General features: G+C 69.0%; 61 protein-coding genes and 1 tRNA gene (2 of these 62 cut by a window edge). 24 read left to right on the top strand and 38 right to left on the bottom strand.

What is annotated here, in order from left to right; genetic code table 11:
• On the bottom strand, nucleotides 1–314 hold the 5' portion of the coding sequence (locus tag ABDZ81_RS09865; RefSeq protein WP_343773798.1) for a four-helix bundle copper-binding protein. The gene continues 46 nt to the left of window position 1, outside the view; the window shows 314 of its 360 coding nt (coding positions 1–314); the start codon lies at nucleotides 312–314; its stop codon lies off the left edge, out of view.
• 228 nt (nucleotides 315–542) lie between these two features.
• Here ABDZ81_RS09865 and ABDZ81_RS09860 point away from each other — a divergent pair, with 228 nt between their 5' ends.
• A complete protein-coding gene (locus ABDZ81_RS09860) occupies nucleotides 543–1,667 on the top strand; it encodes a permease (RefSeq protein WP_343773797.1) in 1,125 nt (374 codons plus the stop codon).
• A 66-nt stretch (nucleotides 1,668–1,733) separates the two neighbouring features.
• Here the strand turns inward: ABDZ81_RS09860 and ABDZ81_RS09855 are convergent, their stop codons facing one another.
• The 3 genes from ABDZ81_RS09855 to ABDZ81_RS09845 form a co-directional block, all read right to left on the bottom strand.
• Nucleotides 1,734–2,909, bottom strand: coding sequence for an MFS transporter (locus ABDZ81_RS09855; RefSeq protein WP_343773796.1), 1,176 nt, complete (start codon nucleotides 2,907–2,909; stop codon nucleotides 1,734–1,736).
• 54 nt (nucleotides 2,910–2,963) lie between these two features.
• A complete protein-coding gene (locus ABDZ81_RS09850) occupies nucleotides 2,964–3,908 on the bottom strand; it encodes a DUF7260 family protein (RefSeq protein WP_343773795.1) in 945 nt (314 codons plus the stop codon).
• A 104-nt stretch (nucleotides 3,909–4,012) separates the two neighbouring features.
• A complete protein-coding gene (locus tag ABDZ81_RS09845; protein WP_343773794.1) occupies nucleotides 4,013–4,294 on the bottom strand; it encodes a HalOD1 output domain-containing protein in 282 nt (93 codons plus the stop codon).
• Between the two features lie 348 nt (nucleotides 4,295–4,642).
• Here ABDZ81_RS09845 and ABDZ81_RS09840 point away from each other — a divergent pair, with 348 nt between their 5' ends.
• On the top strand, nucleotides 4,643–5,659 hold the full coding sequence (locus ABDZ81_RS09840) for an AI-2E family transporter (protein WP_343773793.1): 1,017 nt from the start codon (nucleotides 4,643–4,645) through the stop codon (nucleotides 5,657–5,659).
• Nucleotides 5,660–5,715: 56 nt separating this feature from the next.
• On the opposite strand, the gene ABDZ81_RS09835 is transcribed toward ABDZ81_RS09840, so the two are convergent.
• A complete protein-coding gene (locus ABDZ81_RS09835; RefSeq protein ID WP_343773792.1) occupies nucleotides 5,716–6,870 on the bottom strand; it encodes an NAD-binding protein in 1,155 nt (384 codons plus the stop codon).
• 128 nt (nucleotides 6,871–6,998) lie between these two features.
• Between ABDZ81_RS09835 and ABDZ81_RS09830 the strand changes: the two genes are divergently transcribed.
• Together ABDZ81_RS09830 and ABDZ81_RS09825 are read left to right on the top strand one after the other, a co-directional pair.
• The gene (locus tag ABDZ81_RS09830) at nucleotides 6,999–8,240 is read left to right on the top strand and encodes a DUF8167 domain-containing protein (RefSeq protein WP_343773791.1); all 1,242 of its coding nucleotides are present in this window, start codon (nucleotides 6,999–7,001) and stop codon (nucleotides 8,238–8,240) included.
• A 70-nt stretch (nucleotides 8,241–8,310) separates the two neighbouring features.
• Entirely contained in the window at nucleotides 8,311–9,489 is a 1,179-nt protein-coding gene (locus ABDZ81_RS09825) for a DUF8167 domain-containing protein (RefSeq protein WP_343773790.1), read from the top strand.
• 13 nt (nucleotides 9,490–9,502) lie between these two features.
• On the opposite strand, the gene ABDZ81_RS09820 is transcribed toward ABDZ81_RS09825, so the two are convergent.
• The 5 genes from ABDZ81_RS09820 to gatD all read right to left on the bottom strand — a co-directional run bounded on the left by ABDZ81_RS09820 (nucleotide 9,503) and on the right by gatD (nucleotide 14,051).
• Nucleotides 9,503–9,922, bottom strand: coding sequence for a universal stress protein (locus tag ABDZ81_RS09820; protein WP_343773789.1), 420 nt, complete (start codon nucleotides 9,920–9,922; stop codon nucleotides 9,503–9,505).
• A gap of 66 nt (nucleotides 9,923–9,988) precedes the next feature.
• The gene (locus ABDZ81_RS09815) at nucleotides 9,989–11,164 is read right to left on the bottom strand and encodes an inorganic phosphate transporter (RefSeq protein WP_343773788.1); all 1,176 of its coding nucleotides are present in this window, start codon (nucleotides 11,162–11,164) and stop codon (nucleotides 9,989–9,991) included.
• 1 nt (nucleotide 11,165) lies between these two features.
• A complete protein-coding gene (locus tag ABDZ81_RS09810; RefSeq protein WP_343773787.1) occupies nucleotides 11,166–11,570 on the bottom strand; it encodes a hypothetical protein in 405 nt (134 codons plus the stop codon).
• 167 nt (nucleotides 11,571–11,737) lie between these two features.
• Complete coding sequence (locus ABDZ81_RS09805) at nucleotides 11,738–12,748, bottom strand: GNAT family N-acetyltransferase (protein ID WP_343773786.1); 1,011 nt, start codon at nucleotides 12,746–12,748, stop codon at nucleotides 11,738–11,740.
• Between the two features lie 10 nt (nucleotides 12,749–12,758).
• Nucleotides 12,759–14,051 (bottom strand): Glu-tRNA(Gln) amidotransferase subunit GatD, encoded by a 1,293-nt coding sequence (gatD, locus tag ABDZ81_RS09800; protein WP_343773785.1) that lies wholly within the window; start codon nucleotides 14,049–14,051, stop codon nucleotides 12,759–12,761.
• Between the two features lie 134 nt (nucleotides 14,052–14,185).
• On the opposite strand from gatD, the gene ABDZ81_RS09795 reads away from it, so the two are divergent.
• Together ABDZ81_RS09795 and ABDZ81_RS09790 are read left to right on the top strand one after the other, a co-directional pair.
• On the top strand, nucleotides 14,186–14,716 hold the full coding sequence (locus tag ABDZ81_RS09795; RefSeq protein WP_343773784.1) for a DUF456 domain-containing protein: 531 nt from the start codon (nucleotides 14,186–14,188) through the stop codon (nucleotides 14,714–14,716).
• Between the two features lie 16 nt (nucleotides 14,717–14,732).
• Complete coding sequence (locus ABDZ81_RS09790) at nucleotides 14,733–15,002, top strand: hypothetical protein (RefSeq protein WP_343773783.1); 270 nt, start codon at nucleotides 14,733–14,735, stop codon at nucleotides 15,000–15,002.
• Nucleotides 15,003–15,005: 3 nt separating this feature from the next.
• Here ABDZ81_RS09790 and ABDZ81_RS09785 read toward each other — a convergent pair whose 3' ends face one another.
• The 3 genes from ABDZ81_RS09785 to ABDZ81_RS09775 all read right to left on the bottom strand — a co-directional run bounded on the left by ABDZ81_RS09785 (nucleotide 15,006) and on the right by ABDZ81_RS09775 (nucleotide 17,267).
• Nucleotides 15,006–15,527: a GrpB family protein gene (locus tag ABDZ81_RS09785; RefSeq protein WP_343773782.1), complete on the bottom strand. Its 522-nt coding sequence runs from the start codon at nucleotides 15,525–15,527 to the stop codon at nucleotides 15,006–15,008.
• Between the two features lie 4 nt (nucleotides 15,528–15,531).
• Entirely contained in the window at nucleotides 15,532–16,191 is a 660-nt protein-coding gene (locus ABDZ81_RS09780; protein WP_343773781.1) for an ArsR family transcriptional regulator, read from the bottom strand.
• An 80-nt stretch (nucleotides 16,192–16,271) separates the two neighbouring features.
• Nucleotides 16,272–17,267 carry a hypothetical protein gene (locus ABDZ81_RS09775; RefSeq protein WP_343773780.1) on the bottom strand — a complete coding sequence of 332 codons (996 nt, stop codon included), beginning with the start codon at nucleotides 17,265–17,267 and terminating at the stop codon, nucleotides 16,272–16,274.
• Nucleotides 17,268–17,500: 233 nt separating this feature from the next.
• On the opposite strand from ABDZ81_RS09775, the gene ABDZ81_RS09770 reads away from it, so the two are divergent.
• Both ABDZ81_RS09770 and ABDZ81_RS09765 read left to right on the top strand, forming a co-directional pair.
• Complete coding sequence (locus ABDZ81_RS09770) at nucleotides 17,501–17,899, top strand: DUF5802 family protein (RefSeq protein WP_343773779.1); 399 nt, start codon at nucleotides 17,501–17,503, stop codon at nucleotides 17,897–17,899.
• 81 nt (nucleotides 17,900–17,980) lie between these two features.
• Nucleotides 17,981–18,271 carry a transcriptional regulator gene (locus ABDZ81_RS09765; protein ID WP_343773778.1) on the top strand — a complete coding sequence of 97 codons (291 nt, stop codon included), beginning with the start codon at nucleotides 17,981–17,983 and terminating at the stop codon, nucleotides 18,269–18,271.
• A gap of 51 nt (nucleotides 18,272–18,322) precedes the next feature.
• On the opposite strand, the gene ABDZ81_RS09760 is transcribed toward ABDZ81_RS09765, so the two are convergent.
• On the bottom strand, nucleotides 18,323–18,739 hold the full coding sequence (locus ABDZ81_RS09760) for a Rieske (2Fe-2S) protein (protein ID WP_343773777.1): 417 nt from the start codon (nucleotides 18,737–18,739) through the stop codon (nucleotides 18,323–18,325).
• A gap of 53 nt (nucleotides 18,740–18,792) precedes the next feature.
• On the opposite strand from ABDZ81_RS09760, the gene ABDZ81_RS09755 reads away from it, so the two are divergent.
• Nucleotides 18,793–19,434, top strand: coding sequence for an SdpI family protein (locus tag ABDZ81_RS09755; protein ID WP_343773775.1), 642 nt, complete (start codon nucleotides 18,793–18,795; stop codon nucleotides 19,432–19,434).
• Between the two features lie 4 nt (nucleotides 19,435–19,438).
• On the opposite strand, the gene ABDZ81_RS09750 is transcribed toward ABDZ81_RS09755, so the two are convergent.
• The 8 genes from ABDZ81_RS09750 to ABDZ81_RS09715 all read right to left on the bottom strand — a co-directional run bounded on the left by ABDZ81_RS09750 (nucleotide 19,439) and on the right by ABDZ81_RS09715 (nucleotide 26,283).
• Entirely contained in the window at nucleotides 19,439–19,759 is a 321-nt protein-coding gene (locus ABDZ81_RS09750) for a hypothetical protein (protein ID WP_343773774.1), read from the bottom strand.
• Between the two features lie 135 nt (nucleotides 19,760–19,894).
• Nucleotides 19,895–20,590 (bottom strand): archaeal proteasome endopeptidase complex subunit beta, encoded by a 696-nt coding sequence (gene psmB, locus ABDZ81_RS09745; RefSeq protein ID WP_343773773.1) that lies wholly within the window; start codon nucleotides 20,588–20,590, stop codon nucleotides 19,895–19,897.
• Complete coding sequence (gene psmA / locus ABDZ81_RS09740; protein WP_343773772.1) at nucleotides 20,587–21,342, bottom strand: archaeal proteasome endopeptidase complex subunit alpha; 756 nt, start codon at nucleotides 21,340–21,342, stop codon at nucleotides 20,587–20,589. The genes psmB and psmA overlap by 4 nt, the downstream gene beginning before the upstream one ends.
• 134 nt (nucleotides 21,343–21,476) lie before the next feature.
• Complete coding sequence (locus ABDZ81_RS09735) at nucleotides 21,477–22,343, bottom strand: aminotransferase class IV (protein ID WP_343773771.1); 867 nt, start codon at nucleotides 22,341–22,343, stop codon at nucleotides 21,477–21,479.
• Complete coding sequence (locus tag ABDZ81_RS09730; protein ID WP_343773965.1) at nucleotides 22,340–22,990, bottom strand: anthranilate synthase component II; 651 nt, start codon at nucleotides 22,988–22,990, stop codon at nucleotides 22,340–22,342. Before ABDZ81_RS09730 ends, ABDZ81_RS09735 begins: the two co-directional genes overlap by 4 nt.
• Nucleotides 22,990–24,645, bottom strand: a complete 1,656-nt coding sequence (gene pabB, locus ABDZ81_RS09725; protein ID WP_343773770.1) for an aminodeoxychorismate synthase, component I — start codon at nucleotides 24,643–24,645, stop codon at nucleotides 22,990–22,992. Before pabB ends, ABDZ81_RS09730 begins: the two co-directional genes overlap by 1 nt.
• A gap of 39 nt (nucleotides 24,646–24,684) precedes the next feature.
• The gene (locus tag ABDZ81_RS09720) at nucleotides 24,685–25,353 is read right to left on the bottom strand and encodes a helix-hairpin-helix domain-containing protein (RefSeq protein WP_343773769.1); all 669 of its coding nucleotides are present in this window, start codon (nucleotides 25,351–25,353) and stop codon (nucleotides 24,685–24,687) included.
• A gap of 129 nt (nucleotides 25,354–25,482) precedes the next feature.
• A complete protein-coding gene (locus ABDZ81_RS09715; RefSeq protein WP_343773768.1) occupies nucleotides 25,483–26,283 on the bottom strand; it encodes a shikimate dehydrogenase in 801 nt (266 codons plus the stop codon).
• A gap of 130 nt (nucleotides 26,284–26,413) precedes the next feature.
• Here ABDZ81_RS09715 and ABDZ81_RS09710 point away from each other — a divergent pair, with 130 nt between their 5' ends.
• The 3 genes from ABDZ81_RS09710 (at nucleotide 26,414) to ABDZ81_RS09700 (ending at nucleotide 28,558) form a co-directional block, all read left to right on the top strand.
• Nucleotides 26,414–27,832, top strand: a complete 1,419-nt coding sequence (locus ABDZ81_RS09710) for a D-aminoacyl-tRNA deacylase (RefSeq protein ID WP_343773767.1) — start codon at nucleotides 26,414–26,416, stop codon at nucleotides 27,830–27,832.
• A gap of 61 nt (nucleotides 27,833–27,893) precedes the next feature.
• A complete protein-coding gene (locus tag ABDZ81_RS09705) occupies nucleotides 27,894–28,052 on the top strand; it encodes a DUF7559 family protein (RefSeq protein WP_343773766.1) in 159 nt (52 codons plus the stop codon).
• Nucleotides 28,049–28,558: an Hsp20/alpha crystallin family protein gene (locus ABDZ81_RS09700; protein WP_343773765.1), complete on the top strand. Its 510-nt coding sequence runs from the start codon at nucleotides 28,049–28,051 to the stop codon at nucleotides 28,556–28,558. The genes ABDZ81_RS09705 and ABDZ81_RS09700 overlap by 4 nt, the downstream gene beginning before the upstream one ends.
• A 21-nt stretch (nucleotides 28,559–28,579) precedes the next feature.
• On the opposite strand, the gene ABDZ81_RS09695 is transcribed toward ABDZ81_RS09700, so the two are convergent.
• Nucleotides 28,580–29,773: an NAD(P)/FAD-dependent oxidoreductase gene (locus tag ABDZ81_RS09695; RefSeq protein WP_343773764.1), complete on the bottom strand. Its 1,194-nt coding sequence runs from the start codon at nucleotides 29,771–29,773 to the stop codon at nucleotides 28,580–28,582.
• A 75-nt stretch (nucleotides 29,774–29,848) separates the two neighbouring features.
• Between ABDZ81_RS09695 and ABDZ81_RS09690 the strand changes: the two genes are divergently transcribed.
• Nucleotides 29,849–31,012 (top strand): site-2 protease family protein, encoded by a 1,164-nt coding sequence (locus tag ABDZ81_RS09690; protein WP_343773763.1) that lies wholly within the window; start codon nucleotides 29,849–29,851, stop codon nucleotides 31,010–31,012.
• A gap of 22 nt (nucleotides 31,013–31,034) precedes the next feature.
• Here ABDZ81_RS09690 and ABDZ81_RS09685 read toward each other — a convergent pair whose 3' ends face one another.
• The 4 genes from ABDZ81_RS09685 to ABDZ81_RS09670 form a co-directional block, all read right to left on the bottom strand.
• The gene (locus ABDZ81_RS09685) at nucleotides 31,035–32,177 is read right to left on the bottom strand and encodes a PAS domain-containing response regulator (protein ID WP_343773762.1); all 1,143 of its coding nucleotides are present in this window, start codon (nucleotides 32,175–32,177) and stop codon (nucleotides 31,035–31,037) included.
• Between the two features lie 147 nt (nucleotides 32,178–32,324).
• Nucleotides 32,325–32,732: a DUF2267 domain-containing protein gene (locus ABDZ81_RS09680; protein ID WP_343773761.1), complete on the bottom strand. Its 408-nt coding sequence runs from the start codon at nucleotides 32,730–32,732 to the stop codon at nucleotides 32,325–32,327.
• A 116-nt stretch (nucleotides 32,733–32,848) separates the two neighbouring features.
• Nucleotides 32,849–33,154 (bottom strand): hypothetical protein, encoded by a 306-nt coding sequence (locus ABDZ81_RS09675; protein WP_343773760.1) that lies wholly within the window; start codon nucleotides 33,152–33,154, stop codon nucleotides 32,849–32,851.
• Nucleotides 33,155–33,454: 300 nt separating this feature from the next.
• A tRNA-His gene (locus tag ABDZ81_RS09670) sits at nucleotides 33,455–33,527 on the bottom strand.
• Between the two features lie 182 nt (nucleotides 33,528–33,709).
• Here ABDZ81_RS09670 and ABDZ81_RS09665 point away from each other — a divergent pair.
• Complete coding sequence (locus ABDZ81_RS09665; RefSeq protein ID WP_343773759.1) at nucleotides 33,710–34,165, top strand: DUF5814 domain-containing protein; 456 nt, start codon at nucleotides 33,710–33,712, stop codon at nucleotides 34,163–34,165.
• Nucleotides 34,166–34,180: 15 nt separating this feature from the next.
• On the opposite strand, the gene ABDZ81_RS09660 is transcribed toward ABDZ81_RS09665, so the two are convergent.
• From ABDZ81_RS09660 to ABDZ81_RS09650, 3 genes are all read right to left on the bottom strand, one after another.
• Nucleotides 34,181–34,594 carry a DUF8146 domain-containing protein gene (locus tag ABDZ81_RS09660; RefSeq protein ID WP_343773758.1) on the bottom strand — a complete coding sequence of 138 codons (414 nt, stop codon included), beginning with the start codon at nucleotides 34,592–34,594 and terminating at the stop codon, nucleotides 34,181–34,183.
• 930 nt (nucleotides 34,595–35,524) lie between these two features.
• Nucleotides 35,525–36,118: an RPA family protein gene (locus ABDZ81_RS09655; RefSeq protein ID WP_343773757.1), complete on the bottom strand. Its 594-nt coding sequence runs from the start codon at nucleotides 36,116–36,118 to the stop codon at nucleotides 35,525–35,527.
• Between the two features lies 1 nt (nucleotide 36,119).
• Nucleotides 36,120–37,058 (bottom strand): replication factor A, encoded by a 939-nt coding sequence (locus ABDZ81_RS09650; RefSeq protein ID WP_343773755.1) that lies wholly within the window; start codon nucleotides 37,056–37,058, stop codon nucleotides 36,120–36,122.
• Between the two features lie 274 nt (nucleotides 37,059–37,332).
• On the opposite strand from ABDZ81_RS09650, the gene ABDZ81_RS09645 reads away from it, so the two are divergent.
• Nucleotides 37,333–37,611, top strand: coding sequence for a DUF7091 family protein (locus ABDZ81_RS09645; protein ID WP_343773754.1), 279 nt, complete (start codon nucleotides 37,333–37,335; stop codon nucleotides 37,609–37,611).
• Nucleotides 37,612–37,753: 142 nt separating this feature from the next.
• Here the strand turns inward: ABDZ81_RS09645 and ABDZ81_RS09640 are convergent, their stop codons facing one another.
• The 3 genes from ABDZ81_RS09640 to ABDZ81_RS09630 form a co-directional block, all read right to left on the bottom strand.
• Complete coding sequence (locus ABDZ81_RS09640; protein WP_343773753.1) at nucleotides 37,754–38,809, bottom strand: aldo/keto reductase; 1,056 nt, start codon at nucleotides 38,807–38,809, stop codon at nucleotides 37,754–37,756.
• Nucleotides 38,810–38,913: 104 nt separating this feature from the next.
• Nucleotides 38,914–39,702, bottom strand: a complete 789-nt coding sequence (locus tag ABDZ81_RS09635) for a TrmB family transcriptional regulator (RefSeq protein ID WP_343773752.1) — start codon at nucleotides 39,700–39,702, stop codon at nucleotides 38,914–38,916.
• Nucleotides 39,703–39,793: 91 nt separating this feature from the next.
• Nucleotides 39,794–40,108, bottom strand: a complete 315-nt coding sequence (locus ABDZ81_RS09630) for a DUF7344 domain-containing protein (RefSeq protein WP_343773751.1) — start codon at nucleotides 40,106–40,108, stop codon at nucleotides 39,794–39,796.
• A gap of 185 nt (nucleotides 40,109–40,293) precedes the next feature.
• Between ABDZ81_RS09630 and ABDZ81_RS09625 the strand changes: the two genes are divergently transcribed.
• From ABDZ81_RS09625 to gfo6, 5 genes are all read left to right on the top strand, one after another.
• Nucleotides 40,294–40,581 (top strand): hypothetical protein, encoded by a 288-nt coding sequence (locus tag ABDZ81_RS09625; RefSeq protein WP_343773750.1) that lies wholly within the window; start codon nucleotides 40,294–40,296, stop codon nucleotides 40,579–40,581.
• A 108-nt stretch (nucleotides 40,582–40,689) separates the two neighbouring features.
• Entirely contained in the window at nucleotides 40,690–41,616 is a 927-nt protein-coding gene (locus ABDZ81_RS09620; RefSeq protein WP_343773749.1) for an acyltransferase, read from the top strand.
• A gap of 99 nt (nucleotides 41,617–41,715) precedes the next feature.
• A complete protein-coding gene (locus ABDZ81_RS09615; RefSeq protein ID WP_343773748.1) occupies nucleotides 41,716–42,045 on the top strand; it encodes a DUF7577 domain-containing protein in 330 nt (109 codons plus the stop codon).
• Nucleotides 42,046–42,133: 88 nt separating this feature from the next.
• The gene (locus ABDZ81_RS09610; protein ID WP_343773747.1) at nucleotides 42,134–42,895 is read left to right on the top strand and encodes an Nmad3 family putative nucleotide modification protein; all 762 of its coding nucleotides are present in this window, start codon (nucleotides 42,134–42,136) and stop codon (nucleotides 42,893–42,895) included.
• Between the two features lie 94 nt (nucleotides 42,896–42,989).
• On the top strand, nucleotides 42,990–44,090 hold the full coding sequence (gene gfo6, locus ABDZ81_RS09605) for a D-xylose 1-dehydrogenase Gfo6 (protein ID WP_343773746.1): 1,101 nt from the start codon (nucleotides 42,990–42,992) through the stop codon (nucleotides 44,088–44,090).
• 69 nt (nucleotides 44,091–44,159) lie between these two features.
• Here gfo6 and ABDZ81_RS09600 read toward each other — a convergent pair whose 3' ends face one another.
• Complete coding sequence (locus tag ABDZ81_RS09600) at nucleotides 44,160–44,813, bottom strand: potassium channel family protein (RefSeq protein ID WP_343773745.1); 654 nt, start codon at nucleotides 44,811–44,813, stop codon at nucleotides 44,160–44,162.
• Between the two features lie 98 nt (nucleotides 44,814–44,911).
• A complete protein-coding gene (locus ABDZ81_RS09595) occupies nucleotides 44,912–45,316 on the bottom strand; it encodes a CBS domain-containing protein (protein ID WP_343773744.1) in 405 nt (134 codons plus the stop codon).
• Nucleotides 45,317–45,634: 318 nt separating this feature from the next.
• On the opposite strand from ABDZ81_RS09595, the gene ABDZ81_RS09590 reads away from it, so the two are divergent.
• Nucleotides 45,635–46,210: a hypothetical protein gene (locus ABDZ81_RS09590; protein ID WP_343773743.1), complete on the top strand. Its 576-nt coding sequence runs from the start codon at nucleotides 45,635–45,637 to the stop codon at nucleotides 46,208–46,210.
• A gap of 143 nt (nucleotides 46,211–46,353) precedes the next feature.
• Here ABDZ81_RS09590 and ABDZ81_RS09585 read toward each other — a convergent pair whose 3' ends face one another.
• On the bottom strand, nucleotides 46,354–48,012 hold the full coding sequence (locus tag ABDZ81_RS09585) for a YhjD/YihY/BrkB family envelope integrity protein (protein WP_343773742.1): 1,659 nt from the start codon (nucleotides 48,010–48,012) through the stop codon (nucleotides 46,354–46,356).
• 108 nt (nucleotides 48,013–48,120) lie between these two features.
• On the bottom strand, nucleotides 48,121–49,227 hold the full coding sequence (locus tag ABDZ81_RS09580) for a tRNA (guanine(26)-N(2))-dimethyltransferase (protein WP_343773741.1): 1,107 nt from the start codon (nucleotides 49,225–49,227) through the stop codon (nucleotides 48,121–48,123).
• A gap of 172 nt (nucleotides 49,228–49,399) precedes the next feature.
• Here ABDZ81_RS09580 and ABDZ81_RS09575 point away from each other — a divergent pair, with 172 nt between their 5' ends.
• The 3 genes from ABDZ81_RS09575 to ABDZ81_RS09565 all read left to right on the top strand — a co-directional run bounded on the left by ABDZ81_RS09575 (nucleotide 49,400) and on the right by ABDZ81_RS09565 (nucleotide 52,264).
• Nucleotides 49,400–50,644, top strand: coding sequence for a PAS domain-containing response regulator (locus tag ABDZ81_RS09575; RefSeq protein ID WP_343773739.1), 1,245 nt, complete (start codon nucleotides 49,400–49,402; stop codon nucleotides 50,642–50,644).
• A 117-nt stretch (nucleotides 50,645–50,761) separates the two neighbouring features.
• On the top strand, nucleotides 50,762–51,109 hold the full coding sequence (locus ABDZ81_RS09570; RefSeq protein WP_343773738.1) for a hypothetical protein: 348 nt from the start codon (nucleotides 50,762–50,764) through the stop codon (nucleotides 51,107–51,109).
• A 243-nt stretch (nucleotides 51,110–51,352) separates the two neighbouring features.
• Nucleotides 51,353–52,264, top strand: coding sequence for a hypothetical protein (locus ABDZ81_RS09565; RefSeq protein ID WP_343773737.1), 912 nt, complete (start codon nucleotides 51,353–51,355; stop codon nucleotides 52,262–52,264).
• An 89-nt stretch (nucleotides 52,265–52,353) separates the two neighbouring features.
• On the opposite strand, the gene prf1 is transcribed toward ABDZ81_RS09565, so the two are convergent.
• Nucleotides 52,354–52,377 carry the 3' portion of a peptide chain release factor aRF-1 gene (prf1, locus tag ABDZ81_RS09560; protein ID WP_343773736.1) on the bottom strand. 1,236 nt of this gene lie beyond the right edge of the window, so only the last 24 of its 1,260 coding nucleotides appear in the window; the start codon falls outside the window, past its right edge; the stop codon is at nucleotides 52,354–52,356.

Raw genomic sequence — 52,377 nt, 5'->3', positions numbered from 1 at the left:
ACGTCGGCACAGACCTGACAGTGGTGGTGGTCGTGACGCTCGCACTCCTCGGCGCACTCTTCGGCGGCGCCCGCGGTGGCCTCCGTGAGCTGCTCGGTGTAGCCGGACTCGCGTGCCATGAATCGCGCGTGCATGGTCGCGAGGTCGGCGACGTCCCGGCAGAGCCGGATGCACTTCGACATGTCCATGTCCTCGTCGAGGCACTCGTCGGCGCACCACTCGCAGGTCTCTGCGGCCTCGAAGCAGTTTTCGATGCAGTCCCGCTCGGTGTCGTTCAGGTGGTCGATCTCCGATGAAGTGTCTGCAAGTGACATCGCGTGCTACGGTACTACGACACCGCTTTAGTGGATTTTCGTTATCGAGAATAGAAATCCCAGCCGAGCGGTTACGGACCGTTCGATCGATCGGGCGGTCAGTCTAGCGGTTCGCGCTCGACCGGACGTTATCTGTCCGAAACAGACGGAACGGTGGCGCGACTGGACCGGACCCGCTAGGCGAAACTACGGAAAGGCTGGGCCGACTAACGTGGACTGAGAGCATCCATGAGCGTCCTCAGTAACCTCGTCGAGGCGGCGCGGTTCGTCGGCGACATGACCTGGCACACCTGGTGGGCGCTGGTACTCGGATTCACCGTCGCCGGTGCGGTACAGGCGTTCGTCAGCCAGAGCGAGATGAGCGACGTGCTGGGCGAGAGCGGGCTCCGCGAGATCGGGCTCGGAACGTTTTTCGGCTTCCTCTCGTCGAGTTGCTCCTTCGGCGCCGTGGCGACGACGAAGTCGCTGTTCGAGAAAGGGGCCTCGCCCGCGGCCTCGCTGGCGTCGTTCCAGTTCGCCAGCACGAACCTCGTCGTCGAGATCGGGCTCGTGATGTGGATCCTGCTGGGCTGGCAGTTCGTCGTCGCGGACTTCGTCGGCGGCGTCGTCCTGATCCTGCTGCTGGCGGCGACGTTCCAGTATCTCGTTCCGGACGGCTGGTGGTCGGACGCCCGCGAGCACGTTCGGTCGATGGACCAGGGCGGCCACGACCACGGCGACGACGACTGGGCCGAGAACAACGGCTGGCGCGAGAAACTGCTGACGAGTCGGGGCTGGCGGCGGACGTTCCGCAACGCGATCAACGAGTGGAGTATGCTCTGGACGGACATCGTCGCCGGCTTCGCGATCGCCGGGCTGATCAAGGCGTTCGTCCCGTCGTCGTTCTGGCAGCAACTGTTCACGATCGCGCCCGAGGGCACGCTCGCGTGGGTCGTGCTGGGCTGCGTGATCGGCGTCGCGGTCGGCGTCGCGACGTTCATCTGCTCGGTCGCGAACGTCCCCTTCGCCCTGGTGCTCTGGCAGGGCGGCATCCCCTTCGGCGGCGTGATGGCGTTCATCTTCGCGGACCTGATCGTCCCCCACATCGTCAACATGTACCGGAAGTTCTACGGAGCGCGCATGGCGGCCGTGCTGTTCGGTTCGATCTTCTCGCTGGCGGCGCTCTCGGGGGTGCTGATCCACTTCGCGTGGGCGGGCCTCGGGCTGATCCCCTCCCAGGGGCAGGTCGGCGGCACCGCGCCCGAGGGGTACACCCTCGTGCTGAACGTCGTGCTGACGTTCGTGTTCGCAGCGCAGGTGTACGTCACCTTCTTCGAGGACGCCGCCGGGGAGGCGGTCGCGCACGCGAGTTGACGCGGCTATCGGGACTCGGCTCCCGACGCCGTCGGTCGCGATCGCCGCTGTCACGTCGCCGCGGGCTCACGTCCCCTCACCGTTCGACGACCCCTTCGGATGCCCGGCGACGCCCCACGTCGCCGCCGTCACCGCGAGCAGCAGGACCGTCAGCGCGACCGTGAGATACATCGCGATTCGAATGCCCGCCCGCTCGGCGATCCAGCCGACGACCGGCGGCGCCAGCGCGATGCCGAGGTACGTCCCGCCGGTCGTCAGCGCGTTGATCGGGCCGCTGTACTCCGGCTCGGCGTCGACGCCGTAGGACAGGACGGTCGGAAAGAGTCCCGAGAGAAAGAGGCCGGCGACGAACACCACCGCGAACAGCCCGACGCCGGAGACGCCGCCGAACGCGACGACGAGCGCGGGGATCGACAGCCCGGCGAGCACGAGCGCCAGCGGGAGATACCGCACCCGATCGATGAGCCACGTGTTCAGCGCGCGCCCGGGGATGTACGCCAGCAGGTACACCGACAGCAGGGCGCTCGCGAGATCCCGCGCGAGCAGCGTCGAGGCGTAGTACGGCAGCCAGGTGAACACGATCCCCTCGATCCCGCCGATCAGCGTCATCGCGGTCGTCGACCCCAGGACCGCCGGGCGACCGAGCAGGCGCCGGAGTTCGGCGAGCGAGAGCGTCCGCTCGTTGCTCGAACTCGTCGGGAGGTCGAGCCGCCACAGAGCGACCGCCAGCGGGAGGAACCACAGCCCCAGCAGGGCGTAGGTCAGGCGCCAGTCCGCGACCGCGAGAACGCCCGTGACCACCAGCGGGCCGGCGACGGCGCCGACGGCCCACGCCAGCGCGTAGAGGCTAAAGATCCGGCCGCGCCGGGCGGGATACAGGTGACTGAGGATCGGCCGATCGCCGCCGCGGAACGCCCCCGCCGCGGCGCCCTGGCCGACGAGCGCCACCAGAAACAGCGCGTAGATCGGCGCGACGCTCATCGCCAGCAGCGCCACGGTCGTCGCGGCGACGGCGACCACCAGCGTCCGCCGGAGATCGATCCGGCCGGTGACGAAGCCGACGCCGAGGATCGCGATCACGAATCCGAGCGTCCCAGCCGGCGCGACGAGGCCGAGCAGCGCCTCGGAGACGCCGAACGTGGACTGGAAGCTCCGGAGCAACGGCCCCCGCGTCTGCGTGGCGACGGCGTCGCCGACGACGAACAGGAAGATCGTGACCGTCCAGGCCCGGCGCGATTCCATCCGCTACTGGGGTCCGCGCTCGCGCAGTAAAGATGATTGGATGCCGGAAGGTCGTCAGACCCGACGGGTCAGCGCGTCCGCGACGCGGCGTCTGGTCGTCCGGATGCGGTCCAGCAGGAGCGCGCCGTCCGCGAGCGCCGGGTACTCGACCGGCAGCGGCTCGTAGAGGTACGCACAGAGGCTGTGGCCGTCGTCGCGCCAGTTCGCGCCGCTGCCCCCGCGCTGGATCTGCTCCTGTCGTCGTTCGAGGATCGACTGGCACTCGCCCTCGAGCTCGCCGAGCTCCTCCCAGGTCTCGGTCAGCTCGGGGAACGACTGCTGGAGGCGGCGCTGGCTCTCGAACCGACCGATGCGGCGTTCGATCGCCGCGAGATCGTCGGCCGCCGCCGCCAGCGAGTCGTCCTCGGTCGACAGCGTCCGCAGGAACGCCGTTCGCTCCTCCCGCGACGCCGCGGCGCTCTGGAGTAACGCCTGCTTGATCGGCGGCGTCAGCCCCGATCCGCCGTCGATCGCCGCGGCGACGTCGTCGCCGAACTCCGCGCGCACGTGCTTCTCGAACGGTTCGCCGTAGTCGTCGTCGTAGTGGGGAACGGCCATCACGGTTTCCTCGTAGGCGCGTCTGACCGCCCGGAGTTGCGGCTGCGCGTCGGCGGCGTCGGCGTGAGCCAACGTCGTCCCGCCGGTGCGCGCCGCGCCCGTCGTGCCCGCCGCGCCCGTCTGTCCGGTCCCCGCGGACAGTCCGCGGATCCGCCGCTCGAAGCGCTCGAACGCCGACAGTTCGGCCGCGACGCGCGACTGCTCCTCGTCGCACTCCTCGTGCGCCGAGTGCAGGAACGTAAGCGCCAGTACGGCGAGAAACGTCACCGACACGGCCGCTACGAGTACCGCCTGCGATGAGAGTAGATCGGCGGCCGCACAGCCGGCTGACGAACACCCCTGTTGAAACTCCGGCTCCCCAAGCCGGTACACGCCGCCGCTCGTCGCCAGTGCAGAGCCCATGCCAAATTATAGCACGATGCCGCCGTTCATAATCGTTGCGCCGATCGCGGCGTCTGCGTATCCGGTCGGGCAGCTGCCGGCCGCGCAGTGCCGACTCGTCGGGACTACGCCCCCTCTTCGCAGTCGACCAGTTCCAGCCGACCGTCGCCGTGGATCGTCGCCAGAAAGCCGTGATACTCGACGGTCATCGTCACGTCCCGCTCGCCGACCAGCGCGTCCATCGCGTCGGCGTCGACCGCGTCGTACAGCGGCGGCAGGTCGGTCGGTTCGACGTCGCGAGCGTCCGCGATCGCCCGTACCAACGCTGCCGACGGCGGCGTCTCGTCGTCCCACTCTCGTTCGATCGTTCGCTGTGCGTCCCGTCCGTTGTGTGTCTTCCCCGTCATACTAGAAATCGCGGCGTGTGCCGCATTCGTTCACGGTGCCGGCGCCAGTGCCCCCGAACGGCCGGCTACTACACTCTACACTCGGGTTACGGATTAGTCGGTATAGTAGTAGTCAAACTCTGCTCGGGTTGTTACGAAGTGATATCTCCGAGTGTTGCGACGACTGCACTGATCCAGAAGCGGCCGAATGCTGATTTCGGGATTTTCAGTCGTTCTCGAAGCGGAACGGATCGTGCGGCTCGTTCACACTATAATGGTTGTTAACACAACTCTACTGCTGTGCCTCGCCGTCTGTCGAACGGGTCGGTGGGGACCGCCGTTTAACATTCGATCCGTCGAGTAGGACGCATGAACGTCAGTCGCGGGTTCCTGCTCGCGCTCATCGCCGTCGTCGGCGTCGTCTCGCTGCTGATCGTGCTGCCGTACCTCCAGTACGTGTTGCTGGCGCTGTTGCTCGCGTACGTGCTCTACCCGCTCCACAGCCGCCTCGCGGACCGCGTCGGCGGCACGGCGTCGGCGGCGTCGCTGCTCGCGCTCGTGACGCTGGCGGCGCTGCTGCCCTTCGTCGTGGTCCTCCGCGTGATCGCGGCGGACGCCGTCGCGTACGCCGAGGCGCTCCAGACCGGCGGGATCGAGTTCGCGACGATCGAGGCGGCGATCGCGGAGTGGACCGGCGTGCGGGTCGACCTGGCGTCGAGCCTGGGCGGTTCGGGCGAGCAGATCGGCGGCGCGCTCGTCGACGCCGCGGGTAACGTGTTCGGGCTACTGGCCCACGTCCTCGTCGGGCTCGGGCTGACGGTGTTCCTCCTGTACTACCTGCTCAAGGACGGCGACAGGCTGGTCGTCTGGCTACGGGACATCACGCCGCTGCCCCAGCGCGTTCAGGACGACCTGTACGCCGAGGTCGGCGCCGTTACGTGGGCGGTGCTGGCCGGACACGTGTTCATCGCGATCGTCCAGGGCGTCGTCGCAGGGATCGGGCTGTTCGTCGCCGGCGTCCCCAGCGCCGCCTTCTGGACGGCCGTGATGGTCGTGCTCGCGCTGTTGCCCGTCATCGGCGCGTTCATGGTCTGGGGGCCCGCGGCGCTGTGGCTCGCGGCGACCGGCGACGTCGTCGCCGCCGTCGCGCTGGCGATCTTCGGCACGATCGTCGTCGGCGTCACCGACGACTTCCTCCGGCCGATCGTGGTCAACCGCCGGGCCGACGTCAGCCCCGCCGTGATCATCCTCGGCGTCATCGGCGGGCTGTCGGTGTTCGGCTTCATCGGGCTGTTCGTCGGGCCGATCGTGCTGGGGATCCTGAAGGCGGTCCTGGTCGTGTTCGACGACTACTACGATCGGATGAACGAGGGCGTCCCGCCCTGAGCGGCGATCCCGATGGACGCGAGCGGTCCGGCGTCGGCAGCGGGCCTCGCGGCCGGCTACTCTCCGGCGAGCTCGTCCAGCACTTCGTCGGTGTCGCGCTCCTCTGTCTCCTCGAACGCCGACTTCACGAGCAGCCGCCCGCCGATGCTGGCGGGACTGATCACGTCGTCGGCGCCCGCTCGTCGGAGCTTCCGGATGTTCTCGCGATCGGTCGCCGCGGCGACGATCCGCACGTCGGGGCGAAGCTCGCGCGCCGTCAGGATCGTCAGGGCGTCCTCGGCGTCGTTCTCGGTCGCGACGAGCACCGCGCGGGCGTCCTCGATCCGGACGCGGTGCATCGGCTCCTCGTCGCTGGGATCGCCCGTGAACACGTTGTAGCCGCGATCCGAAAGCTCGGCGGCGTGGGTCTGATCGTCCGTGACGACCACGAAGTCGCGGCCGGCGTCGTGCAGTTCCGTGAGGATCGGTTCGGTCAGTTCGCCGTACCCCAGTACGAGGACGTGGTCCTCCAGGAGTTCGAGCTGTGAGTCTGTCATCTTTCCGAGTGCGTGGCTGAGGCGCGCCTCGATCGCCGGCCCGAGCAGGGAACCGAGCGCGACCGCGAAACTGGCCGCGCCGAACACGACGACGCTCATCCCGAACAGCCGCGCCTCCTGGGTGGTCGGGGCGACGTCGCCGTAGCCCACCGTGGTCGCCGTGACGATCGTGAAGTAGAACGCGTCGAGCATCGTGTTGACGCCGTTGAACTCCTCGCGCAGGATGTACGCGCCGACGGTGCCGTACGCCTGGACGCCCGTCAGCGCGATCGCAGCGGCCATCTGGGTCGTCGTCAGCCCGATCGGGCTCGAAAAGCGCCCGCGGTTGAGCGCGACCACGGGGATCGAGAGCAGCGACAGCACGATCAGCGGGAACGACACCTGGCTGGCCTGCAGGACGCCCTGGGCAGCCGTGATGGGAAGCAACACCAGCACCACGTACCACGCCGCCCGGAGTCCCCGGCGGAGTCCCGACACCGCCGCCAGCATCAGAAAGCCCGTCAGCGTCCCCGTGAACCCGGCGAGTCGCTGGGCGTACTCCGGGACGTAGGGGTCGAGCGGCCCGACCGTCGTGACGCCGATGTTCGCGATGCCGGTGAGCACCGACAGCACGGCCACCAGCGTCGTCAGCGTCACCGCGGCGTGGACCCCGACCAGTCGTCGTCCGCGCACCATATCAGCCTCTGTGGATACCCGAATATAAACGGCCGTCGGTCGTAGGCGTCCGCTGAGCGAGGGTGCCAGTGTCGACCCCGCCCCGCGCTCCGGTACTGCTTTCCGTCAGCGCTCCCACTCGCTCCCCAATGGCATCGCTTCCGGTCGAACTGCTGTTCGGGCTGTACGTCGGCCTGCTGACGGGGATCGTCCCGGCGCTGATCTCGGGGTCGCTGGGCTTTCTGTTTCGCTACGTCACCGGCGTCTCGGTCCCCGCGCTTGCTGTGGTCGTGCTCGCGGTGGCGGTCGCGGGGATCAACGGCGGCCTGCTCGGGCTGGTCGACCCCGCGATCTCGCAGTCGCCGCGGCTGCTGGTCGCCGCGCTGGTCGTGATGATGCTGTCGCTGTACGCCCACAGCCAGGGCGACAAGCTGGGCGCGTCGTTCCCGCGGCGGTTCTCGATCGCCAAACTCCGGAAGCAGACGCTCTCGGCGGACGTCGTCGACTTCGTCGGCGGCATCGGCCAGGTGACCGTCCGGCCGACCGGCGAGATCGGCGACGTCGACGGCTACCCGCCGCTGCCGGGCGACCTGCGCGAGGAGCTGCTGGAGGGGAGCTGGCGGTTCCCCGCCGACCTGCCGCTGGCCGAACTGGAGTCCCGCCTCGCTCGCCGCCTGCGCACCGAGTACGATCTGGCGGCGGTCGACGTCGGCATCGACGCTCACGGTCGAGCGACGATCGACGCCGCGCCGCCCTCAGGCGGCCTCTCGCGGCGCGTCCCGCCCGGCAAACGGGCCGTCTCGGTCGCCGCGCTCGTGCCGACGGGCGTCACCCGCGGCGAGCGCGTGGTCGTGGACGCCGGTGCGGACGAGGATCCCGTCGAGGGGACCGTCCTCAGCGCCCGCTCGACGCCAGACGAGTCGGCCGCCGTCGCGCCCGAGAACGAGCCCGTCGCCGACGGCGGGGAGGAACCCGCGGCGGTCCGGCCGGCGGCGCCGACGACGACCGGCGGCGAGGGACGACTCACCGTCGCGGTCCCCGCGGGCGACGCCGAGCGGCTCCTGCGGGTCGACCGGAGCCGCGTGGTGGTGCGACCGCACGACGCGCCCGCTGAGTTCGAGTTGCTCTCGGTGCTGCGGCGCACCGGCAAGTTCGTCGAGTCGATCGGCGTCCGCGCCGACGGGCCGCTCGCGGACGGCCCCCTCGATCCGCGGGCGATCCGGGAGAACCACGGCGTCACCGTGCTGGGCGTCCGCCGGTCGTCGATCGAGGAGGGCGGCGACCGCTGGACGTTCTCGCTCGACGCGGACGCCGCGCTCGACGCGGAAGACGAGCTGTTCGTCGCCGGCCCGCCCGAGGCCGTCGCGCGGTTCCGGGAGGTGATGGCGTGAGCGAGCGCCCCGTCGTCGGCGCCGCCCGCCGTCGTCCGGACGCGCCTGCGCGACCGGGGGTGACGGCGCGATGGTAGCGCCCGTCGTCGAGGCCGGGTTCGTCGCCGCGACGCGGATCGCCGGGCTGGCGACGCTGTCCGGCGGCGTCGCCTTCTCGGCCGCGGTGGCGTACCGCTGGTACGGCCGGACACCGATCCCCGAGGGCCCGGCGGTGCTTCTGGGGCTGAGCAGCGTCGCGCTGTGGCTCAACACGACGGCGACGCTGATCGGCGCCATCGGCGGCAGCGACGCGCTGGTCGAGCCGACGACCGCGCTGTACACCGTCGGCGCGTTCGTCGTCGGCGGGATCGCGGCCGACCTGGGGCGGCGCGCGGGCGACCGGGTCGCGACCGAGTCGGCGACGCTCTCGGCGGGCGTCTCGGGCTCGCTCGACGGCGACGTCTCCCGGCTCGTGCGCAGCCGCGGTCGGGCGATCCGAGTGACGCTGCCCGAGGAGATCGACGACGTCGAGGGGTACGACCCGGTCGACGACGATCGCAAGGCCGACATCGCCGGCACGACGCTGCTGTTCCCCCAGGGGTTGACCGTCGCCGAACTCCGCGAGCGCATCGTCGTCCGTCTCGAAGACGACTACGGCGTCGGCTACATCGACGTCGACGTCTCCGCGGACGGCGCGGTCGACCACCTCGCGCTCGGGCGCCGCCAGGCCGGCCTCGGGCGGACGCTCCCGCCGGGGACGGTCGGCGTCGCCGTTCGGGCCGACCCGGCATTCAGCGCCAGCCCGGGCGACGCCGTCGAGGTCTGGACTTCGGGGGGCGACGCCGAGCGCGTCGCCGCCGCCGAACTGCGCGCGGCGGTCGGCGACGTCGTCACGCTGGTCGTCGACGAGCGCGACGCCGACGCGCTGGCCGAGGACCGACGCTACCGGCTCGTGACGCTCCCGCGAGAACCGCAGGCCGACCGGGAGCTGCTGGCCGGCATCCGCGAGGCCGACGAGGTCGCCGGCGTCGTCACGGTGTCGGAGGGCGGCGACCTCGACGGGACGCTGGTCGGCGACGTGCCCGCGACGGTCGTCGCGGTCGACGGCCCGGACGGGCTCGAAGGGACGCCCCGCCCCGGCCGAGCGCTCCGGGCCGGCGATCGGGTCTACGCGCTCGGTCGGCCCGAACAGCTCCGCCGGATCGGCGCTCGTGCGCCCGACGACGATGCCCGAGCGGCCGACGACGGCGCCGTCGATCGCGCCGACTGAGCGGTCGATCCCTCTATCGGACGACCGTCACCGGCACCGGCGCCGCGCGGGTCACCCGCTCCGCGACGTTCCCCATCAACAGCCGCGACCGGAGGTCGCCCCCGTGACTGCCGAGGACCACGGCGTCGAAATTCTCCGCCCGCTCGATGATCGACTTCGCGGGACTGCCGACGTCGACGTCGGTGTCGAGGTCGACGCCGCGCTCGGCGGCGAGCTCGCCGGCCGACTCGAAGATCGACTCGGCTTCCTCGCGGGCCACCGCCTCGATGTCGTCTTCGAGCGCCATCTCCAGCGCCCGACCCATCATCGGCGACGGTTCGCCGGCGACGTACAGCACGGTGATCTCGGCGTCGGGATGGACCTCGAGCGCGTACTCCAGGGCGCGCTCGGCCATCTCGGAGTCGTCCATCGCGACCAGAACCTGCTCGATCATGCTAGGAGATAGCTCACGGACGAGGATAAACGTGCGCTCGGGTCGGCACGCGCCCGCTCGCGGCCGTCAGAGCCCGAAGAGCGGCACGAACCGGAACGTGAGGTACGCTCCAGTCGTCGCGATCGCGGGGACGACGTTCTGCATCATGACGACGCGCGCCGTCGTCGCCGGGTCGAACAGATCCGAGGCGCTGGGGATGTCCTCGGGGTCCTCCTCGCCGATCGACGGCGGCGTCTCGCCTTCATCGTCGACGGTCAGCGCGCCGACCGACACCCGGGGCGACTCCTCGCCCGTGACCGCTTCCGAGACCGTAAGCGGGCGGGTCGCCCGGCCCCAGCCCAGGCCGATGATCGACATCGTCGCGATCACGACGAAGCTCGCCGGGATGCCGATCGCCGACAGGAAGATCACCAGCGACGCGCTGACGACCGCGACGACGATCGCCGCGGTCAGCGGGAGTTCGGTCAGGTCGTTGCCCATCGTCTCTAAGGTCCGCCGCGCGATGGTGAACGTCCCGACGCCGACGGCCAGGCAGCCGCCGACGATGGCCGGGTTCATCTCGACGGCGTCGCTCCCGACCAGCGGCGCGATCGCGTTCGCGATGTTCGAGGTTCCCGAGCTGAAGGCCATCAGGCAGCCGATCACGATGACGGTGATCACGCCCCACAGCTCGCGCCTGCTCGTCGTCTCGCTGACGACCGGGCGCGGGATCGCGCCGGACCGATCGAGCCGAACGAGCGGTCCTTCGCTGCGCTCCATCCTGACCATCCGGTTGAGCCGCGCGTAGAAGTAGCGGCCGATCACCAGCGACACCCAGAACCCGATGAAGGGGGCGATGATCCACCAGATGGCGATCTCGCCCATCACCGTCCAGTCGAGTTCGCCCGCGGCGAGCCCGAGTCCGGCGATCGATCCGACGGCGGTCATCGACGTCGAGGCGGGCACGCCGAACAGGTTGCCGACGAACAGCGCGAGCCCGATGAAAAACAGCACCCCGATGCTGGTCGACAGCGTGAACACCGACGCCGCGACGAGGTCTCCGCCGAGCGTCTCGACGACCCGGCGGCCGATCGTCCACGCGCCGACGAAGAAAAACACCGTCATCAGTCCGGCCGCGGTCGTCTTCGAGATCGCGTCGGCGCCGACGGCTGGCCCGAACGCCGGGCCGGTCGTCGCGCCGCCGATGTTGTACCCGACGAACAGCGACACGACGACCCCGACGAGCAGCAGTACCGACACCATGTTATCGCTCGTCGTCCCCCGATTCGCCGTCGGTCTCGTCGAGGAGGTCCGCGATCTCGTCCTCGCGGGGGCGCCGATCGACCCGCTCCTCGACGGATTCGACCTGCTCCTGGACGCCTTCGAGCTCCTGCTCGACGGTCTGCTCGACGCTGCCGATCTCCTCCTCGACCGTCTGCTCGACGGTCTCTTCGACGGTTTTCTCGACCGTCTGCTCGACCTCCTGGGTCATCCACTCGGGGTCGAACCGCGACATCTTCCAGACGACGTGGATCGCGTACGACACCAGCACGCCGAACCCGAACGCCACGCCGACCCTCGCGCCTTCGACGGCGATCAGCACGACCGCGACGAAGATCAACGCGCCGTACGCGAGATCCACCGCGGCGTCGACCCGGCGCGGATTCATCGACCGACGCCCGTCTCGGCGTCCATCGTGGGTGCGGTGCGTCGGTGCCTCGGGATCCCGGATTCGAATCCGTCAGACCTCCGATAATGAGCGGCTGCGATCATGTCACCTAATTCGGCGCGTACCGGGAAGTTCTTTGGGAAGACGGGATCGGCGAGCGGCCGCTCTCACCGCCCCGCCAGGTCCGCCGAGAGCACGAAGTCGGGATGGTCCGAGATGCCCGCCCGGCGGTAGGCGCCGTCGCTGACGTGCCGGGCCGTCTCGGGGATCAACACTCTGGTTCTGTCGGCCCCGATCCCGGCGGCGTCGCGGCGGATCGCCGCGACCAGCGTCTCCAGCGCCTCGGCGTCCGCCCACGCGCCGACGCCGTACTCGGCGACGCGTTCGGTCGCCGCGGCGCCCTCGGCTTCGGCGCCCGCGTTATCGTCGCTCTCGCCGACATCGCCCCCGCCCTCGACCTCGCGCTCGTAGTCCCGGACCCTGAACGTCATCCCGCGGGCGCCCTCGTCGGACGTCACCGCGAACACGGCCGTCTCGTCGTCGGCCTCGCGGAGGTCCTCGCGCGTCAGCTCGCGGACGGCCCAGCTCTCCTCGGGCGAAAGCGCCAGTCCGCGGAGGTGGTCGCGAGCGGCGCTTTCCTGCCAGTACCGCCACGCGACGTCCGGGTCGGTCGTCACGCCGAGCCGGTCGTGGGCGTCGTGATCGGCGTCCGCGGTCGGGTCGGGCTGGAGCCAGCGGAACTCGGTCGTCGGCTCGAACCCGGTCGCACGCGACTGTCCGAGCCCCGCCTGGTTCCAGGAAAACACCATGTTGCGGGCGACCGTCGCGCCCTCGGAGCGGGCCCAGTCGAACAGATGCTCGACGAGCAGGCCGCCGACGCCGCGGCCGCGGTACTCGGGGTCGACGCGCATTCCCTGGAGCCACGCCTCGCGGTCGGACAGCAGCGCGCACTGCAGGATTCCCACGGCCGTGTCGCCGTCGACCGCGATCGCCGTTCTGGCGTCTTCTTTGGCGAGCCAGTCGTGGAACACGTCCGGGAGGTAATCGCCGGTCTTGCGGTCGGCCCAGGTGTCGCTGGTGAACGCGACGACGTCGTCGTAGTCGTCGGCCCGCGCTTCGCGAACCGTCAGGTCGGTGCCGGCGTGCGATCGGTCGCCGCCGGAGTTCGAATCCCCCACCGTCCTAACCTCACTTCCAGGGAACCGATCGGTCGGTGATCTCGCCGGCGATCGGCGTCCGCATCGTCTCCGCGATATTCTGGCTGTTGGCGAGCGCCCACATCAGCTTCACCTTCGCGGTGCCGGGCAGCACGTCCTCGCCCTCGATGACGCCGGCGTCGAGCAGGTCGCGGCCGGTGTCGTACACCCGGTCGCAGACCCGCCCGTCGAGACACTGGCTGGTCATCACGACCGGCGTCCCCGCGTCGGTGATCTCGTCGATCCGGTCGATCCAGTCGGAGTGGACGTGGCCAAGCCCCGTCCCTTCGATCACGATGCCGTCCTTCTCTGCGGCGAGGTCGAGCACCGCCTCGTCGGTGCCGGGCGTGAACTTCACCAGCGCGACGTCGGGGTTCAGATCGTCGCTGACCGCGAGTTCGGCGTCTCCCGGCTGCTCGCCGCTCGACGTTTCCGAGGCGCGTCGCGCCTCGCTTTCGCCGCGCTCCGCGTGCTCGCGCCGGAACGTGACCGCGCGCTCGTCGTAGTCGACGCGGCCGAGCGGCTTCCGGCCGACCGTCTCGAAGGCGTCCCGGCGCGAGGTGTGGTTCTTCCGGACGCGCGTCCCGCGGTGGAGCGCGCAGTCCTCGTCGGACTCGTCTTCGTGCATGCAGACCAGCACCTCCGCGCAGTCGCTCTTGGCGGCCTCGACGGCGCAGACCGCGTTCATCACGTTGTCGCTGGACGGCCGGTCCGCCGAGCGCTGGCTGCCCGTGAACACGATCGGCACCGGAGTATCGAGCATGAACGCCAGCGCGCTCGCGGTGAACTGCATCGTGTCGGTGCCGTGCATCACGACGACGCCGTCGGCCCCCTGCTCGATCTCCTCGGCGACGACGCCCGCCAGCTCCTGCCAGACGTCGGGCGTCATGTTCTCCGAGAGGATGTTGGCGACGACCCGCCCGCGGTAGTTGGCGAGGCCGGCGAGGTCGGGCACCGCGCGCAGCACGTCCTCGGCGTCGAACTGCGCGGTGACGGCGCCGGTGCGGTAGTCGACCGTCGAGGCGATGGTTCCACCGGTCGAGATCAGCGAGATCGTGGGGAGATCCTCGTCGAACTCGACTTCGGATTCGGCCTCGGCGTCGCCGTCCTCGACGTCGTAGACGTCCGACTCCAGGACGTCGACGTCGGCGTCCGAACGGTCGATGCCGACGTTGTACCCGCCCTCGAGCTTGACGACGAGGTGCTCCGGCGTCGTCGAGGGGAGCAACACGCCCTCGTAGGTCTGTCCCGCGCGCTCGACCCGCACGCGATCGCCTGCGTTCATGATCTCCCGTTCTGTCCGGCGGGACTTGAACGCACTCCTTCGTCGGTTCGGTCGCGCGGCGAACGAGCGCTCCGGCGGCGCCGACCTGTTGGCGCAGCGAAACACCCATGGGACCGGCCGCCGAACCACCGCGTATGAGCGAGCGCACGGACCAGCTCACGTCGGAGGCGTCGTCGGACGACGATGACGTGCGCCGGGACGGGGGGTTCGATGGCGGCGGCTTCGACGACGACAGCCTCGACGACGACCTGCTCGGCGGTTCGGACGCCGAGAGCGGGTCGGCGACGGACGCCGACGACGGGTCGCGACTCTCGGGGTACTTCTCGCCGAAGGCGTTCCTCGGCGCGCTGGTCGGGTTGGCGATCCTGGCCGGCGTCGGGCGGTCGGTGGTCCCGATCGTCTCGGGGATCGGCGGCCTGCTGGGCGCGTTCGCGGGCGCCTTCGTCGTCGGGCTGGTTAGCCCCAAGCGCCGGTACGCCGAGACGGGTGCTGCGGGCGCGCTGCTCGGTGCGATCAGCGCGATCCCCGGGTTCATCGCGTTCGGTCTGGGTCTCCAGTCGGTCGCGACGATCGCCGCGATCGGCGGCGCGGTGGGGCTGGTCGTCACGCTGCTGGGCGTCTACTTCGGGCGCGATCTGCGCGACGGGCTGTCGAAGGATATCTGAGGACGCCCGGGGATCGGTGGCCGATCCGACGATTCTAAATTTCGACGACTACTACGCGGACGTAATGTGGCCGTTCATTCCTCTGGACGCTCTCGCCGGCCCAGTGTTCACTGGCGGTCTTCACCTGTCAGTTCCGGTGGGGATGTCGCTGATCGTGTTCTACAACCTCACGAAGTACGAGGACGACCACCGGCTGGCGTGGACGCTCGCGACGTTTTTCGCCGGGATCGGCGGGATGGGAATCGGCAGTATCGTCGTCGCGGTGCTGTATCACACCGTCGAGTAGGTGCTATCTTTCCCGCTCCCGTTCGAGGATGCGCTCGACGAACGCCGATTTTCGCTCCGTGTAGGACGCCCGGTCGTCGGGGTGGGCCTTCGCTAACTTCCGTTTGAGCCGCGCGTACTCCGCGGCGGCGTCCGGATTCGCTCGCAGGTGGTCTCTGAACGCGATCTGCTCGCGGTGGCACTCGCTGCCTCGCTCGGCGATCGAGAGGTAGTGCGTCCGCTCCTCGGCCGGCCCCCTGGCGAAAAACAGCCGGTCCGGGACGGGATCGTTCTCCCGGAGTTCGTATCCCTCCGGTTCCAGTTTTGTTGCGCACTCGGATTTTGGGGCGAGTTCGTCGGTGATCGCCAGCAGGTCGAGCACGGGTTTCGCCGGCAGTCCCTCGATCGCCGTGCTCCCGACGTGCTCGATCTCGTCGACGCTGTCGCTCAGGGCATCGTTCAGGTGCGATCGCTCCTCGTCGGCCAGGCGATGCCACCCCTTGCGATGTTCGACGAGTTCGACCGTGCCGCGTTCAAGTCCGAGCATCGGGTTAGTCGACCAGCGACCAGCCGTCGTCGGCTCGCTCGACGAGGCCGTTCTCCGAGAGGTCCGCGAGCACCTGTTCGACCATTCCCGGGGGCGCCTCGACGTCCTCGGCGATGGCGTCGGTGATCTTCGGATCGTCGGACAGTGCCAGGAGCACGTCGGCGTACAGCCGGCTGTCGGCGTCGGCGTCCGCCTCGTCGGTCAGCTCGTCGAGCACCTCGGTGATCCGACCCTGGACCCACCGCTGGGCCATCGAGAGCTCGTTTTCGAGCTGTTCGAGCTCCTTGAGCTCCGAGGCTAACTCGCGCGTGCTCTCCTCCTCGTCGTCGTCGAGCTGGACGTCGATCGAGAGGTAGCGCCACGTCGTGATGTCGAACCCGCGGCTCGCGGGGTAGGCGCTCTTGGTGCCGAACTCGTAGGGCGAGACGTTCACTTCGAGCCGGAGATTCCGGGAGATGTGGAAGTACTTCCGACGCTGGTCGTCGGTGTGGCTCTCGACGATGCCGGCTTCCTCCAGTTTACGGAGGTGGTCGATCACCGCTTTGGGGCTGACTCCGAGGTACTCGCTGATCTCCGTGACGTAGCAGGGCTTGCGCGCCAGCAGGCGGAGGATGCGCCGGCGGTTTTCGTTGCCCAGAAGATCCAGCAAGGCTGCGGAGTCCATCTGACCGTTCGTAGGGTCGCCGCGCTGAAAAGGGTATCTGCTCGCGGCCCGCGTCCGCAGGAGGGCAGCGGGGCCGCGTACTACCGGACGAGTGTCACGTCGGGGCGGCTTTCACCGGGACCTCCGGCGTTGTTCGGGCCGCCGCCGTTACTCGGGCCGGCGGCGTTGTTCTCCGCGGCCTCCCCGCTGTTGTCGGTGGCGTCGGTACCGGACTTTCCGGGCGCGTCGCCGCTATTGCCGGGAGCACCATCACCGGGCCCGCCGTCGTCCGACGGGCCGCGATCATTTCCCGGCAGTCCACCACCGTCGCTGCCGGCGTTGGATTCGCTGCCGGCCGTAGCACCGTTGCCGGCGCTCGCATTGTCCGATGCTCCCGCGTCCGGCGGACCGTTCCCGCGGTCGTCGCTATTCGCCCCGGCGTCCGCGGGCGGGCCGCCGCGGTCATCGGGCGGTCCGCGCTCGCCCGGGCCGCGATCGGCGGGCGGCCCCCGGCCGGGGATCGCGTCGGCGGCCGCCTGTACTTTCGGCCCGCGGAGCTCGGAGACGTTCGCCCGCATGCGGTCGAACTGATTCGTGTCGACGCCGGTTCGTTCGGCTTTTGCGGCCGTCCCGTTGATCTGGCGCTCGAGCGACTCGATCTCGCCGACGATCCGGCTCATCCGGGCGGTGTAAGCCACGTCGTTTAGCTTCCCTTCCCGTTCGGCGAGGTCCTGCTTTCGCTCGCGCAACCGCTCGATCTGGCGCTCGATCCGGACCGTTCGCTTTTCGACTACGGCCGACTTGTTGTCGGCCCGTTCGTACTCGGCCTCGAACATTCCGCTCTCGACCTCGCTCGTCGCGTTCGTGGCGCTGGTCTGCATGAACGACGACACCTGCGCGCCGACAGACGGTGTGTCGGTACCGTTACCGTCGGTGGCGTTCCCCTCCGTGACGTTTCCGTCGGTGCCGTTCGTTCCGCCGTCCTGCGCGTCGAGCGTTGTGGCGTCGGTCAGTGCGAACGCTCCCGCGAACGGGACGGCCAGCACCGTCCCGAGGACGACCATCGCGGCGAAGACCACGGCGCGGAAACTGCTCATTGACAGAACCTAACTACCGCACTAAGTAAAAAAGCGGACTTTCGTTCGCACCGTTCACCTGGCACGATAACGGACGCAAATCCGTTTTTAGCGTTTAAAACGGCATTTGGGCCCTCGAACGAGGATCTCACCTGGCGGCGCCCGGTTCGGTCCGGAAAACTGCCTGAATGCGCTCCTACAAAAGCGCTCGCCGGAAGGCTTATCTTCGATCGTAACACGTGTTATCATGTATCATGTTCGAGGAGTTCTCCAGCGGCTACTACTTCGGCCGGCTGTACGTCGAGCCGTTCGACGGCGATCGCGCGGTGATGCAGCGCGATCAGCACGAACGGGTCAACGAGCAGCTGTACGCGTCCGGAGAGGGCGTCGAGCGCCTCGACGCGCCGCTGGTGATGAAACTGGACGAGCGTCACATCCCGGTTCACGGCGAACCGGACGTCCCGCGCGACACGCTCGCAGTGCCCGCGACAGTGCTGGAGGACGTTCGGGTCCGCAACCCGCCGGCGCTCAAAGAGGTGCTGCTCGCCAAGGCCGATCGCGCGCGGCAGCTCTTGCGACTCACTGGCGGGGAACCGACGCCGGACGACGGCGCGGACGGCGGACACGGGTGGGACCCCACGGCGGGCTACTGATCACGCCCGGGGCGTCCGAACGCTCGGCGCGGCTCCGTCCGCGCCCGATACGGTTTTGAGCCCCGGACTGCTACGGCCCGTATGCGCGAGGCAGAGGAGACGACCCGCCGGCGCATCGCCGATCACCTCCGCGAGGGCGTCGCGACGCCGAGCGCGCTCGCCGCGGAACTCGACGTCACCACGCACGCGGCGCTCGAACACGTCCAGCATCTCGCGATGTCGCTCGAACCGACCGACGAGCGGCTGCTGGTCGCGCCGCCGACCTGCCGCGAGTGCGGATTCGACGAGTACGACGAGCCGGCGAACCTCCCCTCGCGGTGTCCCGAGTGCAAGCACGAGGGGATCGACGAGCCGGAGTTCACCATCGAATAGAACACTTCTCGGCGGCGTCCGGGCGTCACGATCGGCGAGCGCGACCCGGCCTCAGATCTTGACGTTCGACGACGAGGAGAGATCCGCCGGGTCGTCCTCGACCGGCCCGACGCGGACGAACTCGTAGTCGTCGTCGGTCAGGTACGCCACGCCGTCGTCGACCGTCACGCCGACTTCCTCCAGGTAGGCGCCCTCGCAGGGGCCGAACGAACAGTAGCCCGTGTCGGCCTCGAAGTACGCGCCGTGATTCTCGCAGACGAGTTCACCGTTGCGCATCGCGGCGCCCGAGCCCTTGTCGATCTTGATGTGGGTCATGTGCTGGCAGGCGTTGAGCCAGCCCGCGATCTCGCCGTCCAGTTCGACGAGGATCGCCTCCGCTTCCTCGCCGTCGGCGTCCCGTACGGTGAAAATCAGCGTCGAGTCGTCGGGGATCTCGTCGGCGGCCGCGATCTCGGCTCCCGGTGGCATCGTCCCCTCGTTTGCGGGAGGGTTCATATAGTTGGCTCGAAAATCATCCTGCTATGAACGCGAGACGCCGCCTCGCGGCGACGGTCGCGCTGGTCGGCGCCGCTGCGCTGGCCAGCGCCGCAGTCTACGGCGACCTGCCCGCGGAGATGGCGATCCACTGGGGACCGGCGGGCGACGCCGACGGCTGGGCGTCGCGACCGGTCGGCGCGTTCGGCCTCCCCGCGCTGATGGCCGCGCTGGCCGCGCTGCTGTGGTCGGTGCCGCGGTTCGATCCGCTCGGGGAAAACTACGAGTCGTTCCGGCCGACCTACGACTGGTTCGTCGTCGCCGCGCTGGCGTTTCTGGCCTACGTCCACGGGATCGTTCTGGCGACGAACCTCGGCGTCGACGTCTCGATGACGCGCGCGCTCGTCCCGGCGACGGCGGCGCTGTACTACGGTGCCGGCGTCCTGCTGGAGCGGGCGGAACCCAACTGGTTCGTCGGCATCCGCAATCCCTGGACGCTGTCGGACGAGCGGGTCTGGGACCGAACCCACGAGAAAGGCGCCGCGCTGTTCAAGGGCGCCGCGGTGCTCACGCTGGGCGGCGTCGTCGCCGGCGAGTACGCGTTCGCGTTTCTGGTCGGCCCGCTCCTGCTGGCCGCCGTCGCGACGACCGCGTACTCCTACTGGGCGTACAGTAAGCTCCCGAGCTGATTCCTTACTGCGACCGCGGGCCGGTCGTCTCGGCGGCCAGCACGTTCGCGTCGGTGACGACCTTGAACGCCGCCCCGACGAGCCCCGCGAACAGCAACAGCGCGCCGGCGACGGCGATCGCCAGCCCGACGATCTGCTGGATCAGCCCCGAGAGCAGCGGCGTGAACAGCGGCCGGCTGGCGAACGACCCCAGCCCGAGGGGTACCAGCAGCGACCCGACGGCGTAGATGATGAGCAGGCGGCGCATCTCCGGGTGCAACGCGTACGCGACGGCGGTCTCGAAGTCGACCGGCGAGTGGCGGAGGGTGTCTTCCGGGCTCGACATGATACTCCGTCGATACTAAACCGTCAAAACAGTTCCGGTGGTTCGACTCCGATCCGCCAGTCCTCGATCAACAGAGCGCCGCGGATGGTCGTTCGGTGACGCCGACGAAATGGGTCGACTACGGAACGGTGCCGACTACAGGACCTCGTCGAAGTCCTTGTGGCCCTGGATCTCGACGCCTTCGTCGGTGATCTCGGCGATGAAGACGCCGTTACCGCTGCCGGTGTCGCGCTCGACCGCGCTCTGGACCGCGCGAGCGGCGACCTTCTTGGCTTCCTCGTTCGAGAGGCCTTCCTCGTAGTACTGCTCTAAGGTACCGTAGGCGACCTGCATCCCGCTGCCGGTGACGGTGTAGTCGTCTCCGACCACGCCGCCGGCGGGATCGATGCTGTAGACGTGGCTGCCGTCCTCGTCGACGCCGCCCAGGATCGGGTGGATGGCGCGGAACGGACCGCCGCGACCGAAGTTCCCCGCGAGCGTGGCGAGCGCTTCGATGCTCATCGGCTCGCCGCGGCGGGTCTCGTAGAGGCTCGCTTCGGCGCGCAGCGTCTCGATAAAGGACTGGGCGCCGCCGACCGAGCCCACGAGCGTGAGCGCGGCCGTCGGGTGGATCTGCTCGACCTTCTGGACGTCCTTGTTCGAGACGAACCGCCCGCCGAGGCTGGCGCGCATGTCCGTCGCGATCACGACGCCGTCGGCCGTCGTCAGACCGACCGTCGTCGTCCCGGTCTTGGTCACTTCGCCCTCTTCGCCGCCCTGAACGTCCTGGAACGAGCCCACTTCGGGCTCGAAGGGGTTCTCCGCGCCGGCGGTCTCGAAGTTGTCGTTCATTCTTCGTCCTCCTCCTCGTCGACCGTCTCGACCTCGAGATCGTCGACGATCGTGCGCACTTCCTCGACGTCGTACGGTCGGTACTCGTCGGTCTCGGCCTCGATCGCCGCGACGTCGACGCTCGCGGGGTCGAGCGGCTCGTCGGAGGCCTCGGCCAGCGCTTCGAGCGCGAGGCCGACGCCCTCGTCGACGCCCAGCGCTTCAGTGTACTCGTCTTCGAGGTGGCCCTGGATCACGTCGCGGTCGCCGCCGACGGCGACGGCCTTCCACTCGGTCGCGACCCCGGACGGGTCGGCCTCGTAGAGGTGGGGCTCGCCGTCCTCGGTGCCGGCGATCAGCAGCGACACGCCGAAGGGGCGCGCGCCGCCGGTCTGGGTGTGTTCCTGAATGTTGTCGGTGATCGCCTTGGAGAGCGTCTCGACGCCGATCGACTGGCCGTACCGGAGCTGCTCGGTCTGTGCGCGCCGTCGCGCGAAGTCGACCAGCTTCCGAGCGTCGGCGACGTGGCCGGCGCTGGCGACGCCGACGTGGTCGTCGATCTCGTGGAGCTTCTCGACGCTCTCGGGCTCGATCAGTCGCGAGCGGACGCTCCGGTCGGCCACCAGCGCGACGCCGTCGGGCGTCCGGACGCCGATGGTCGCCGTCCCTCGCTTCACCGCTTCGCGCGCATACTCTACCTGGTAGAGCCGTCCGTCCGGGGAGAAGATGGTGATCCCCCGGTCGTAGGCCTGCTGATTGTGTTGTCCCTGCATCAGTCTTCACCACGGGTAAGGGTCTCACGTTTAAAGGCCTTCTGCGAAACCCCGCGACGGCGGCGGCAGGTTTGTCCCGTTCCGAAGGCCTCATACGTCAGTTTTCGCCGCGTCGCCGCTCTTTCGAAAGACGGTCAGTCGCCGTCGTAGTGACGCCGCTCGACGCGCTCGTCGAACAGCCGCGAGAGCAGGTTCGTCACCGGCCCGCCGCCGATCTCGATCCCGTCGACGGACTCGATCGGCCGGAGCTCCCAGGTCGTGTTCGTGAGAAACGCCTCCTCGGCGTTCCGGACGTCGTCGGGCGCGTAGCTGCCGGTGTACACCGGGATCTCCGCTTCGTCGGCCAGTTCGATCACGACCTCGCGGGTGATCCCCGGCAGCACCGGCCCGTCGAGGCTCGGCGTGTGGATGCCGTCCTCGCCGACGAGAAACAGGTTGCTCGCCGCGCCCTCGGCGACGTTACCCTCCGCGTCGCGCAGCAGCGCCTCGTCGGCCCCCTCGACGAGTTCGCGGCGCGCGAGAATCCCGTTGAGATAGTTGTGGGTCTTCGCCTCGGCCGGGAGCGCGTTGTCGGGGATGCGGCGAGTTTTCGTGGTCTGGACGGTCGCGGGCTCGTCCCAGACGTCGGCGCCCTCGACGCCGCCGCGCGGGAGCTCCTTGACGATCACGACGACCGTCGGGTCGGCGTCGGGCCGCGGCGTCAGCTTCCCCTCCTGGACGCCCCGCGAGATCGAGAGCTTCACGTAGGCGTCGGCGAGGTCGTTGGCGTCGAGGGTCTCCCGAATGCGCTTCCGCAGTTCGGCATCCGAGAGCCCGTGGTCGATCCCGAGCGTCTCGCAGGAGCCGGCGAGCCGCTCGGCGTGGGCCGACCACTCGAAGATCGACCCGCCGTAGGCGCGCATCGTCTCGAAGGCGGCGTCGCCGTACTGGAACCCGCGATCCTCGACGCTCACCGTCGCGTTCTCTGCCGGCACGAGTTCTCCGTCGACGTGGTATTTCATGAGTGAGTTCGGGCGTACTCGCAGAAGTTGGCTATCAGGCGCTTCCCCAGTTCGAGCGAGAGCTCGGCCCCCTCGGCGTCGCGGTCGACCGGCCCCGTCAGGATGCTCTCGGGGTGGAACTGGACGCCGACGTGGGGCCGATCGCGGTGCCGCACCGCCATCAGGATCGCCTGCTCGTCGTCGGTCCGGGCGGTCTCGACGAGCGGGTCGGGGAGGTCCTCGCGCTCGACCGCCAGCGAGTGGTACCGCCCCACCTCGAACGCGTCCGGTAACCCTTCGAAGATACCCTCGCCGTCGTGGCGCACCGTCGAGGGCTTCCCGTGGACGACCTCGGGCGCGCGGATCACGGGCGCGCCGTGGGCCGCACACAGAGCCTGGTGGCCGAGACAGACCCCCAGCGCGGGATACTCGGTCCGCTCGAAGATCGGGATCGAGACGCCGGCCTCGGCGGGCGTTCCGGGCCCCGGCGAGACGACGATCCCGTCGGGATCCAGCTCCCGGATTTCCGGGATGTCGATCGCGTCGTTCCGTCGGACCACCGGCTCGACGGGCTCGACGCCCCGGCGTTCGGCGGCCCGAATCTCGGCTTCCGCGACGAACTGGACGAGGTTGTACGCGAAGGAGTCGTAGTTGTCGATGACGAGGATCACCGCGGCTCACCCCCGCGGTCGTCGGGCGTCTCGTCGCCGGACGCCGGCGCGTCCGCGGCGTCCGACGCCGACACGGCGTCCTCCGCTCCGCTCTCCTCCTCCTCCACGCCTAGGCTCGTCCGGCCGTCGAGCGCCTCGTCGACCGCTCGGATCAGCGCGCGGGCCTTGTCCAGCGTCTCCTCGTACTCGCGTTCGGGAACCGAGTCGTGGACGATCCCGGCGCCGACGCGCAGGTGGTACTCCGCGCCGCGGCGGACGAGCGTCCGGATGACGATGTTCAGCGTCGCCCGCTCGTCGAAGCCGAATATCGCCATCGACCCGGTGTAGGGGCCCCTGCGGGTCGCTTCTACCTCGTCGATGATCTCCATCGTCCTGGGCTTCGGTGCGCCCGTGATCGTCCCGCCGGGGAACACCGCGGCGACGGCGTCCGCCAGTTCCGCGCCGGGCCGCAGTTCGCCGGTGACTCGCGAGACCAGATGCATCACCTCCGAGTAGCGGTCGATCCGGCGGTACTCGGGCACGTCGACGCTGCCGTACGCCGCGACCTTCCCGAGGTCGTTGCGCTCCAGATCGACCAGCATCGCGTGCTCGGCGCGCTCCTTCTCGTCGCCGAGGAGTTCCGATTCGAGGGCTACGTCCTCCTCGGGGGTGGCGCCCCGCGGGCGGGTGCCCGCGATCGGTTCCGTCTCGATCCGGTCGCCCGCTCGCTCCAGTAAGAGTTCGGGGCTCGCGCTCACCAGATCGACGCCGCGGAACTCCAGCAGCCCGGAGTACGGCGCGGGGTTGACCTCGCGCACGGCGTCGTACGCCGCGACCGGATGGACCGCCGCCGGCGCGGTCAGGCGCTGGGAGACGTTCGCCTGGAACGTGTCGCCGTCGCGAACGTACTCCTTGACGCGCCGGACGCGCTCGGCGAACGCCGCGCGCCCGCAGTCGCTCTCGAAGGTGGCGCTGTCCCGCTCGACCGGCGGGGCGTCGACCTCTCGGGCGCCTTCCTCGATCTTCCGCGCGAGGTCGAGCGCACGCTCGCGCCCCCGCTCGTAGGCGGCGTCGATCGCCGCGGCGTCGTCGTCCTCGATCCGCGGGCAGGCGGTGATCCGCAGCGTCGTCTCGTGGTCCCCGGCCTCCTCGCCGCCGCGGGGCTCCTCCCACGCGGCCAGCCGGTCGTAGACGCCGACCTGCAGCTGCGGGAGGTCGCGATCGTCGGTCGTCGTCTCGGGCAACTGCTCGATCTCGCGCACGAGGTCGTAGGAGAGCCAGCCGATCGCGCCGCAGGGGTAGGGAACGTCGCAGTCGCCCCGGACGAGCGCTTCGCCGTCGAGCAGCCCCTGGAGCGCGGCGAGCGACGGCGCGGTTCGGCCGCCGAGCCCGTCGAGCGCGTCGTCCCCCGCGTGTTCGGGCGACTGTCGAACGACGGCGTCGGAGCTGACGGTGAGCCGCTCGATAGGTTCGACGCCGAAGTAGCCCCAGCCGGACTGGCCGCCGGTCGTCTCCAGGAACGCGCCGCCGGGGCCGTCGCGGGCGCGGCGGTAGGCGTCGAACGGGTCGGCCACCGTCGCGCGGACTTCCACCGGCACGCGCGCGCCGATCGGCGCGTCCGCGGCGACCGCGCGGAACGCGTCCGCGTCGGTCGCGACCGTCGGGGAACTCATTACCGGGAGAAAGCGGCCGGGAAATAACGGTGTTGCGGTCTAGCGGACCTTCGCCTGCTCGATCCAGTTTTCGACGCGAGAGGCTGAGAGATCGGTCTCCTCGGCGATCGACTCCGCGTCGGCGTCGGCGAGGTCGGCGATCGACTCGACGCCGACGCCGCGCAGGCGCTCGGCGTAGGCCGGGCCGACGCCCTTGATGTCCTCGAGGTCGTCCTCGGGCTCGTCCTCGGCGTCGTCCTCCTCGTCAGTCTCGTCTTCCTCGGTGGATTCCGCGCCTTCGTCCGCCACTTCGGACTCGTCTGCCGCTTCGGACTCGTCCTCCGTCTCGGACCCGGATTCAGTCTCCTCTGCCGCTTCGGGTTCCTCCTCGTCGTCGTCTCCCTCGTCGGCATCGGTCTCGTCCATCTCGACGATCTCGTCGGACTCGCCGCGCTCTGGTTCGGCCTCCTCGATCGCCTCGTCGGCGGTTTCGGCGCTCGGCTCGCGATCGTCTTCGTCGGCGTCCTCGTCGCCCGCTTTCTCGGACGCCGATTCGTCGACCTCCGCGTCGCTCGGCTCGACGTCGGCGCCCTTGACCGTGCTCTCGGTCTCGGTCGCCGGTTCGGTGTCGCCCGTCTCGCGCTCGACGGTGACTCCGACGTCGCCTTGCGATTCGTTCGTTCCGCCGCCGAGTCCGAGAAGCGACTTCAACGTATCCAACAGTGACATTGTGCAGTAGTTACCAGTCGTTCCACTTAAAGCCGTTCGCCTCGTGGGCGGTGACTCCGGGGACTTCGCCGACGAGCGCGTCGGTTCTCGCAGGAATTGCCGCTACAACGCGTCGCGCAGCGCCCGCCGCTACAGCTCGTCCCGAAGCGCGTCGTTCATCGCGTCGACCGGGGCGTTCTCGCCGGTCCAGCGCTCGAACGCGGCGACGCCCTGGTACAGCAGCATCCACGCGCCGTCGATCGTCGTCGCGCCGGCGTCCGCGGCGTCGCGAAGCAGGGTGGTCTCCAGCGGTCGGTAGACGGCGTCGAGCACCGCCAGATCGCCGTGAAGCGCGGTGGCGGGTACCGGCGTGGCGTCCTCCTCCATCCCGACGCTGGTCGCGTTGACCAGCACCGTCGCGTCCGCGAGCAGGTCGTCGAGCCCCGCCAGGCCGTGGCCGCTCGCGTTCGGCACGTCCGCCGCGAGATCGTGCGCGCGCGCTTCGGTCCGGTTGGCGATCCGCACCGCGGCGCCGGCGTCGGACAGCGCGAACGAGGCGGCTCGTCCGGCTCCTCCGGCGCCGACGACGACCGCCGTCGCGCCGTCCAGGTCGACGTCGTACCGATCGAACGCGCGCCGGACGCCCTCGGCGTCGGTGTTGTGGCCGGTCGGGCGCTCGCCCGAGAAATCGACCGTGTTGACCGCGCCGATCCGGCTCGCCAGCTCGTCGGCGTCGACGTGATCGAGCACGTCCCGCTTGAAGGGAATCGTCACGTTCAGCCCGGCGACGCCGAGGGATTCGGCGCCCTCGATCGCGGCGCCGACGTCCTCCGGCGCCGGTTCGAAGGTCACGTAGCGGGCGTCGATCCCGAGCGCCTCGTAGCCGGCCTCGTGCATCGGCGGCGACAGCGAGTGCCCGACCGGATTCCCGATCAGACCGTACACGTCCATACCGCCAAGAGGCGGCCCGCGGAAAATAACTGGTGCGGTCGATCGCGACTGCCGGTACCGGTCTCGCGTTCGCGCCGCCGACTCGCCCGCTGTCGATACCCTTTTTCCCGGCGCGCCAGTACCACTCTCCGTGATCGGGATCGTCGTCAGCCGCGCGGATTCGGCATCGGAGCACGTCGGCGAGCACCTACTGGAGCTGGCCGACTGGCGCCGCCGCGTCGACGACGCCCACCCGGACGCCGGGGGCGGCGGCGCGGTGTTCCGGGCCGGCGAGTTCGAGCTGCGCACGTTCGAGGATCTCCACCTCGACGTCGAGGCCGCCGCGGCGCCGTTCGACGACCCGGACCTGCTGGTGTTCGCCTCGCGACACGCCGGCGACACCGGCGCGCTGCTGACGGCCCACTTCACCGGCAACTTCGGGCCCGCGAAGTACGGCGGCGAGGACCACGCGCTCGCGACGGCCTGCCCGAAGGCGCTCTCGGCGGTCGTCGACGCGCTCGGCGAACACGCCCCGCCGGCGTACGACGTCGGCGTCGAAGCGACCCACCACGGCCCGACCGAGGTCGGCGTCCCCTCGATGTTCGTCGAGCTCGGCAGCGACGAAGAGCAGTGGCAGGATCCGGAAGGCGCCCGGGCCGTCGCCGAAGCGATCCTCGACCTCGACGGCGTCGCGCCCCACGCCGAGCGCCGGCCGGGCGACGGCGACTCGCCGGCCGTCACGGACTGCCCGATCCGCCGGCACGTCGTCGGGATCGGCGGCGGCCACTACGCGCCGCGCTTCGAGCGGATCGTCCGCGAGACGGGTTGGCACGTCGGCCACGTCGCCGCCGACTGGGCGCTCGACGCGATGGGCGATCCGGACCAACGCCGCGACGTGCTCGACGCCGCCTTTGCGCACAGCGAGGCCGATCTCGCGCTCGTCGACGACGCCGACGGCGAGTACGAAGACGTCGTCGACGTGATCGAGGAGCTGGGCTACCGCACGGTCGGCGAGCGCTGGCTCCGCGAGACCGACGGCGTCCCGCTCTCGCTGGTGACGCCGCTGGAAGACGAGCTCTCGTCGATCTCGGACGGGCTCCGATTCGGCGACCCTGCCCGCGAGGCCGACATCGTTCCCGAGGACGAGGTGGCCGTCGTCGACCTCCCCGACGACCTGCTCGCCGAAGCACAGGGCGTCGATCGGGATGCGGTCAGGGATGCGTTCGAACGGCACGCCTACGCCTTCGAGACGAACGAGTCCGGCACCAGGGTCGCAGGGCGGGCGGCGTTCCCGGCCGCGGACGGCGGAGGGTCCAAACCGAACGCATATCAGGATCTCGTCGCGGCGCTCGCGGACGTGCTCGCGGAGAAGTACGACGCCGTCGAGCGCCGGAACGGCTGTCTGCGGGTCGAGATCGAGGCGTTCGATCCCGAACTCGCCAGCGCCGCCGGCGTCCCCGAGGGCCCGGCGTTCGGCAAGCTCTCGAACGGCCAGTCCGTCGAGGTCGACGGCGAGACGGTCGCGCCCGAGGACGTGCGGTCGGTCCGAGAGGAAGAGTTCGAGGTGTAGGCGACGCGCGAGTCGTGCCGCTCCCGAAAACTGTTTTCCGCCCACGCCCCAACTATCGGGTATGCCGCCGACCCTGGAAGTCGAGTGTACGGCCGAGGACTGCGATATCGACATGTTCGAGCTACACTACACCTACGACATGCCCGACGACGTGGGCGTAGCCGACTTCTCCTGTCCGTACTGCGGCGGGACCGACTGTCTCGAGGAGATCGAGGTATGACGCTACGCGAGATCGGCCGGTCGGTCGGCGGGCGCGTGCTCCGCCGGATCGGCCGCGTCGCCGGCAGCGTTCAGGAGCGCCGGGCGATTCCGGTCGACCTGCTCGAAAGCGACGACGCCCTGCTCGCGGTGTTCGACGCCGCCGGCGCGACCGGCAGCGACGTGCAGGTGCGGTTCTCCCGGGGCGCCGTCCACGTCCGGATCGACCGGTTCCGCGACCCCCACGAGGACTTCGAGATGCGCTTCCCCGGCCGCGGGCTCTCGCTCGACGGGAAGGTCGAAATCCCCGACGACGTGACGGTCGACGCCGAGGCGGCGACCGCGACGCTGACCGACGCCGGCACGCTCGAAGTGCTGCTGCCGAAGGTCGACGCCGACGCGGCGTCGGCCGACACTGCCGACGCCGAGGACACTGCCGATGCCGACGCGGAACCGATCGACGCCCCCGATGCGGAGTCGGTCGACGCCTCCGACTCGGAGTCTCTCGACGTCGAATCGGACGCGTAGCGCCCGCTCCGATTGCCCTCCTCAGTGTTCGTCGAGCGCCATCCCCTCCACGATCTCGAACTCATCGCGCCCGTCGAACCGGGCCGGATCGAACGCCGCGATGCCGTCCGCGCCACAGAGCTGACGAGCGACGAGCTCGCCGATCGCCGGCGCGCGCATGAACCCGTGGCCGTGGAATCCGGTCGCGACGAACAGCCCGGATTCGACTTGGCCGACCAGCGGATTTCGGTCCGGCGTCGCCGTACACAGCCCGGCCCAGGCGTCGCTCGCGGTCGATTCGACGCCGTCGACGCGCCCCGATAGTTTCTCCAGCACGTCATCGCGGAACCACGCGTCGCTCTCTCGATCCCAGTCGTCGGGATCGGCCGGGACCGGTTCTGTTCCGTCGCCGGCGAGCAGTTCCCCGTCCTTCGGTCGGGCGTAGTACCCGCCCGTGGCGTCGTAGAACGAGGGGAGCGCGGCCGCTCGGTCGCGTTGCTCGTCGTCCTCCGCCTCGACGCCGACGGTCAGCGCCTGCACCCGGTAGGCCTCGCTGGCGAGTTCGATCCCCGGGTCGGCCAGCAGCCCCGGCGTCCGAGCGCCCGCGGCGACGAGGACGGCGTCGAACTGCCGGCGTTCGGCACCGACGCGTACCGCCACTGGATCGGTCTCGATCCGTGCGGCGGTCCCCGTCTCGATCGTCGCGCCGTCGGCTTCGGCCAGCTCGGCCGTCGCCGCGGCGTAGGTCGAGGGCGTCGTCGTGCCGGACGATTCCGCGACGGCGGCCACGCTGATATCGTCCGCGCACAGCGTCGGCCACCGGTCGGCGATCTCGCCCGGCGCGAGCAGATCGACGTCTCGGCCGTTCGCGCGCATTCTGGGCACCTGCTCGCGGATCGCCTCGGCGTTCCGGTCGTCGCCCTCTCGCGCGAACCAGACGTACGGCCGGTCGGTCAGCTCGAACTCGGCGGTGCCCGAGAGCTCGCGAAACCGGTCGAGCGCGCGGTCGGCGACGGCGGCGTCGAGATCCTCCGCGAACGCGTCGTAGACGATGCCGGCCGCGCGGCCGGTCGCCCCGGCGCCGACGGCGTCGCGCTCGAACAGCGTCACGTCGACGTCCCAGCGCGCCAGGTCGCGGGCGGCCGTCGCGCCGACCGCGCCGCCGCCGACCACGGCGACCGATCGGTCGGAGTCGGGCGGCGGGGTTTCCGGCGATGCGGGCAGATCGAGATCCATGCCCCGAGGATCGGCCGGGAGCGACAAAAGCGTCACCTTGCGGAGGTTCAAGGCGCTCGCGCTCCTAGGACGGGTATGCGAAGCTTCAGGATCGGATCCGCGTTCGGCATCCCGATCAAGCTGGACCTGACGTTCCTGCTCGTGTTGCCGCTGTTCGCCTACCTCATCGGCTCGCAGTCGGCCCAGATCGTCGAGCTGCTCAACGAGATCCTCGGCGCGAACATCGGCGACGAGCTCTTCGTCGACGGCGCCGTCCGCTGGATCCTCGGCACCGTCGCGGCGCTCGGGCTGTTCGTCGGCGTGTTGCTCCACGAGCTGGGCCACTCGCTGGTGGCCCGTCGGTACGGCTTCCCGATCGACTCGATCACGCTGTGGATCTTCGGCGGCGTCGCTTCCTTCACCGAGATGCCCGAGGACTGGCGCCAGGAGTTCGCCATCGCCATCGCGGGGCCGATCGTGAGCGTGCTCGTGGGCGTGGCCTGCTACGGGCTGTTTGTCGCCGTCCCGCCGGACGTCGGGGGCGCCCGGTTCGTGCTGGGCTACCTCGCGGTGCTGAACGTCGTCCTGGCGGTGTTCAACCTCCTCCCCGCGTTCCCGATGGACGGCGGCCGGATCCTCCGGGCTATCCTCGGCCGGACGCGACCGTACGCGCGGGCGACGGCGATCGCCGCGGAGGTCGGCAAGTTCTTCGCCGTCATACTCGGGCTGGTCGGCCTGTTTAGCTTCAACATCCTCATGATCGGGATCGCCTTCTTCGTCTACATCGCGGCCTCCTCGGAGTCCCAGCAGGTCCAGATGAAGGCGGCCTTCGAGGGCGTGACGGTCCGGGACGTGATGACGCCGGCCGACAGGCTCCACACCGTCGCGCCGGAGACGACGATCGCGGAGCTGCTCTCGCGGATGTTCAGCGAGCGCCACACCGGCTACCCCGTACTGGAGGACGGCCGCCCGGTCGGGATGGTCACCCTCGACGACGCCCGCGACGTCCAGCCCGTCGAGCGCGAGGCGTACACCGTTGCCGACGTGATGACTCGCGAGCTCGTGACGATCCCGGCCGCCGCCGACGCGATGGAAGCGTTCGACCTGCTGCAGGAGCACGACGTCGGCCGACTGCTCGTCGTCGACGCCCGCGGCGACGTGGTCGGCTTGCTCTCCCGGACCGACCTGATGACCGCGCTCGACGTCGTCCGGTCGACCGACGGGATGGATCCGAACGACGCGAGCTCGCTGGCCGACTGAGGACGCGATCGCGAATGCTCGCTCAGGATCGCTTGACGATGTCCCGGATGACGCTCTGGACCAGCCGCTCCTCTTCTAGCTCGATCACTTGCGAGGAGATCTCGACGGGGACGCGCTCGCCGTCGGCCGTCTCGACGCACACCTGCGAGCCGTCGGCGTGCTTGCTCACCATGCCCGCGCCGGCTTCGAGGCGCTCGCGGAACAGCGTCTCGTAGAGCGACTCGTCCTCCGGCGGGTGGAGCTCGGTGTGGTGGTCTCCCGAGAGTTCCTCGGAGTCGTAGCCGAGGAGCGACTCGGCCGACTGGTTGAGCTCGACGATGCTCCCGTCGTCGGCGTCGACGACGACGATCGCCGTCGGCGCCGTGTCGACCAGCGCCCGGTAGCGCTTGCGCGAGCGCTCCAGTTCCTGCTGGCGACGCTTGCGCTCGGTGATATCGCGGAAGTAGATCGACAGCCCGTCGACGTCGGGGAAGATCCGCACCTCGAACCAGGCGTCGAGCAGGTCGTAGTGCTCCTCGACGGTCAGTACCTCTTGGTCCTCCAGCACGCCCGCGGCCGCCTCGTAGAACTCGGTATCCTCGATCCCGGGGAACACCTCCGTCGCTCGTTTGCCCATCAGCTCGTCGTTCGGCCGGTCCAGCAGCTCGGCCGCGCGGCTGTTGGCGTACGTGAGCTGCCACTCCTCGTCGAGCGCGACGAACCCGTCGTCGATCCGCTCGTACACCCGGCGGATCCGCCGGTTGCGCGCCTTCTTGGCCTGCTCGGCCCGCTGCTGGCCGACGACGTTCCGGATGCGGTGGGCCAGCAGGTCGTAGTGCTCGCTGCCGGCCTCCTTGCGGATGTAGTCGGTGACGCCCGCCGAGATCGCCTCGCTGGCGACGGTCTCGTCGCCCTTGCCAGTCATGATAATAAAGGGGAGATCGGGATGATCCTCCCGCACCGAGCGGAGGAACTCGACGCCGTCTTTCTCGGGCATCTGGTAGTCGCTGACGACGCAGTCGACCGTCGCTTCGGAGAGCACGTTCTCGCCCTCGGCGGCGCTTGTCACCGCCTTGACGCGGATGTCCTCGAACTCCTCCTCGAGAAACATCTCCGCCAGTTCCCCGAAGCGGGGGTTGTCGTCGACGATGAGAACCCGGATGGGACCCCCGGAGACAGTTGTCATTGTCCTCTGTCTCGTAGCTGTCAGTAATAATGGTTCCGGCGGCCCCGGGACCGTACGGCGGTCGGCTGGTTGCGGTGGCGGAACGCTCGTCGATCTGAATTTTCAGCTCCTGAATGGAAAAATATCCGCGATCGGAAACTCCGACGCCTACCGGTTCTGTTCGATGGCCTGCTCGTCGACGCCGACGAGCTCGAACAGCGGGTCGTACTCGTCGGGCAGCGAGCTCCGCACGTCCTCGAGTTCGCCCTCGGGGACGACCTCCGCGACCAGCGAGACGATCGCCTGCGCGTAGAACGTCGCGTCGGACTCGTCGGCGTCCGCCCGTTCGCCGACCCGGTCGACGAACTCGTCGAAGCCGAACTGCTGGCCCGACTCCGGCGCTCGCAGGTAGAAGTCGATATCGACCGGCAGCGGCGACGCCAGGTCGGTGGCGTCGCCCTCGGGCAGTCGCTCGCCGAGCGTCCACAGTACCGCCCGCGTGGCGCGGACCGCGTGGCCGCGCTGGCCGAACTCCGTGCGCTGCTGTGCCTTGCCGATGAACTCGCTGTGTTTCATGCTGGATCCCAGTCGGTGGGTCCACGGAGCGCCTGTTAGTCGTGTGTGTCGATACCGCTGATACGTCGCCGCGGTGCGGTCCGCCGGCGGGGCGTCACGTCGAGTCGCGGCCCGGTTCAGGTCGAACTGGCTCGACTGATGCTCTCGTTCTCGTCGGCCGTGTCGACGAACCGGTGTTGCTCGTAGTCGCCGACGTTGCCGGCGTCCGAGGCGCCCGAAGCGTCGATGCCGTAGGCTTCGTTGGCGCCCGTCAGTTCTTGCTCGTCCAGCAGTTCGGCGGCGTCGTCCGGCAGCATTGCGCCGCTGGGCACTTCGACGAACAGCAGCGTGTCCTCGAAGCTCCGGGCGCCCCACGATCGCTCGACGCCGTCGATCACCGCGACGCGGTCGGCCAACGCTTCGAGTTCCTCCCGGCGAGTCATCGCTCGATTCTAGCTGACTTGGATGGACCAACGTGTTCCCGAAAGTGTTCGGCCAACTCTTGGATCTTCGAAACGGCGATCGCTGGTGCTGCCAAAAATGATAATATCTGTATGTTCCGGCCGAAGGACGGGTAAATCTCCATTTGAGGCCCTACAAAGGCCAAAAACAACAATCAAAGAGTTTGTCAGGTCCAGGTGCGAGAATCGAACCCGATGCGAGACTCGCTAGCGCTCGTCTCGCGTGATTCGATTCTCTTACGAACGGACTTCCGACTCCTCACGTCCGTTCGTCGTCAGAAAGTCCAGGTGCGAGAATCGAACCCGCGTCTCAGCCTCCACAAGGCTGAAGGATAGTCCACTACCCCAACCCGGACACGTACTCCAACCTAACAGCGACTGAATTGAAATACGTTACGCCTCGCACCGATAGCGTCAGGCGTTCTCACACGACGGCGGCGCGATACGGCGTCGCACGCACGCGGTAGCGCTCCCGCATCGGCGCCGCGCGCCACACCGCGGCGCTTTTCTCCCGCGGCGCCGTAGCGACGGGCAACTGTGGCGATCACGGACAAGATCTACGTGAAGAACCACCGGCAGTTGAGCTCCCAGCTCGACACGCACATCCCCAAGGGCGCGTTCAAGGGCGCGACGATGGACGTGCTGTTCACCGGGGAGGGACTGGAGAAGTTGGACGAAGCCACCCGCGATCGGGTGCTGGACTTCGCGGAGGACTTTCTGGACTGCGACTGCGACAACAATCCCTACTGTGGCTGCCCGGAGCGGAAATTCATGCGGTACCTGCTGGAGCTGCGCGCCCAGGGGCTCGGCCCGGACGCCATCGTCGACGTGATGAGCGACGACTACATGCTGTACGCCTATCCCGGCGACGTGCTGTCCTTCCTCGACAACGGCGTCCGGACGCTGGAGGCGGTCGAGGAGCTCGCGGCCGTCGAGGGCGACGAAGAAGCCAGAGAGCAGGCGCGCGACACGAAGCGGGAGCTGTCGGGCTGACCGAATCGGGGCTGGCTACCCCAGATGGAGCGTCTCGTCCTGCTCGTCTTTCTCGCGGTCGAGATCTTCTAAGTGGATGACGTCGTCGGCGTCGTCGTCGACGCGCTCGCGAAGGTGCGTGGCGTACTGCTTGTACTCGTCTAACTGTTCCCGGAGGTGGTCGGCTTCGAGTTCGAGGCGCTCGTGCTCGCGGACGAAACTCTTGGGGACCGTGACCTTCGGCGGGAACTCGTCGTCGCTCTCGTCGACGGGGCCGTCGAGTTCGTGCTCGGGGACGACCTCGACCTGGCCGTCGTGGGCAACGAGCATGTCGACGTAGTCGCGGAACACCGCCGACAGCGAGAGGTCGCGCTCCTCGGCGATCTCCCGCAGCGACTCGAAGTCGTCCTCGTTGACGCGGAACGAGATCGTCTTGTTCTTGTTGCCCATGCTAGGCGTGACCTCTCGCTGAATTCACTTGAAGGTTTGTCAGACGCCGGATCGAGTATTATGCTCTCCTCAATCGAGCGAGAGGTGCATCGCTCGTGTACGACTGAATCGACAGCCAGGGAGGGCGAACGCGCTGTAAGTCCCCGCCGCACTCTCCCGAACAACACTGGACGGCAACTCTCTGAAAGCCCCCGCCGCGGTCGACCGGTTGTGGCTCGCTGTGCGCTTCCTTCGCTCGCGGTGCTCGCTCAGTCCAGTGCTTATTCCGGAAGACTCGCTCCCCTCGTCTTCCGACGTTCGCCTCACGATGTTCGGCTCACCGTCGCCTCACCGGATCGACCGAGGCGGCCCCTTTCATTCCCACCCACAGCGACCTCGTCCTCCCCAACCGATTGCGTTGCTCGGCTTGCGCCTGCGCTACTCATCCCTCGCGCGGCGCTGTCTCGCCACGAGCGGCTCGACAGCGCGCGCCACCGCAACCCCGCGGCCGGGCGCGACCCTGTGTCGCGCCCCGGGGAAGGGCAGGGCTGCGCGTGGTCGCCCTTGTGGCGACCCGCGCAAGCGGTCGCGGTACTGTCCTGGTGTCCTGCCGAGCGAAGCGAGGCAGGGCTCGGAAGACGAGCGTAGCGAGTCTTCCGGTGGACTGAAAGGGCGAGGACCGGTGGCCCGTTCTCAGGGGGCCCTATCCGAACGTAGTGAGGATATCCCCCTGAGAACGGGCGAGCGGGCCGAGGGCTTTCGTGGTGGTCCAACCAGTCCCTGCTATCACCGATGCTAGGAGCGGGCCGAGGGCTTTCGAGAAGTTCTCGTTGGCCGTAGACGTAGGGACCGCCAGGAGCGGAGCTACCGGAAGATCACACCAATCAGGCATCCTCTCGTCGAACCAGACAACAAAAAACGGCGAACGGGAACTGCCGCAATCCGACCGTGTTAGGTCGGATCGGCGGCGGCTTCCTGCTCGTCTTCGAGGTCCTCTAAGGCGGTGACGACCTCGCGGCGGTAGTTCTCGATCGCCATCTCGTAATGCTCGTCGGCCATCGCGGCGTACTCGTCGGCCTCGGGGTCGAAGCTCTCGATCCGGTCGAGCGTGCGCTGGGCGGTCTCGACGACCCAACGGTCCCGCACGTCGGCGTCGACGACGGTGATCGACTCCGGTCGCACGGAGACGTTCACGTCGCCCTCGTCGGTCTCGTAGGTGCGGGGCTTGCCGACGACCGAGACGTAGGCGGGCGGTTCCAGGTCCCGCAGCATCGCGGCGGCGTCGGGCTGGTACTGGCCGGCGTAGACGAAGAACGTCCCCGTCGGGTCGACGATCCGGCCGCGCCAGTACTCGTTGTCGTCGCCGATATCTTCCTTCTCGGTGAGCGTGCCGACGAAGAACACGCGGTTCGCGCGCTCCCCGGTCGGCAACAGCGCGTAGACGGGCGCTCGCTCGTCGTCCGACTCCTTGAACGTGTAGCTCGAATCGTTGAACTCGCTGGCGAACGCTCGCCGCGCGACCTCTCGACTCGGTGCGTCGCTCATGTTAGATCGACCTCGCTTTGATCAGCGTGTCCTCGACGTCCGTCGGCCCGGCGAGCTCCTCGACCTCGTCCGCGAGGACGTAGCGGCCGAACACCGGTCCGGCGACGCGGTAGTACTTGCCCAGCAGGGCGTCGGCGATCTCGTCCGCGACGACCTCGGTGTCGAGCGCGTCCATCGCCATCTCCTGTGCTTCCTCCAGCGTGATGTCGGCGACCTCCTCGGTCGCCTCCTGGTTGAAGATGACCTCGTGGGCGTCGAGGCCGTCGTCGATCACGCCCTTGATGCGGAGGTCGAACTCGCCTTCGACCTCGCCGTGCTCGTTGCAGCGGCCGTTCTGCAGAACGCGCGTGCAGTCCTCCTCGGGGCAGCGCTTGATGAGGCCGCTGCCGCTCTGGATGTCGACCAGCGCGCCCTCGATCTCCTCGGCGTCGTCGCCGACCTCGATGTCCTCGTCGAGTTCCTCGATCGTCGTCGTGCTGTTGAGCTTGACCGAGAACCGGCCCTCGTACTCGTCGGTGACGACGTTACCCAGGCGGTAGACCGCGCCCTCCTCCAGTTCCTGGAGGTCGGACTCGGCCCACTTGACGAACTTGATCGTCCCGCTCTCGTCGCCGAGCAGGCCCACCTGCGCGATCGAGTCGCTGCGGGGCTCCCACAGGTCGACGAGTTTCGCCTCGACCGTGTGCCACGCCTCGTCCTCGTCGATGTCGCCGACGGCGATCAGCTCGCTGCCGTCGCCGCCACCGCCGCCGAGTGCGTCGCGCTCTAACCCCGCCTCGTCGAGGTAGTGGTTGGTGACGCTGCGGCGCGCCTCGTCGACGGGCACTCTGTACTCGTCGACCAGGTTGGACAGCCGCGACTCGACGTCGTCGACGTCGATCTCCAGGTGGTCCGAAAACTGTTCGTGTATGTCTTCCGCGTGCTCTCGAAGATCACTCATGGCTTTCTCGTCTCCGCTCTGTTTTCGGTGGGAGACACTCGAACGTTGGCCCCGTTCGTATATAAACTTGTGGCGACCGGATCGAAAGTGAAAACCACCGGTACGGCGTCGGATGACGGACTCTAACGCACCTGTCGGATCGGAGATTTGACCGGAATCGCCGCCCGGGGACGCGGGCGATCGGCTTCGGCGTCGTCCGCGCAAACGCGCGCCTGCGATGGACCTTAGTGCGCCCGCCCGCAACCGTTTCGTATGCCAGAGGCCGGTGGTCGCCGTGGGTGATCGCGACCGCGTCCGGCGGTTCGTCAGCAAGACGCTCCGCGGCGCGGGCCGCCAGCTCGAGGAAGCCCGACAGGCCTACCACGAGGGCCAGCGCACGGCGTCGCTGCCGCGCGACGAGGACGGCAAAGTCCGAATCGTCTGTCGCCGCTACGCCGAGCGGCGCGCGGTCAATCTGGACGCCGACGGACGGCCCGAGTGCTTCGATCCGGACCATCCCGGCTGTCGAGGGTGCGCCGAGGACGTCCGCGAGGGCGTCGTCGAGACCTGGTGACTCGCGTCTGACGCCGGAGCGAAAGTAGTTCTACGTCCGATGATGCCGTCGTAGTAGTGCGATTTCGAAGCGAAACGAAGGGGTTGTCAAACGATCGCACGCTCGGCGGCTGGTAGAAAGAGCAGGCTGCCGCTTCGACGGTTCAGTCGCCCGCGCTGGGCTGGAGTCCGGCCTGCTCGACGTCGCGCCCGCCGACCGAGGATCGGTAGCTGTCCATCCCGTCGTCCCGCGCGACGCCGAAGTTCTCCGCGTGCAGTTCCTGGACGCGCTCGTACTCGTCGTCCGAGAGCGGCGCGACGTCGCTCGCGGCCGCCCACGCGTCGATGTCGTCGGTCGTCCGGAACGTCGGCGTCACCGAGGCGACGGCGTCGTGATACAGGAGCCACCGGATCGCGGCCTGGGCCATCGTGCGCTCGCCGTCCTTTTCGAGGAAGCGGATCGCTTCGAGCTTGTCCCAGCCCGTCTCGTACCACTCCTGGGGCCGGTGCGAGCGGTGGTCGCCCTCGCCGAGTTCGGTGTCGGGCGTGACCTGCTCGTTGAGCAGTCCCGATGAGTGGGGAACGCGCGCGAGCACGCTCGTGTCCGCACCCTCCCGCTCGACCGCGTCGAGGAAGTGCGTGCCCGGCCCCTGCTCGAACAGATTAAAGACGGTCTGGACGGCGTCGAAGCCCTGCTCGACGGCGGCTTCGCCCTCGGCGAGCCAGCCGATCGAGGGGCCCAGCGCCCAGCCGATCGAGTCGACCCGTCCCGACTCGACGAGCTCGTCCAGTTTCTCCCGCACGTCCCGATCGACCTCGTCGACGTTCGCGTTGTGCAGTTGCAGCAGATCGACGTAGTCGGTGTCGAGCCGGTCGAGCGACCGATCGAGCGCCGTCTCGATCCACTCGGGCGTGACCTCCTTGGGGAGTTCCCCGTGGCCCGCCTGCGGGTTGTTGTAGAAGTCGTAGCCGACTTTCGTGCCGATGGTGACCTCCTCGCGGCGATCCGCGAGGGCCTCGCCGATGATCTCCTCGCTGGCGCCGTGGCCGTACACGTCGCCGGTGTCGAAGAACGTGATCCCCTGATCGACGGCGTGGCGAACCATTTCGATCGCCTGCTCTTCCGAGCGGTCGCCCCACCAGTCCGTGCCGACGACCCACGCGCCGAATCCGACTTCGCTGACCTCGACGCCGGTGTCGCCCAGCGTACGGTAGTGCATACCCGATCGTTGGGAGCGGGGCCACTTAGCGCGTGCGGATTGCTCTGCCAGCCGAAGCGAACACGTTCGCCCGCTCGCCCGGCCGTCGTCCGGGTGGTGTTCGGTCAGTCGAACACGCCCTGTTCCTCGATCCGGGCCGTCAGCAGGTGTCGGACGCCGACGACGAGACCGTGATTCGATCCCTTCGCCCAGATGGCCGTCTCGATGGTTCGACCCGGTCGCGCGTCGTCGGTGAGCGCGCCCAGCAGCACCGACCGTCGGTCGACCATCACGATCCGGCTCAGCCACTTCGATTCGATCTGCGCGGCGTCCCCGGCGAGCTCGGTGATCCGAACGGTCGCGTCCGGGACGTCCTCCAGAAGCCGTTCCTCGGCGTCGTCGGAGGGTACTTCGGTGATCACGTCGACGCCGCGATCGCTCGCCCCGGCCAGCGTCGACCGAACGTCCCGTTCCATCGCGCTCTCGTCGGTGACGAGCAGGTACGCCTCGTCGTCGGCGTCCCCCAGTAGCGTCTCGATCCGGTCGGTCACGTGTTCGTGATCGGAGATCGCCCACGCGCCCGACTCTTCGAGATCGTCCGAGCGTTCGAGATTCCCGAGCGCGGTGCCGACGTTCGCGAGCGTCTCCTCGTGCTGGTCGCGCAGCACCTGCAACGCCTTCTCCTGAGAGAGCGCGCGGAACTCTCTGGGATCGGACTGCTGGACGTCCACCAGCCCCCGTCGATGGAGGCGTTCGACCGCGTCGTACACTCGCGAACGAGGCACTTCCGAGAGATCGCTGACCTCTTTCGCGCTGGCTTTCTCGACCCGCGAGAGCGCGACGAAGCAGCGCGCCTCGTACTCTGTCAGCCCCAGTTCCTCGAGAAGTTCGACCGCTTCGGACTCCGTGGGCATACGATATCCGCCCTAACGGCGTCTCACTGGTATGCTGACCGGCGAATTAGTTACGTCGACGTGCGATCCGGTTGCGGCTTCCCTCCACCCGTCATCGGGTCGCCGCCCGCTCGACGGTGCGCTCGTCGGCGTCGAACGCGACGAGTCCGACGTCGTCGAGCTTGGGGAGGTGTACGTGGTAGAGCGTCCGCTTCACGCGCTCGATACGCTCCTCCGAGACGGCGTCGGTCGTCCCCTCGGCTTCGCTGACTGCGACTCTCCGGGCCAGTTCGGCGAGCGCGGCCGACTCACCGCGACTGGGGAGGCAATCGAGCGCGAGCCGACGCCGCACGTTCGCGAGCGCTTCGAGCGTCTCGTCGTCGCGCACGTCGTCGAGCTCGGCGGCGGGGAGTTGCTGTTGTGCCATTGTAGTTTCGAGGCCACGAGCGCACTTGAGGGCGCCGTGAGTGCAACCGGGAAGACGGATGTGTCGTTACTCCCGTGACAACGCGTTCCGGTTGCCGTCGGGCGTGTTCGTTTCGGATTGATTGGGAGTTATTACGCCAAATATTATGGAGAAGATTTATTATAAACGGATGGAAATTACCGTCCATGACCGACGAACGGAAGCGACTGACGATCGACGGCGCCGCCTCGATCGACGCCGAACCCGGCGATATCGACGCCGTCGATCCCGAGGCGATCGCGGCGCTCCACGACGACCCGACCGCCGACGGTACGACTGCGGACGACGAGCCCCTCGCCGACGCCGGCCCGACGCCCGAACGGTTCGCCGAGTTCGTCGAGGACGTCGACGCCGGGCGCGTCGCCGCGGCGGACGGGGCCGAGGAGAACGTCCCGATCGACGCCTCGATGGACGACCTGTTCGCCGATCGCTGATCCCGTCGATTTCCGGCCCGTCGCCCTCCCGTCCGACCGCCGGCGTCGCTCGCGGCCAAGTCGGCCCCGACGGAAACCCATTTTACGCGCGGCGAGCAACCTCTCGTCATGACAAAGCGGCACGTCAGCCTCCCGGCGGACGCCGAAGCCGGGTTAGAGGAGTTCCTCGACGAGGTAGACAGGCGGCTCGCCTCGGACGAGGACACCTGTTCGGTCGTCGAGGACGTGCTCGTCGACCTGCACGGCGACCGGGACGCCTACGAGCGCTGGCAGGCCGGCGGGGACGTCTCGCCCGCCGAGCGCGTCCGCCTGCAGGGGTACGACCCGTGTAACTCCACCCTGGAGAGCGAGTACTACGCCGAGAAGGACGAAGAGAAGTTCCGCGAGTCCAAGCACCTCCAGTGGCTCTGGCGGCAGTTCGACGCGACGCCGATGGCCGACAACGTCGAGTTCGCGCTCCGCTTCCGCCAGATGCTCGCCGATCACCTGTTCGCCGAGTGCGGCGACGACTGCCGATTTTTCAAGGGGATCTCCGTCACCTACGGCCACAACGTCGAGATCGGCGACAACGTCGTGATCCACGACGACGTCCACCTCGACGACCGCGGAAAGTTGACGATCGGCGATCGGGTGTCGATCTCCGACGGCGCCCACCTCTACAGCCACGATCACGATCTCGTCGACCAGACCGCCGTCGAGAACTTCCACACGATCGTCGAGGACGACGCGCGGGTCACCTACGACGCGATGGTGCGGGCGGGCTGCCGGATCGGCGAGAACGCCGTCGTCGGCGCGCGGGCCGTCGTGCAGGGCGACGTGCCCGACCACCACGTCGCGGTCGGGATGCCCGCCAAGAGCGTCAAGATCAAGCCGGGGTGGGAAGACGTCGCGACGCCGCTGGACGCCGACGGCGTCAACGCCAACCGGCAGGACGAACGCCGGGTCGAGCGCGATCTCCCCGAAGACTTCGAGCCGTTCGACGAGTTCCAGCGCGACCTCGAACCGCCGGCGCCGCCTCGTTCGTCCGACGAGTAGGGCGATCGTCGCTCCCGGAACAGTCCTCAGCCGCCGTTCTCCCCCAGGAGAGGGTTCGGCACCGAACAATCAAGTTGTGTGAGAACGTACTGCACACTGATGGACGTCTGGCAGTGGGTCCTGCTGTACGCGGCGTTCCTCGCGCTCGTCCAGCTGTTGATCTACTACTACCTGCGCCGGGGCCGGGACCGGCAGTCGATGACGGTCTCGGGCGCGGGCGATCGCGGCCGGACCAACGGCGCCGTCCCGAACAGCTCCGGGCTCCGGGAGATGCCCGGATCGCCCGACGACGGCGAGTCGAGCCCGGAGGGCGATCCGCGGCCCGACGCCGACGAGGAGACGCTCGTCTGCCCGCACTGCGGCGCGCGCAACGAGCGCGAGCCGACGTTCACGTACTGCCGGAACTGCGTCTCGCAGCTCGGCGCCTGAGCGACCGGGTGCGGGAGTCCGGCGTCGCCGTCCGTCCGACGTAGCGGCCCGTCCGTACCCTTTTGCGTCCGGCGACGCACCCTCGGATATGCCCCGCGGCGTCGCCGTCAACGTCGGTGCCAACACCAACATCCCCGGCGTCAGGGGGCCGATCTACCCCGACGGCCGGTTCCGGTACGTCCCGATCCCCGAGCGCGAGCCGACCGCCGAGTCGGTGCCGACGTACGCCGACCTCGATCTGGACGTCGACCTGCCCGCCGAGGCGCTCGACGAGCGGGTCCACCTCGATCCGACGTTCGCCGAGTACCCCTGCTGCGACCGCTACACCTACGGCGACGACTACGCCGCGAAAGCCGGCCCGCTCTCGGAGCTCTCTGCGGGCGACTACGTCTTTTTCTACGCGACGCTGTCGACGGCCGTCGAGATTGATGGCGACGCTGACGGCCCCGTGCCGGACGCCCCCGCCGACTGGATCGCTCCGGAGTGGGGAGCGTACGTCATCGGCCAGTTCCGCCTGGCCCGCGATCCGCTCACCGGCGACGAGTATCGCGTGCTCGATCCCGACGAGCGCGCGTGGTTCGACGCCAACGCCCACGTCCGCCGCGAGACGTTCGACGCGCGCGTACTGCTCGCCGGCGACCCCGAGGAGTCGGCGCTGTACGACCGAGCGATCCCGCTGAGCGAACGGGACGCCGGCAGCGACGCGAACCGGCTCGTCACCGAACTGTCGAGCGACTCGGGAAGGGGACCGTGGTGGCGTCGGCCGATGCGGTTCGACGCCGACGGCGTCGAGGAACTGCTCGCGATTCGCGAGAACCGAGCCGTCGAGCGGTGCTTCGCGGCGCCCTGACGCGGTATCGGGAGACGCAGAGCGGCGTCGTGAAGACGCGGAACGGCGTCACGCCACCCCGATGGATTTTGTCTCGGCGTCCCCAGTTTGTGGTATGGGGGAACGAGCCAGGGAGAACGCGGGCAACGTCGGACGACACTTCGCCGATTTCACGCGCCGGGACTGGGAACAGTCGGTCGAAGGGGGACCGATCCGGTTCGCTGTCGTCGGGGTCGGCGGGTTCGCGCGCAACCGCGCGCTGCCGGCGATCAAGGACGTTGCGGCCACCGAGACGACCGTGCTGGTCAGCCGTTCCATCGGGGAGTCCGACCCGGTCGTCGACGAGTACGGCGTCGACGCCGTGCTCGGCTACGACGAGTTCCACGACGGCGCGGCAACAGAGAGCTACGACGCCGTCTACGTCGCGACGCCGAACCTGTTCCACCGGGACTACGCCGAATCGGCGGCCCGGTACGGTAAGCACGTCCTCTGCGAGAAGCCGCTGGCGGCGAGCGCCGAGGACGCCGCCGCGATGGTCGACGCCTGCGACGACGCGGACGTGACGCTGATGACGGCCTACCGCCTGCAGTTCGAGCCCGCGGCGCGTCGCACGCGCGAGATCATCCGCGAGGGCTGTATCGGCCGGCCGGTCCAGATCCACAGCAACTTCTCGACGAAGCTGCTCGACAACTTCGGGCCAGGTCACTGGCGACTGGACCCCGACGTCGCCGGCGGCGGCGCCCTGCTCGACATCGGCGTCTACCCGCTGAACACATCGCGATTCCTGCTGGGCGAGGATCCCGTCGCGGTCCAGGGCGCGACCAACTCCTGGGACCCCGCGTTCGACCGGGTCGACGAGCACGCCGCCTTCCAGCTCGCCTTTCCCGACGGCGTCGTCGCCTCCTGCTCGACGACGTTCAACGGCCAGCCGAACAGTCAGTTACAGATCGTGGGCACCGAGGGGTCGATCTCGATCGACTCGCCCTACGGCGACGTCCCCCAGGAGATCGTCGTCGAGTGCGGCGACATGCGCATGGAGTACACCGGCCCGCCGGTCGACGACGTCGTCGAGGAGGTCGCGTACTTTGCGAACCACATCCTCACCGATCGCCGCCCCGAACCGGACGGCCGTGACGGGCTCGCGGACCTGCAGGCGGCCGAGGCCGTCTACGAGTCCGCGGAGACGGGCGAGCGAATCGAGATCGACTACCTGTAGAACGCCGCCGGCGCCACGGCTCTCGAACGCGGCGGACGGGAGAACGAAGCGTCGATGCCGCGGCTTCTCTCAGCCCGCCAGCGCCGTCTTCACGTCGCCGACGCTCTCGGTTTCGACGATCACGGCGACCTGGTCGCCGGACTCGATCGTCGTCCCGGGCAGGGGGATCGTCAGCGACTCGTGCTCGCGGCCGTGTGCGTAGATCCGGGCGCTCTCGGGAAGATCGACGTCGCTGACGCGGCTGCCGACCGCCGCGGAGCCGTCGCCGATCGTGAACACCGACAGCTGGAGCTGCTCGGTCAGGTCGGAAAGCACGTTGAAGTCACCGCCAAGCAGTGCCGTCTTGGCGCCCGCGGCGCCGAGGCGTTCGGGGTAGATCACCTCGTCGACGTCGTCGGCGTACTTCTGGTAGATGTCCTGGCGGTAGTCCTCGTCGATGCGCAGCACGGTGCGGGCGCCGTTGTGCTTGCCGATCATGCAGGCCGCGAAGTTGACGTTGAGATCGCCCGTGAGGCCGGCGACGGCGTCGATCGTCTCCATCTCGATCGGCTCGAACGTCTCGTCCTCGCCGCCGTCGCCCTCGACGACCTGGAACCCGTCGCTTTGGGCCCGGTCGACCTTCTCGGGGTCGTTCTCGACGACGATGACCTCGTGTCCCTCCTCGCGCAGGATGCGGGCCGTCCGGATGCCGACCCGACCGTACCCCACGATAACGAACTTCATGCGAGATGCCTACGCGGTCGACCCCCAAAAAGACTGGTCCCCGATTCGCCGCCGGGCGTCGATCCGACACTGTCCCCGGAACGGGCCCGTCGCGGCGCTCAGAGCCGGTGGGACTGGGTCGAGAGCACGTCGCTGACGTTCTCCAGTTCCTGCGAGAGCAGTACGACGACGTCGTCGATCGAGACGATCCCCTCCAGGGCTCCGTCGCCGTCGATCACCGGCAGCCTGCGGACGCCGGCGTCGGCCAGGCGCTGGGTCACCTCGAACACGCTCGTCCCCGCGGTGACGGTGACGATGTCGCCGGTCATCACGTCCGAGACGTGACGATCCGCCAGCGTCCCCTCGTCGTCGATCGACAGCGCGATCGTGCGATCGCTGATTATCCCGACCGGCGATTCGTCGTCGTCGACCACGACGACGCTGCCGACCTCCTCGCCGGCCATCGTCGCGGCGACCTCGTGCAGCGGCGTGTCCCCCGTCGTCGTGACGACGTCCTCGGTCATGATCTCGTCTATCGCTCGCGGTCGGATCGCCCGCTCGCCGCCGGACTGATCGATTCCGGGCGTGCCGCGGCCCGACTGAGGTCGGGGCTGCCGGGCCGCGGTTTCGCCGCCTGCCTGTCGGCCCGAACCGGGCGCGTTCCCCTGGTTCCAGTCGCCCGATACGCGCGCCTGCTTCTGGTACCCCCCTTGCTGCTGGCGCCTGCCCGGCTGCTGGCCGCCCTGTCGGTGCTGTCCGGAACTTTGCCGGGACTGCTGTCCAGCGCCCTGTCGTGACTGCTGTCCGCTCTGCTGGGGTTGGTGGTCGCCCTGCCGAGACTGATGGCCGCCCTGCTGGGACTGCCGGCTCCCCTGCCGCGACGGCGTCTGATCGGGCTGGCGCGGAGGCGATCGACGGGGCGGCGACTCCTGACCGCGCCGCGGCGACTGCTGGCCCTGCTGGGGTGGTTGCTGGCGCTGGGATGGCTGCCGCTGTTCGCCCGATTGCCGTCGAGGCGGCTGTTGGCCCTGCTGTGGTGGTTGCTGACCCTGTTGTTGTGGTTGCTGGCCCTGTTGTGGTGGTTGTTGTCCCTGCTGTGGCACTTGCTGCTGTGCCGGTCGCTGCTGGGTCTGGTCCTGTCGGGACGATTGAGGCCGTTGTTGGCGTCGTGTCGGTTGTTGCTGCGGCGGTTGCCGTCGCCCGCCGCCGGACTGCTGGCCGTCCTCCGGCGGTTGCTGTTCCCCCCGTCCGCGGCCGAACGGCTGTTCCCGACTCGGATCGCCCTGTTCTCGATGCGGTGCCGCTCGTCGGTCCGGTCGCTCGTCGTCTCTGTCTCGTGGCATGATAGGTGCTCGCGGGTGTCGCCGGAACGCGACGCGTTACCGGTAAGCAGGACCCGGTTCCACGAGTCCGCGTAAAAAGTGGGCGAACCGTTCAGCCGTAGCGCGGTCGTACTCGCGCTGAACGGTCCGGTAAGACGGCGTTAGAGTCCGAGATGGAATGAGCGACAGCGACGGAGGTCCGCGCCCGCGGGCGGGACGACGAGGAACGAACTACCGGGTCAGGACCGCCACGACCCGATCGCGTTCCGGAGCCGACCGGGGACGCCGAGCAGCGACAGGCCGGCGCCGACCAGCACCATCAGGACGTACAGCCCCAGCGTCGACAGCCAGATCACGATCATCGCGAAGATCGCCCAGCCGCCGCCCAGGTAGGGCGTGTACAGCGCCGCGATCGTCATCGCGGTGCCGTAGAGTAACACCAGATACGGCCCCCAACCCCGCGCGTGGCCGCGGCGGACGCGCCTGCGGACGTAGCGCTTGAGATCGCCCTCGAACTCGTCGCGGTCGACCGTCCGGTCGTCGACGTTCTCCTCGAACTCGTCGAGTTCCGAGCGCAGGTCCGCGATCTCGCTGTTCAGCCGCGCCACCTCGCTCGCCGGCGCCGTTCCCGGGCGGACGCGTTCGGAGGCGGTCGGGTCGTCCGCGTCATTCGGGTCGTCCGACGTAGTCGGACCGTCCGATGCGGTCGGACCGTTCGGCCCGGTCGAGTCGCCGGACTCCCGGTCGGCGTCCGCGCCGGGCCCGCCGTCCGTCTTCGGGTCGCCCGCGCCCGTCGCCGAGCTATCGGAGTCCGGCGTCTCCTCGCCGAGATCGGCGTCCTCGTCGGCGTCGTCCGGTCGTTCGGATGAATCCTCGCCAGTCATCGCTTCGGTTGTGTCAGATTGTCGAGCGCCATCACGTTGTACTTGCCGGTCTGTCGTCGGTCGGTCGTTCGATGCGTGCACGTTCGTTTCGCCGGCCGTGCAGGCGCCGCCCTCCCTGGCACCCGGCGCTCCGTTCGGACCCTGGCCGACGCCGGCTGCCGCCGCCCCCTCGGCGAGTCCGCTCGGATCGTACCCCGGCTCGTAGTCCATCGCGGCGGCGTCGTCGGCGTCGAGCCGATCGGCCAGCACCGCGTTGACCACCGCGCCCAGCATCACGATCAGCGCACCGAAGTACAGCCACGTCACGAGCAGCAACACACCGCCGAGCACGCCGTAGGCCGCGAACGTGCCCGCGTTGGCCGTGTAGAGCTGGAAGCCGGCGCCCAGCACCACCCACCCGAGCGACGCGAACAGCGTCCCCGGCAGCGCCTCGCGCGGCTCGATGTCGGCGTCCGGCAGCAGCAGGTACATCGGGTAAAACACGACCGCCAGCGTCGCGACCAGCAGCGCGAACCCGATCTGGGGCGACATCCCGCCCGCGGGCAACCGTTCGATCGCCGCCCCGATGATGGTCATCGAGGCGACGCCGACGACGATCGCCACCGAGACCGCCAGCGCGTTGAGGAACTCGTTGACGATCGACTTCGAGCCGATCGTGCCGTACACCTGCGAGAACGCCTTGTCGAGCCCGCGGAACAGCCGCAGCCCGCTCCAGAGCAACACGACGGTCCCGACGATCGTCGCGCCCCCGCGGCCGGCCTCGCCGGTCAGCGCTTCCGTGAGCAGATTCTGGGCGTCGGGCGTGAGAAACTCGCCGGCGGTCGCGACGACCTGCCCCTCGAAGACGGCGCCGCCCATCACAGAGGCGATCACCAGCCCCAGCAGCGACAGCGGGATCAGCGAGACGAACGCGTAGTAGGCGACCGCGGCCGCCAGGAACGTGATCTGCTCTGACTGGGCGGCCACCGCTACCGCGCGAACGTCGTCCGGAACGGCGTCGAGTCGCTGTCGCACGGGTGGTAGTTCGGCGCCGCTGCACAAATATTCCCGGCGTCCGCGGGCGGCGCAGCGGTCAGCCGACGCCGAACGCACGAGTCTCGACGCCGCTCCTCGGCGTCCCGCTTACTCGCTCGTCGCGGCCTCGATCTCCGAGACGGCGGCGTCGGTCTTGAACGTCGTCCCGCCGTAGTGGGCCCGGGTCGCCTCGTAGCCGGCGTCTCGAAGCTGTTCCAGAAAGTCGTCCATCGCGACGGCCGAGCGCGTCCACTGCTTGCAGAGCTTGTGCTGGTCGAAGTGAGTCGGCTCGTCGAGTTCGTCTTCCAGCGTGTCCAGCAGGTCCCGGCAGTCCTCGGCGGTCCCCATATCTTCCGAGACCTGCTCGCGGGTCGCCGCGGCGAACTCGCTGTCGGTCAGCTGCCCCAGCCAGATCGGTCCCGCAGTGAGGACGCGGTTGCCGCCGCAGTTCGGGCACGTCTCGGGCGGGTGGGCGATCAACCCCGGCTCGCTCTCGCGGTGGAGACAGTCCTCGCAGTGGTGGACGTGGCCCAGCCCGTCGATCGCCTCGTTGGCGTCGGTCGCGCTGTGGTCGAGATCGAGGTAGGTCCGGGCGTAGTGGTTGGTTGCGTGAGAGAGGATCGGCGTTGCGCCGACATCGTATCGAGCGGCCGTTCGGACCAGCGCGGAGACGAGCACGCGCAGGCCCATCTCGGCGTGGTACTCGGTGTTTCGCGGGATCGCGGAGTACTTGCGGACGCCGCTGTCGAAGTGCGCGCCGCAGAGCGGCGCCGTGTCGGTCGCGGTGACGCAGACGAGGTCCCGCGTGTTGGCCAGCGCCGCGTCGGCAAAGGGCATCGGCGTTCCGAACGGGTCGATGTCGACGACGTCGTACACCGACTCGTGGAGCAGGGCGTTGACGTCGCGCTCGACGACCTCGCCCTCGACGCCGTTGCGTTCGAGATTGCGTTCGCAGAGGGCGACGGCGTCGGGATCGAGGTCACAGAGCGTGACGTCCCAGCCGTCGACCGCGGCGCGGACGCCGCGGGCGCCGCTGGCGGCCATCGCGTCGAGATAGGAGTTCGCCCGCTCCTCGCGCTCTCGGTAGGCCCGCAGCGCCGCGACGGTCAGGTCGCGGTTGAGCTCCTGGACGGGGTTGAAAAACACCGCGTCGTCGATGCCCTCGGACTCCTGTTCGGGCACCTCGATCTCGACTGCGCCCTCCCGGATCTGCATGCCGACCTCTCGCCGCCGCGGGGCGAAAAGCCCCACGATGCGCGTCGGCGGGCGCTGACGGCTGCCGTGGCGGGCGGGAACGACCGCGACCGACCGTCGGTTTTTTGACTCGTGGGAAATGATACCACGGAGAACGCGGGCGACGGGGCGGCTCCGTCGCCGAGACAGACCCATGATCGAGCCGATCACCGTACTCCACGTCGACGACGAGCCGCCGTTGTTGGACCTGACGAAGACGTTCCTCGAACGGGAGGGCGGCATCGAGGTGCGGACCGAGTCGGATCCCGAGCGCGCCCTCGAACTGCTCGACGGCTCGATCGACTGCGTGCTCAGCGACTACCAGATGCCTGCGATGGACGGCATCGAGTTCCTCGACGCCGTGCGCGAGCGCCGCCCGTCGATCCCGTTCGTGCTGTTTACCGGCAAGGGCAGCGAGGAGATCGCCAGCGAGGCGATCTCGGCGGGCGTCTCGGACTACATCCAGAAGGAGACCGGCAGCGACCAGTACACCGTGCTGGCCAACCGCATCCGAAATCTCGTCGACCAGCGCCGGACCGAGCAGACGCTCCGCCAGCGCGTCGAGGCGATCGAAGCCGCCTCCGAGGGGATCGCGATCTTCGACGGCTGCGGCGAGTTGGCGTACGCGAACGAGGCGTACTCGGAGCTGTACGGTCGCGACCTCGACGACCTGTTCGGCGAGCACTGGCGCGACATCCACTCGGAGTGGGCGATCGAGCGGGCGGACGACGAGGTCCTGCCGTCGCTGCGCGAGGGCGGGCAGTGGTCCGGAGAACTACCCGTCGAGCGGTCCGACGGGACGACCGTTCCCTCGTCGGTGTCGGTCGCGTCCATCGAGCGAGGAGCGACGGGCCGCAACCCGGACGACGAACGGAGCGGCGGCGCCGTCTGCGTGGTACGTGACCTCACCGAGCGCCGCGAGCGCGAGCGGGAACTCGAGGAACAACGACGCCGCTTCCGGTCGCTGCTGGAAAGTCTGCCCGGGATGGCGTACCGGGCGCGCACCGACTCGGGATGGCCGATGGAGTTCGTCAGCGAGGGGTGCGAGCGGCTCACCGGCTACGAGCCCGACGCGCTGGAGTCCGGCGAGGTCTCCTGGGGCGAGTCGGTGATCCACCCCGACGACCTCGAGACGGTGAATCGGGTCACCCGCGAGGCGCTGGACAACGGCGACGCCTTCGCCCTGGAGTACCGCATCCTGACGAAATCCGGCGACGTCCGCTGGGTCTCCGAGCGCGGCCACCGCGTCGAGCCCGAGATCCTCGAGGGGTACATCGCGGACGTGAGCGCGCGTCGGCAACTCGAGGAAGAGCTTCGCCGCGAGCGCGGCGACGCCGCCGTCGGTTCGAACGACCGCGACGCTGCCGGTCGTGACACCGAGGCGCCGGACGACGCCTGATCCCCTGCGACCGAACCTGTTTTGAGAGGCGCTTTCTAATCTGTGTGGCGTGACCCGGGTGATCGGCGAGTCGTCGATCCGCGCGCGCCAGCCGGTGCGGCCAGCGGAGGGTCGACCGTGAGCGACGCCGACGACTGGCGCACGGAGCTGGCTGCAGCCGGCGAACTGACGCCCGCGGTCGTCGAGCGCGTCACGGCGATCCACGGCGACCGGGGAGCTCGCGCCATCGAGGCCGTCGCCGAGGGACGCGTCAAGGAGTACCGCGATTTCACGGTCGTCGTCGGCCACTCCGACGAGTACGTCGTCGAGGGGCGGGGCTGCACCTGCGAGGACACGCTGTACAATCTCGACCCCGACGACCCGACCGACCTCTGCTGGCACGCGCTGGCGGCGACGATCGCCGATTCGATCGACGCGGCCGACCACCACGACATGTACTACTCCGACGTCCGCGAGTTTCTCTGAAGGTAGGCCCCCGCGAGCGCTGTCTCCGGCGGCGCCGCCGTTCGGTCCGATAGTTCATCGCCCCCGATTCTCCGGTAAGCGGGGCGTACCGCGGGACGCCGTCGCCCCGACTGCCGACGCGGGAGCGTATACGTCAGTTACCGTTTCGGATGTCCGGTAACCGCCAGTTGCGGTCCGGATAGCCGGAACGTGCCGTCTACTATCCCCCGAATACCTTTCACCCGATTCGCCCCAGCGCAGACCATGCGACGTCGAACGTTCGTCACGGCGTGCGGAATCACGGCACTGGCCGGGTGCTTCGGAGCCGACGAGGACGACCCCGACAACGAGTCGGCCCAGCCCGCGGACGGCCAGGACAACGTGAGTGACGGCAACGAGAGCGGCGGTGGCAACGAAAGCGGCGGCGATAACGAGAGCGACGGGGAGGCCGGCGGCGAGGAGGACCGGCTCGGCGCGACCGATCCCGACCCGATCGAGTACTCGGGGAGCGGCAACGCTCGGACCGAGCCGTTCGCGGCGCGGCCGGGGCTCACCGCGCTGGACGTCGATCCGGTCACCGGCATGGCGGTCGACGTGGTCGATTCGCAGGGAGACGTCTGGCGGTCGCTGGAGTGGGATCTCCGGAACTACCAGGGGCTGGTCCCGGTCGACATTCCGCAGGGACAGTACACCCTGGAGGTCCGGACGGACCGCGACTGGACGATCCAAGTCATCCAGCCGGAGGTCGGCGACGGCGACCTGGTGACGCCGGAGGCCACGCTCGCGGGCACCGAGCCGAAGTATCTCGGTCCGGTCGACTTCTCGGAGGTCGGCTCCGTCGCGATCGACCACGCGGGCGTCGGCGAGTTCTCGCTGAAGCTGTACGACCTGTCCGGCGAGTACCTCCAGGAGCTGTACCACGACCAGGGGATCTTCGAGGCCGACGTGACCGTCGACTACGGCGGCCAGGGCTGGCTCGTCGTCGCCGCGTCGAGCGACTGGGAGATCGCGGTCCAGTCCGACGGCGGCGACACCGAACCGACGGGGACGCGCCAGTCCGAGGACGACGGCGGGGGGAACTCGTCGGGCAGCACCAACACGTCCGGCGGGACCGGGACGAACGCCTCCGACAACAGGTCTGGCGACAACGAGTCGGACGGCGGCGGGCTGTTCTGACGAGTCGCTCGCCTCGTCCCTCGCTCATTTCTCGACGTTTCGCACAAACGGAGAAAGCGTGGCCGCCTGCGATCGCGGTGAGCGGTAGATCAGACGCCCGTCGAGTACCGCAG

Source organism: Natronoarchaeum mannanilyticum, from assembly GCF_039522665.1.
Lineage (GTDB): Archaea > Halobacteriota > Halobacteria > Halobacteriales > Natronoarchaeaceae > Natronoarchaeum > Natronoarchaeum mannanilyticum.
This window is presented reverse-complemented; position numbering and strand designations above follow the sequence as displayed.

Excerpts from the sequence above, each read along its gene's own strand:
- ABDZ81_RS09690 (WP_343773763.1), top strand. The coding sequence starts at position 29,849 with ATGCGAAGCTTCAGGATCGGATCCGCGTTCGGCATCCCGATCAAGCTG.
- ABDZ81_RS09635 (WP_343773752.1), bottom strand. The coding sequence starts at position 39,702 with ATGCCCACGGAGTCCGAAGCGGTCGAACTTCTCGAGGAACTGGGGCTG.
- ABDZ81_RS09765 (WP_343773778.1), top strand. The coding sequence starts at position 17,981 with ATGCGCGAGGCAGAGGAGACGACCCGCCGGCGCATCGCCGATCACCTC.
- ABDZ81_RS09575 (WP_343773739.1), top strand. The coding sequence starts at position 49,400 with ATGATCGAGCCGATCACCGTACTCCACGTCGACGACGAGCCGCCGTTG.
- ABDZ81_RS09685 (WP_343773762.1), bottom strand. The coding sequence starts at position 32,177 with ATGACAACTGTCTCCGGGGGTCCCATCCGGGTTCTCATCGTCGACGAC.
- ABDZ81_RS09815 (WP_343773788.1), bottom strand. The coding sequence starts at position 11,164 with ATGGTGTCGGTACTGCTGCTCGTCGGGGTCGTCGTGTCGCTGTTCGTC.
- ABDZ81_RS09845 (WP_343773794.1), bottom strand. The coding sequence starts at position 4,294 with ATGACGGGGAAGACACACAACGGACGGGACGCACAGCGAACGATCGAA.
- ABDZ81_RS09620 (WP_343773749.1), top strand. The coding sequence starts at position 40,690 with ATGACAAAGCGGCACGTCAGCCTCCCGGCGGACGCCGAAGCCGGGTTA.
- ABDZ81_RS09630 (WP_343773751.1), bottom strand. The coding sequence starts at position 40,108 with ATGGCACAACAGCAACTCCCCGCCGCCGAGCTCGACGACGTGCGCGAC.
- gfo6 (WP_343773746.1), top strand. The coding sequence starts at position 42,990 with ATGGGGGAACGAGCCAGGGAGAACGCGGGCAACGTCGGACGACACTTC.
- ABDZ81_RS09760 (WP_343773777.1), bottom strand. The coding sequence starts at position 18,739 with ATGCCACCGGGAGCCGAGATCGCGGCCGCCGACGAGATCCCCGACGAC.
- ABDZ81_RS09755 (WP_343773775.1), top strand. The coding sequence starts at position 18,793 with ATGAACGCGAGACGCCGCCTCGCGGCGACGGTCGCGCTGGTCGGCGCC.
- ABDZ81_RS09680 (WP_343773761.1), bottom strand. The coding sequence starts at position 32,732 with ATGAAACACAGCGAGTTCATCGGCAAGGCACAGCAGCGCACGGAGTTC.
- gatD (WP_343773785.1), bottom strand. The coding sequence starts at position 14,051 with ATGAACGCAGGCGATCGCGTGCGGGTCGAGCGCGCGGGACAGACCTAC.
- ABDZ81_RS09700 (WP_343773765.1), top strand. The coding sequence starts at position 28,049 with ATGACGCTACGCGAGATCGGCCGGTCGGTCGGCGGGCGCGTGCTCCGC.
- ABDZ81_RS09785 (WP_343773782.1), bottom strand. The coding sequence starts at position 15,527 with ATGCTCGGACTTGAACGCGGCACGGTCGAACTCGTCGAACATCGCAAG.
- psmB (WP_343773773.1), bottom strand. The coding sequence starts at position 20,590 with ATGAACGACAACTTCGAGACCGCCGGCGCGGAGAACCCCTTCGAGCCC.
- ABDZ81_RS09860 (WP_343773797.1), top strand. The coding sequence starts at position 543 with ATGAGCGTCCTCAGTAACCTCGTCGAGGCGGCGCGGTTCGTCGGCGAC.
- ABDZ81_RS09835 (WP_343773792.1), bottom strand. The coding sequence starts at position 6,870 with ATGGTGCGCGGACGACGACTGGTCGGGGTCCACGCCGCGGTGACGCTG.
- ABDZ81_RS09615 (WP_343773748.1), top strand. The coding sequence starts at position 41,716 with ATGGACGTCTGGCAGTGGGTCCTGCTGTACGCGGCGTTCCTCGCGCTC.
- ABDZ81_RS09650 (WP_343773755.1), bottom strand. The coding sequence starts at position 37,058 with ATGAGTGATCTTCGAGAGCACGCGGAAGACATACACGAACAGTTTTCG.
- ABDZ81_RS09595 (WP_343773744.1), bottom strand. The coding sequence starts at position 45,316 with ATGACCGAGGACGTCGTCACGACGACGGGGGACACGCCGCTGCACGAG.
- ABDZ81_RS09850 (WP_343773795.1), bottom strand. The coding sequence starts at position 3,908 with ATGGGCTCTGCACTGGCGACGAGCGGCGGCGTGTACCGGCTTGGGGAG.
- ABDZ81_RS09795 (WP_343773784.1), top strand. The coding sequence starts at position 14,186 with ATGAGCGAGCGCACGGACCAGCTCACGTCGGAGGCGTCGTCGGACGAC.
- ABDZ81_RS09695 (WP_343773764.1), bottom strand. The coding sequence starts at position 29,773 with ATGGATCTCGATCTGCCCGCATCGCCGGAAACCCCGCCGCCCGACTCC.
- ABDZ81_RS09590 (WP_343773743.1), top strand. The coding sequence starts at position 45,635 with ATGGCCGCCCTGCTGGGACTGCCGGCTCCCCTGCCGCGACGGCGTCTG.
- ABDZ81_RS09610 (WP_343773747.1), top strand. The coding sequence starts at position 42,134 with ATGCCCCGCGGCGTCGCCGTCAACGTCGGTGCCAACACCAACATCCCC.
- ABDZ81_RS09810 (WP_343773787.1), bottom strand. The coding sequence starts at position 11,570 with ATGAATCCGCGCCGGGTCGACGCCGCGGTGGATCTCGCGTACGGCGCG.
- ABDZ81_RS09660 (WP_343773758.1), bottom strand. The coding sequence starts at position 34,594 with ATGGGCAACAAGAACAAGACGATCTCGTTCCGCGTCAACGAGGACGAC.
- ABDZ81_RS09830 (WP_343773791.1), top strand. The coding sequence starts at position 6,999 with ATGGCATCGCTTCCGGTCGAACTGCTGTTCGGGCTGTACGTCGGCCTG.
- ABDZ81_RS09655 (WP_343773757.1), bottom strand. The coding sequence starts at position 36,118 with ATGAGCGACGCACCGAGTCGAGAGGTCGCGCGGCGAGCGTTCGCCAGC.
- ABDZ81_RS09775 (WP_343773780.1), bottom strand. The coding sequence starts at position 17,267 with ATGAGCAGTTTCCGCGCCGTGGTCTTCGCCGCGATGGTCGTCCTCGGG.
- ABDZ81_RS09820 (WP_343773789.1), bottom strand. The coding sequence starts at position 9,922 with ATGATCGAGCAGGTTCTGGTCGCGATGGACGACTCCGAGATGGCCGAG.
- ABDZ81_RS09640 (WP_343773753.1), bottom strand. The coding sequence starts at position 38,809 with ATGCACTACCGTACGCTGGGCGACACCGGCGTCGAGGTCAGCGAAGTC.
- ABDZ81_RS09565 (WP_343773737.1), top strand. The coding sequence starts at position 51,353 with ATGCGACGTCGAACGTTCGTCACGGCGTGCGGAATCACGGCACTGGCC.
- ABDZ81_RS09705 (WP_343773766.1), top strand. The coding sequence starts at position 27,894 with ATGCCGCCGACCCTGGAAGTCGAGTGTACGGCCGAGGACTGCGATATC.
- ABDZ81_RS09855 (WP_343773796.1), bottom strand. The coding sequence starts at position 2,909 with ATGGAATCGCGCCGGGCCTGGACGGTCACGATCTTCCTGTTCGTCGTC.
- ABDZ81_RS09750 (WP_343773774.1), bottom strand. The coding sequence starts at position 19,759 with ATGTCGAGCCCGGAAGACACCCTCCGCCACTCGCCGGTCGACTTCGAG.
- ABDZ81_RS09735 (WP_343773771.1), bottom strand. The coding sequence starts at position 22,343 with ATGAAATACCACGTCGACGGAGAACTCGTGCCGGCAGAGAACGCGACG.
- ABDZ81_RS09715 (WP_343773768.1), bottom strand. The coding sequence starts at position 26,283 with ATGGACGTGTACGGTCTGATCGGGAATCCGGTCGGGCACTCGCTGTCG.
- ABDZ81_RS09770 (WP_343773779.1), top strand. The coding sequence starts at position 17,501 with ATGTTCGAGGAGTTCTCCAGCGGCTACTACTTCGGCCGGCTGTACGTC.
- ABDZ81_RS09625 (WP_343773750.1), top strand. The coding sequence starts at position 40,294 with ATGACCGACGAACGGAAGCGACTGACGATCGACGGCGCCGCCTCGATC.
- ABDZ81_RS09720 (WP_343773769.1), bottom strand. The coding sequence starts at position 25,353 with ATGTCACTGTTGGATACGTTGAAGTCGCTTCTCGGACTCGGCGGCGGA.
- ABDZ81_RS09825 (WP_343773790.1), top strand. The coding sequence starts at position 8,311 with ATGGTAGCGCCCGTCGTCGAGGCCGGGTTCGTCGCCGCGACGCGGATC.
- pabB (WP_343773770.1), bottom strand. The coding sequence starts at position 24,645 with ATGAGTTCCCCGACGGTCGCGACCGACGCGGACGCGTTCCGCGCGGTC.
- ABDZ81_RS09580 (WP_343773741.1), bottom strand. The coding sequence starts at position 49,227 with ATGCAGATCCGGGAGGGCGCAGTCGAGATCGAGGTGCCCGAACAGGAG.
- ABDZ81_RS09675 (WP_343773760.1), bottom strand. The coding sequence starts at position 33,154 with ATGACTCGCCGGGAGGAACTCGAAGCGTTGGCCGACCGCGTCGCGGTG.
- ABDZ81_RS09780 (WP_343773781.1), bottom strand. The coding sequence starts at position 16,191 with ATGGACTCCGCAGCCTTGCTGGATCTTCTGGGCAACGAAAACCGCCGG.
- ABDZ81_RS09600 (WP_343773745.1), bottom strand. The coding sequence starts at position 44,813 with ATGAAGTTCGTTATCGTGGGGTACGGTCGGGTCGGCATCCGGACGGCC.
- ABDZ81_RS09840 (WP_343773793.1), top strand. The coding sequence starts at position 4,643 with ATGAACGTCAGTCGCGGGTTCCTGCTCGCGCTCATCGCCGTCGTCGGC.
- psmA (WP_343773772.1), bottom strand. The coding sequence starts at position 21,342 with ATGCAGGGACAACACAATCAGCAGGCCTACGACCGGGGGATCACCATC.